The 55,026-nt window shown below is 68.9% G+C and carries 52 protein-coding genes and 1 tRNA gene (2 of these 53 only partly in view); 26 read left to right on the top strand and 27 right to left on the bottom strand.

What is annotated here, in order from left to right:
* Positions 1-745, top strand: the 3' portion of a protein-coding gene (locus ACODSL_RS03180; RefSeq protein WP_488899178.1) for a saccharopine dehydrogenase family protein. 413 nt of this gene lie to the left of the window's left edge; only the last 745 of its 1,158 coding nucleotides appear in the window; the start codon falls outside the window, past its left edge; its stop codon occupies positions 743-745.
* Here ACODSL_RS03180 and ACODSL_RS03175 read toward each other — a convergent pair.
* Positions 742-1,419 (bottom strand): TetR/AcrR family transcriptional regulator, encoded by a 678-nt coding sequence (locus ACODSL_RS03175; protein ID WP_488899177.1) that lies wholly within the window; start codon positions 1,417-1,419, stop codon positions 742-744. The genes ACODSL_RS03180 and ACODSL_RS03175 overlap by 4 nt on opposite strands.
* A gap of 129 nt (positions 1,420-1,548) precedes the next feature.
* On the opposite strand from ACODSL_RS03175, the gene ACODSL_RS03170 reads away from it, so the two are divergent.
* Both ACODSL_RS03170 and ACODSL_RS03165 read left to right on the top strand, forming a co-directional pair.
* On the top strand, positions 1,549-2,379 hold the full coding sequence (locus tag ACODSL_RS03170) for a DAPG hydrolase family protein (RefSeq protein ID WP_488899176.1): 831 nt from the start codon (positions 1,549-1,551) through the stop codon (positions 2,377-2,379).
* Positions 2,376-3,719: an FAD-binding oxidoreductase gene (locus ACODSL_RS03165; protein WP_488899175.1), complete on the top strand. Its 1,344-nt coding sequence runs from the start codon at positions 2,376-2,378 to the stop codon at positions 3,717-3,719. The genes ACODSL_RS03170 and ACODSL_RS03165 overlap by 4 nt, the downstream gene beginning before the upstream one ends.
* 169 nt (positions 3,720-3,888) lie before the next feature.
* Here ACODSL_RS03165 and ACODSL_RS03160 read toward each other — a convergent pair whose 3' ends face one another.
* Positions 3,889-4,659: an SDR family NAD(P)-dependent oxidoreductase gene (locus tag ACODSL_RS03160; protein ID WP_488899174.1), complete on the bottom strand. Its 771-nt coding sequence runs from the start codon at positions 4,657-4,659 to the stop codon at positions 3,889-3,891.
* A 75-nt stretch (positions 4,660-4,734) separates the two neighbouring features.
* Positions 4,735-5,613, bottom strand: coding sequence for a glutathione-dependent disulfide-bond oxidoreductase (gene yghU / locus ACODSL_RS03155; RefSeq protein ID WP_488899173.1), 879 nt, complete (start codon positions 5,611-5,613; stop codon positions 4,735-4,737).
* Between the two features lie 165 nt (positions 5,614-5,778).
* Here yghU and ACODSL_RS03150 point away from each other — a divergent pair, with 165 nt between their 5' ends.
* From ACODSL_RS03150 to ACODSL_RS03140, 3 genes are read left to right on the top strand one after another with little or no spacing between them, the layout of a single operon-like run.
* Positions 5,779-7,326 carry a thymidine phosphorylase family protein gene (locus tag ACODSL_RS03150; protein ID WP_488899172.1) on the top strand — a complete coding sequence of 516 codons (1,548 nt, stop codon included), beginning with the start codon at positions 5,779-5,781 and terminating at the stop codon, positions 7,324-7,326.
* The gene (gene prs, locus ACODSL_RS03145) at positions 7,323-8,207 is read left to right on the top strand and encodes a ribose-phosphate diphosphokinase (RefSeq protein WP_488899171.1); all 885 of its coding nucleotides are present in this window, start codon (positions 7,323-7,325) and stop codon (positions 8,205-8,207) included. The genes ACODSL_RS03150 and prs overlap by 4 nt, the downstream gene beginning before the upstream one ends.
* Positions 8,204-9,793, top strand: coding sequence for an MBL fold metallo-hydrolase RNA specificity domain-containing protein (locus tag ACODSL_RS03140; protein WP_488899170.1), 1,590 nt, complete (start codon positions 8,204-8,206; stop codon positions 9,791-9,793). Before prs ends, ACODSL_RS03140 begins: the two co-directional genes overlap by 4 nt.
* Positions 9,794-9,831: 38 nt before the next feature.
* On the opposite strand, the gene ACODSL_RS03135 is transcribed toward ACODSL_RS03140, so the two are convergent.
* Positions 9,832-10,728, bottom strand: a complete 897-nt coding sequence (locus tag ACODSL_RS03135) for a PhzF family phenazine biosynthesis protein (protein WP_488899169.1) — start codon at positions 10,726-10,728, stop codon at positions 9,832-9,834.
* Between the two features lie 64 nt (positions 10,729-10,792).
* On the opposite strand from ACODSL_RS03135, the gene ACODSL_RS03130 reads away from it, so the two are divergent.
* Positions 10,793-11,095, top strand: coding sequence for an ArsR/SmtB family transcription factor (locus ACODSL_RS03130; protein WP_488899168.1), 303 nt, complete (start codon positions 10,793-10,795; stop codon positions 11,093-11,095).
* Positions 11,096-11,128: 33 nt separating this feature from the next.
* Positions 11,129-11,470: a YybH family protein gene (locus ACODSL_RS03125; RefSeq protein ID WP_488899167.1), complete on the top strand. Its 342-nt coding sequence runs from the start codon at positions 11,129-11,131 to the stop codon at positions 11,468-11,470.
* A gap of 6 nt (positions 11,471-11,476) precedes the next feature.
* Here ACODSL_RS03125 and ACODSL_RS03120 read toward each other — a convergent pair whose 3' ends face one another.
* Positions 11,477-12,670, bottom strand: a complete 1,194-nt coding sequence (locus ACODSL_RS03120) for an acyl-CoA dehydrogenase family protein (protein ID WP_488899166.1) — start codon at positions 12,668-12,670, stop codon at positions 11,477-11,479.
* 11 nt (positions 12,671-12,681) lie between these two features.
* On the bottom strand, positions 12,682-13,788 hold the full coding sequence (locus tag ACODSL_RS03115) for an acyl-CoA dehydrogenase family protein (RefSeq protein ID WP_488899165.1): 1,107 nt from the start codon (positions 13,786-13,788) through the stop codon (positions 12,682-12,684).
* Positions 13,789-13,978: 190 nt separating this feature from the next.
* Between ACODSL_RS03115 and ACODSL_RS03110 the strand changes: the two genes are divergently transcribed.
* Positions 13,979-15,439: an MFS transporter gene (locus tag ACODSL_RS03110; RefSeq protein WP_488899164.1), complete on the top strand. Its 1,461-nt coding sequence runs from the start codon at positions 13,979-13,981 to the stop codon at positions 15,437-15,439.
* 6 nt (positions 15,440-15,445) lie between these two features.
* On the opposite strand, the gene ACODSL_RS03105 is transcribed toward ACODSL_RS03110, so the two are convergent.
* Positions 15,446-15,913, bottom strand: a complete 468-nt coding sequence (locus tag ACODSL_RS03105; RefSeq protein ID WP_488899163.1) for a tRNA (cytidine(34)-2'-O)-methyltransferase — start codon at positions 15,911-15,913, stop codon at positions 15,446-15,448.
* A 264-nt stretch (positions 15,914-16,177) separates the two neighbouring features.
* Between ACODSL_RS03105 and ACODSL_RS03100 the strand changes: the two genes are divergently transcribed.
* From ACODSL_RS03100 to ACODSL_RS03090, 3 genes are all read left to right on the top strand, one after another.
* Positions 16,178-17,383, top strand: a complete 1,206-nt coding sequence (locus ACODSL_RS03100; RefSeq protein WP_488899162.1) for a saccharopine dehydrogenase family protein — start codon at positions 16,178-16,180, stop codon at positions 17,381-17,383.
* A gap of 9 nt (positions 17,384-17,392) precedes the next feature.
* On the top strand, positions 17,393-18,565 hold the full coding sequence (locus ACODSL_RS03095) for a carboxynorspermidine decarboxylase (protein ID WP_488899161.1): 1,173 nt from the start codon (positions 17,393-17,395) through the stop codon (positions 18,563-18,565).
* Positions 18,566-18,649: 84 nt separating this feature from the next.
* Entirely contained in the window at positions 18,650-19,522 is an 873-nt protein-coding gene (locus tag ACODSL_RS03090) for an SDR family NAD(P)-dependent oxidoreductase (protein ID WP_488899160.1), read from the top strand.
* Positions 19,523-19,543: 21 nt separating this feature from the next.
* Here ACODSL_RS03090 and ACODSL_RS03085 read toward each other — a convergent pair whose 3' ends face one another.
* Entirely contained in the window at positions 19,544-20,803 is a 1,260-nt protein-coding gene (locus tag ACODSL_RS03085) for an acyl-CoA dehydrogenase family protein (protein ID WP_488899159.1), read from the bottom strand.
* Between the two features lie 196 nt (positions 20,804-20,999).
* Here ACODSL_RS03085 and ACODSL_RS03080 point away from each other — a divergent pair, with 196 nt between their 5' ends.
* Both ACODSL_RS03080 and ACODSL_RS03075 read left to right on the top strand, forming a co-directional pair.
* Positions 21,000-21,794 (top strand): enoyl-CoA hydratase-related protein, encoded by a 795-nt coding sequence (locus ACODSL_RS03080; RefSeq protein WP_488899158.1) that lies wholly within the window; start codon positions 21,000-21,002, stop codon positions 21,792-21,794.
* Positions 21,795-21,847: 53 nt separating this feature from the next.
* Positions 21,848-22,612: an SDR family oxidoreductase gene (locus ACODSL_RS03075; RefSeq protein ID WP_488899157.1), complete on the top strand. Its 765-nt coding sequence runs from the start codon at positions 21,848-21,850 to the stop codon at positions 22,610-22,612.
* A gap of 124 nt (positions 22,613-22,736) precedes the next feature.
* Here ACODSL_RS03075 and ACODSL_RS03070 read toward each other — a convergent pair whose 3' ends face one another.
* The 6 genes from ACODSL_RS03070 to ACODSL_RS03045 form a co-directional block, all read right to left on the bottom strand.
* Entirely contained in the window at positions 22,737-23,768 is a 1,032-nt protein-coding gene (locus ACODSL_RS03070) for an alpha/beta fold hydrolase (RefSeq protein WP_488899156.1), read from the bottom strand.
* A gap of 40 nt (positions 23,769-23,808) precedes the next feature.
* A complete protein-coding gene (locus tag ACODSL_RS03065; protein ID WP_488899155.1) occupies positions 23,809-24,498 on the bottom strand; it encodes a nitroreductase in 690 nt (229 codons plus the stop codon).
* Between the two features lie 72 nt (positions 24,499-24,570).
* On the bottom strand, positions 24,571-25,053 hold the full coding sequence (locus ACODSL_RS03060) for a DoxX family protein (protein WP_488899154.1): 483 nt from the start codon (positions 25,051-25,053) through the stop codon (positions 24,571-24,573).
* An 82-nt stretch (positions 25,054-25,135) separates the two neighbouring features.
* Entirely contained in the window at positions 25,136-25,717 is a 582-nt protein-coding gene (locus tag ACODSL_RS03055; protein ID WP_488899153.1) for a TIGR04282 family arsenosugar biosynthesis glycosyltransferase, read from the bottom strand.
* A complete protein-coding gene (locus ACODSL_RS03050) occupies positions 25,707-26,381 on the bottom strand; it encodes a TIGR04283 family arsenosugar biosynthesis glycosyltransferase (protein ID WP_488899152.1) in 675 nt (224 codons plus the stop codon). Before ACODSL_RS03050 ends, ACODSL_RS03055 begins: the two co-directional genes overlap by 11 nt.
* On the bottom strand, positions 26,378-27,370 hold the full coding sequence (locus tag ACODSL_RS03045; protein WP_488899151.1) for a radical SAM protein: 993 nt from the start codon (positions 27,368-27,370) through the stop codon (positions 26,378-26,380). The genes ACODSL_RS03050 and ACODSL_RS03045 overlap by 4 nt, the downstream gene beginning before the upstream one ends.
* Positions 27,371-27,531: 161 nt before the next feature.
* Here ACODSL_RS03045 and ACODSL_RS03040 point away from each other — a divergent pair, with 161 nt between their 5' ends.
* From ACODSL_RS03040 to ACODSL_RS03015, 6 genes are all read left to right on the top strand, one after another.
* Positions 27,532-28,242 (top strand): TVP38/TMEM64 family protein, encoded by a 711-nt coding sequence (locus tag ACODSL_RS03040; protein WP_488899150.1) that lies wholly within the window; start codon positions 27,532-27,534, stop codon positions 28,240-28,242.
* Positions 28,239-29,660, top strand: a complete 1,422-nt coding sequence (locus ACODSL_RS03035) for a dihydrolipoyl dehydrogenase family protein (RefSeq protein ID WP_488899149.1) — start codon at positions 28,239-28,241, stop codon at positions 29,658-29,660. Before ACODSL_RS03040 ends, ACODSL_RS03035 begins: the two co-directional genes overlap by 4 nt.
* 104 nt (positions 29,661-29,764) lie before the next feature.
* Positions 29,765-30,559: a DUF1499 domain-containing protein gene (locus ACODSL_RS03030; RefSeq protein WP_488899148.1), complete on the top strand. Its 795-nt coding sequence runs from the start codon at positions 29,765-29,767 to the stop codon at positions 30,557-30,559.
* Positions 30,560-30,568: 9 nt separating this feature from the next.
* Positions 30,569-31,390, top strand: a complete 822-nt coding sequence (locus ACODSL_RS03025; RefSeq protein ID WP_488899147.1) for a Rieske 2Fe-2S domain-containing protein — start codon at positions 30,569-30,571, stop codon at positions 31,388-31,390.
* Positions 31,387-32,499 (top strand): NAD(P)/FAD-dependent oxidoreductase, encoded by a 1,113-nt coding sequence (locus ACODSL_RS03020; protein WP_488899146.1) that lies wholly within the window; start codon positions 31,387-31,389, stop codon positions 32,497-32,499. The genes ACODSL_RS03025 and ACODSL_RS03020 overlap by 4 nt, the downstream gene beginning before the upstream one ends.
* Positions 32,500-32,679: 180 nt before the next feature.
* Positions 32,680-34,308 (top strand): ABC-F family ATP-binding cassette domain-containing protein, encoded by a 1,629-nt coding sequence (locus ACODSL_RS03015; RefSeq protein ID WP_488899145.1) that lies wholly within the window; start codon positions 32,680-32,682, stop codon positions 34,306-34,308.
* A gap of 30 nt (positions 34,309-34,338) precedes the next feature.
* Here the strand turns inward: ACODSL_RS03015 and ACODSL_RS03010 are convergent.
* Positions 34,339-34,415, bottom strand: a tRNA-Arg gene (locus ACODSL_RS03010).
* 76 nt (positions 34,416-34,491) lie between these two features.
* Here ACODSL_RS03010 and ACODSL_RS03005 point away from each other — a divergent pair.
* From ACODSL_RS03005 to ACODSL_RS02995, 3 genes are all read left to right on the top strand, one after another.
* Complete coding sequence (locus ACODSL_RS03005) at positions 34,492-35,793, top strand: dicarboxylate/amino acid:cation symporter (protein ID WP_488899726.1); 1,302 nt, start codon at positions 34,492-34,494, stop codon at positions 35,791-35,793.
* An 83-nt stretch (positions 35,794-35,876) separates the two neighbouring features.
* On the top strand, positions 35,877-38,081 hold the full coding sequence (locus ACODSL_RS03000; protein ID WP_488899144.1) for an arylsulfatase: 2,205 nt from the start codon (positions 35,877-35,879) through the stop codon (positions 38,079-38,081).
* Positions 38,078-39,244 (top strand): glutathione S-transferase family protein, encoded by a 1,167-nt coding sequence (locus ACODSL_RS02995; protein ID WP_488899143.1) that lies wholly within the window; start codon positions 38,078-38,080, stop codon positions 39,242-39,244. The genes ACODSL_RS03000 and ACODSL_RS02995 overlap by 4 nt, the downstream gene beginning before the upstream one ends.
* On the opposite strand, the gene ACODSL_RS02990 is transcribed toward ACODSL_RS02995, so the two are convergent.
* Positions 39,241-40,116, bottom strand: a complete 876-nt coding sequence (locus ACODSL_RS02990; RefSeq protein WP_488899142.1) for an RNA polymerase factor sigma-32 — start codon at positions 40,114-40,116, stop codon at positions 39,241-39,243. The genes ACODSL_RS02995 and ACODSL_RS02990 overlap by 4 nt on opposite strands.
* 117 nt (positions 40,117-40,233) lie before the next feature.
* Here ACODSL_RS02990 and ACODSL_RS02985 point away from each other — a divergent pair, with 117 nt between their 5' ends.
* Complete coding sequence (locus ACODSL_RS02985; RefSeq protein ID WP_488899141.1) at positions 40,234-40,674, top strand: SRPBCC family protein; 441 nt, start codon at positions 40,234-40,236, stop codon at positions 40,672-40,674.
* A 2-nt stretch (positions 40,675-40,676) separates the two neighbouring features.
* On the opposite strand, the gene ACODSL_RS02980 is transcribed toward ACODSL_RS02985, so the two are convergent.
* From ACODSL_RS02980 to ACODSL_RS02950, 7 genes are all read right to left on the bottom strand, one after another.
* Complete coding sequence (locus ACODSL_RS02980) at positions 40,677-41,117, bottom strand: acyl-CoA thioesterase (protein ID WP_488899140.1); 441 nt, start codon at positions 41,115-41,117, stop codon at positions 40,677-40,679.
* Positions 41,118-41,340: 223 nt separating this feature from the next.
* A complete protein-coding gene (locus ACODSL_RS02975; protein ID WP_488899139.1) occupies positions 41,341-41,940 on the bottom strand; it encodes a DUF938 domain-containing protein in 600 nt (199 codons plus the stop codon).
* Positions 41,941-42,090: 150 nt separating this feature from the next.
* Positions 42,091-42,594 carry a CarD family transcriptional regulator gene (locus ACODSL_RS02970; RefSeq protein ID WP_488899138.1) on the bottom strand — a complete coding sequence of 168 codons (504 nt, stop codon included), beginning with the start codon at positions 42,592-42,594 and terminating at the stop codon, positions 42,091-42,093.
* 302 nt (positions 42,595-42,896) lie between these two features.
* Entirely contained in the window at positions 42,897-43,238 is a 342-nt protein-coding gene (fdxA, locus tag ACODSL_RS02965) for a ferredoxin FdxA (protein WP_488899137.1), read from the bottom strand.
* Between the two features lie 151 nt (positions 43,239-43,389).
* On the bottom strand, positions 43,390-43,674 hold the full coding sequence (locus ACODSL_RS02960; protein ID WP_488899136.1) for an RNA-binding S4 domain-containing protein: 285 nt from the start codon (positions 43,672-43,674) through the stop codon (positions 43,390-43,392).
* Complete coding sequence (locus ACODSL_RS02955; RefSeq protein WP_488899135.1) at positions 43,671-46,181, bottom strand: helicase-related protein; 2,511 nt, start codon at positions 46,179-46,181, stop codon at positions 43,671-43,673. Before ACODSL_RS02955 ends, ACODSL_RS02960 begins: the two co-directional genes overlap by 4 nt.
* 36 nt (positions 46,182-46,217) lie before the next feature.
* On the bottom strand, positions 46,218-47,879 hold the full coding sequence (locus ACODSL_RS02950) for an amidohydrolase (protein WP_488899134.1): 1,662 nt from the start codon (positions 47,877-47,879) through the stop codon (positions 46,218-46,220).
* 415 nt (positions 47,880-48,294) lie between these two features.
* Between ACODSL_RS02950 and rpmB the strand changes: the two genes are divergently transcribed.
* Entirely contained in the window at positions 48,295-48,591 is a 297-nt protein-coding gene (gene rpmB, locus ACODSL_RS02945) for a 50S ribosomal protein L28 (RefSeq protein WP_488899133.1), read from the top strand.
* Between the two features lie 185 nt (positions 48,592-48,776).
* Here the strand turns inward: rpmB and ACODSL_RS02940 are convergent, their stop codons facing one another.
* The 4 genes from ACODSL_RS02940 to ACODSL_RS02925 all read right to left on the bottom strand — a co-directional run bounded on the left by ACODSL_RS02940 (position 48,777) and on the right by ACODSL_RS02925 (position 54,639).
* Complete coding sequence (locus ACODSL_RS02940) at positions 48,777-49,916, bottom strand: L-lactate dehydrogenase (RefSeq protein ID WP_488899132.1); 1,140 nt, start codon at positions 49,914-49,916, stop codon at positions 48,777-48,779.
* A complete protein-coding gene (locus ACODSL_RS02935) occupies positions 49,913-50,911 on the bottom strand; it encodes an esterase-like activity of phytase family protein (protein ID WP_488899131.1) in 999 nt (332 codons plus the stop codon). Before ACODSL_RS02935 ends, ACODSL_RS02940 begins: the two co-directional genes overlap by 4 nt.
* Positions 50,911-52,842, bottom strand: a complete 1,932-nt coding sequence (cobT, locus tag ACODSL_RS02930) for a cobaltochelatase subunit CobT (RefSeq protein WP_488899130.1) — start codon at positions 52,840-52,842, stop codon at positions 50,911-50,913. Before cobT ends, ACODSL_RS02935 begins: the two co-directional genes overlap by 1 nt.
* A gap of 129 nt (positions 52,843-52,971) precedes the next feature.
* Positions 52,972-54,639 carry a sensor histidine kinase gene (locus ACODSL_RS02925; protein ID WP_488899129.1) on the bottom strand — a complete coding sequence of 556 codons (1,668 nt, stop codon included), beginning with the start codon at positions 54,637-54,639 and terminating at the stop codon, positions 52,972-52,974.
* Positions 54,640-54,774: 135 nt separating this feature from the next.
* Here ACODSL_RS02925 and ACODSL_RS02920 point away from each other — a divergent pair, with 135 nt between their 5' ends.
* A protein-coding gene (locus tag ACODSL_RS02920) for a TorF family putative porin (RefSeq protein WP_488899128.1) crosses the window boundary here: on the top strand, positions 54,775-55,026 show its 5' end (the start). The gene runs 447 nt beyond the window's last position; only the first 252 of its 699 coding nucleotides appear in the window; the start codon lies at positions 54,775-54,777; the stop codon falls past the right edge of the window.

Raw genomic sequence — 55,026 nt, 5'->3', positions numbered from 1 at the left:
GTTCTCCTGCGGCTTCGACTCGATCCCGTTCGAACTCGGGGTCTTCTTCACCCAGGCCATCGCCCGCCAGCGGCTGGGCCACCCGGTTTCGCGTATCAAGGGCCGGGTCCGGTCGATGCGCGGCGGCCTGTCGGGCGGCACCGCGGCCAGCGGGGCCGCGACGATGGCTGCGATCCAGAAGAACCCGGCGCTCGGCATGTTGATGTTCAACCCGTTCGCCCTGACCCCCGGTTTCACGGGTCCGGCCCAGCCGACCGGCATGGACACGCACGTCGACCCGGACCTCGGTCAGGAAGTCGGGCCGTTCATGATGGCGACGATCAACACCAAGAACGTGCACCGCTCGAACGTCCTGCAGGGCACGGCTTACGGCGCGGACTTCGTCTACGACGAGATGGCCGTCGTCATTCCCGGCGCCCCGACCGAGTTCACCGGCATGGGCGGCGCGGGTGCGCCCAAACCGGGCGAGGGGCCGAGCAAGGAAGACCGTGAGGCCGGCTTCTACGACCTGCTGTTCATCGGCATCGACGCCGACGGCAGGCAGGTGCGCGGGTCGGTCTATGGCGACAAGGACCCGGGCTACGGCTCGACGTCCAAGATCATCGCCGAGACGGCCATCTGCCTGGTCAAGGACCGCGCCGACGTACCGGGCGGAATCTGGGTCCCGGGCGCGGCGCTGGGGCAGACGCTGGTCGACCGCCTCGCCGCCAACGCCGGCCTGACCTTCAAGGACGAGACGGCCTAGCCGGCCTTCGCAAGTCCCTTCGGCAGGGGCGCGAGTTCAAGGGTCAGGGCCGGGATATTACGGCTGTTGACCTCCCGCGCCCGGCCGGCCGGCACGCCGAGCATGCGCAGCTGCAGCTCCGACACCCGCGCCCCGGCGTCGGGACCGAAGTCGCCCCGCAGCCGGCCGGCCAGCGCCCCCATGGTCATTGAGGCGAAGGTATCGACAAGCAGGTCGTCGATCTCGACCGTGAACACGCCCTGGTCGACGCCGCGCTGCAGGTCGGCCCGCAGGTAGGCGATCATGGTGTGGCGCAGGTCGCGGAACGTCAGCACCGCCCGCACGAGAGCCGCGCCCCAGTCCGGCTCGCTGGCGCCCAGGTCAATGAACCGACGCGTCGCCAGGCTCGACCGCTCGACGGCGTCCTCGATGCCGGCCATCGCCTCGTCCAGCTGACGCACGACATTCTGCCCGATCGCCAGGGCCACGGCGGCGGCGATCTCGTCCTTGTCGCGGAAGTGGACATAGAAGGTGCCGTTCACGACACCGGCGAGCCGCGCGATCTCGTTGACGGAAGCGGCCTCGAATCCGTCCCGCGCGAACAGTCGCACCGCCGCATCCATCAGCCGGGCGCGGGTGCGCGCGCTCTTGCCGAGATTGCTGGCTTCGGTTCCGAACAGGCCCTGCGCGGTCAAATCGGCGACTCCTCTACGGCCGGGATCATAGCGGCGTCTTCAATAATTGACAGATATCCCATTTTTGGGAATATTCCCAATAACAGGACATCGCCGGGCCCCGGCGGTGTCCGCTCACGTGAGACGCCGATGCCATCCGTCCCCGAAAAAGACCTCTATCTCGGCTACAGCGCCGCTGACCTCGCGCGCAGTCCGACCGCCAGGTTCTTCCGGCCCGACATGGCGCCGCTGTCGGCCCATGTCCGCGAAGCCCTGGCGACGGGTCCGGTGGCCCACGAACTGCTGCCGCCCGTCGCGCGGGCAGGGGACCTGCTGGACGAGGGCGACAGGCCGGTGGAGACCGGCTACACGGTCGCGCCTGACGGGTCGGCCCGGGTGTTCGTCCGCACGCCGATGCCGGGCGTCACGCCGGCCATGTGGGACTGGTGGTTCGCCTGGCACGGCAGCCATGCCGAACGCTACAAGCTCTGGCATCCGAAGGCCCATGTGCACGTCGCCTGGTCGGACGGTCGCGACGACCTGACCCACTACATCGGCAGGACCTCCAACGTCGTCGAATACGTCGGCGCCGGCCGCATGGCCCTGACCATCCGCTTCGTGCCGCCGGCCAGCCTGGGCCTCGACGAGGGCCGTCTGGCCAGGGACGGAGCGGTGGCCATCTGCGCCCGCGGCGGCATCGCCGGGACGCCGGTCGAGACCGGCTGGCTGATCCACCATGTCCGGCCCGTCCCGGGCGGCGCGGAGATGCGCTCCCGCTTCTGGCTCGGCGGCGAGAACGTCCGCCCGCGCGGCATGCCGGGCCCGGTTGGCGCCGTGCTTGGCCGCGCGGCCAGCCGTCTGTCGCCGCTGCCGCCGGCGCAGGCCGCCGACCTGCTGGTCCACTGCGCCCAGGAGATGAGCCACCTGGCGACGATCCTCCCCGACCTTCACGCCGCCTTCGGCCCCGGAGCCTCCGCATGAAATTCTCCGGCAAGACGGGTGTGACCCTTGAGCGCGGCGCGCCGGGCTTTGACGCCGCCGTGCTCGGCACCAGCTTTAACGCCCGCGACCCGGGGCGTCGCCCGGCCGTGGTGGTTCAGGCCAATGACGTGCTGGACGTCGTGGCGGCGGTCAGCCGGGCGCGCCGTGAAGGCCGCAAGGTCAGCATCTGCTCGGGCGGCCACAGCTGGGCCCAGAACCACATTCGCGAGGACGGTCTGCTGATCGACGTCGCGCGGCTGAACGCCATCACCGTCGACACTGTCGCCCGCACGGCCACGGTCGGACCCGGCGCCCACTGCGGCGACGTCGATGCGGCCGTGGCGAAGGCCGGCCTGTTCTTCCCCGTCGCCCACGCCTGGACCGTCGGGATCGGCGGCTTCCTGCTGCAGGGCGGTTTCGGCTGGAACAGCCGCCGCATGGGCCTCGGCTGCGAGAACGTCATCGGCATCGACGTGGTCCTCGCTGACGGCCGGGTCGTGCACGCCAGTGAGACCGAGAACGCCGACCTGTTCTGGGCGGCCCGAGGGTCGGGCCCTGGCTTTTCCGGCGTCGTGGTGCGCTTTCACCTCAGGCTGCACGCCCGGCCGAAGTTCACCGGCCTGAAACTGCAGGTATTCCGCATGAAGCATCTGGAAGAGGTGTTCACCTGGGCCGACCGCGTCGGGCCGTCGGTGTCGCCCAGCGTCGAGTTCCAGATGGTCATGAACCGCAAGGCCATGGGCATCTTCGCGCCGGGCCTGGAGGTGTTCGCGCCGGTCATGGCCGACAGCCGCAAGGAGGCGCTCGAGGCGGTGCGCTTCATGACGTCCGACCCGATCGCCCGCAAGGCCAGCCTGACCCTGCCTCTGATCCCGCTGTCGCTGGGGCGGATGATGAAGACCGGCGAGAAGACGCTGTTCCTGCCGAACACCCGCTGGCAGGCCGACAACATGTGGATGGACGAGCCGATCGGGCCCCTGCTGCCCGCGCTGCGCGCTATCGCCGACAGCCAGCCGCCGGCCCCGAGCCACGCGCTCTGGCTTAACTGGAACCCGCCCGCCAGCCGGCCGGACATGGCCTTCTCGGTCGAGGCGCGCACCTACCTGGCGCTCTACGGCGGCCTGCGGAAGTCGTCCGACGAGGCGGCCCACGGTGACTGGGCGACCCGCCACATGCAGGCGCTGTCAGCCCACAGCCGCGGCATCCAGCTGGCCGACGAGAACCTTGCGCGCCGGCCGGACCGCTTCCTGTCGGACGCCAACATGAAACGCCTGGACCAGATCCGCGCCGTCTGGGACCCCGACGGCCGCTTCCACCCCTGGATGGGCCGGGCGAACTAGTCTGGATGCTCCCCTCTGGGGGAGCTGTCAGCCCGCAGGGCTGACTGAGGGGGTCATCCGAAATTCGGGCGGACCCCCTCCGTCCCGGCGGAGTTCAGCCTCGGTCGCGCGGATTGCGCGACCCGGGGGCCGGTCCACCTCCCCCAGCGGGGAGGATCTCGTGACGACCCTAGAAGTTCACCCGCCGGCTGATCGCGCCATCGACCAGCATGTTGATGCCGCTGGTGAAGCTCGACAGCGGGCTGCTGAGGAACACCGCCGCGTTGGCGATGTCCTGCGGCGTCGCCATCCGGCCCATCGGGTTGCGCGCCAGGGCGCCCTTGAACATCTCGGGCGCGTTCTTCTCGACCATGTGCCAGACGCCGCCCTCGAAATAGACGGTGCCGGGCGAGACGACGTTGGTGCGCAGGTGCTTGGGCGCGTACTGGCGCGCCAGCCCCTTGGCGAAGTGGATCAGCGCCGCCTTGATCGGACCGTAGGAACTGGCCGCGTCGGTCTCGGCCGCCGAGACAGAGGCGATGATCACGAACGAGGCGTCGCCATGCGTCTCGGCCGACTTCAGCAGGAACGGCTTGGCCGCGTCGAAGGCGTTGACCATGCCCAGCACGTCGAGCTGGAAGTTCTGGGTCCAGGCGCCGGGGTCGGCGCCCTGGGCCATGGCCCCGGCGTTGGACACCAGGATGTCGATGCCGCCCAGCTCCTCACCGGCGGCCGCGATCCAGGCTTTCAGCGCCGGTCCGTCCATGATGTCGACCGAAGCGCCGAGCGCCTTCACGCCGGTCGCGCCCAGCGCCGTCACGGCCTCGGCCACCTGTTCGGCGTTGCGCGCGCAGACGGCGACATTGGCCCCCTCCGCGGCGAGGGTCTCGGCGATCGCCCGGCCGATGCCGCGCGTGCCGCCGAGGATGACGGCGTTCTTGCCCTTGAGCTGCAGATCCATGGGTCGTCCCTGATGTCGGGGCAACGCTCATGGCGCGGCCCTCGCTTGCTGTGAAAGAAGTCGGCGCGCGGCCGGTCAGCCGGCCTTGGCGACCTTGTCCATGGTCTTGGTGTCGAAGTCGCCGGCGTCGTGGCGCTCGGGCAGACAGCTGGCGGGATCGCCCATCACCCGGTTGACCATCCGGCCGCGCTTCACGGCCGGGCGCTGGGCGATCTGGTCGGTCCAGCGCTGGACGTGTCTGTAGTCCTGCACCTGCAGGAACTCGCCGGCCTCGTAGACCAGCCCCTTGGCCAGGGCGCCGTACCAGGGCCAGACCGCCATGTCGGCGATCGTGTAGTCCGGCCCGGCCAGGTATTCGCTCTCGGCCAGACGACGGTCAAGCACGTCCAGCTGGCGCTTCACCTCCATGGCGAAGCGGTCGATGGCGTATTCGATCTTGAACGGCGCGTAGGCGTAGAAGTGGCCGAAGCCGCCGCCGAGGTAGGGCGCGCTGCCCATCTGCCACATCAGCCAGGACAGGGTCTCGGCCCGCGCGGCGGGATCGGTCGGCAGGAACTCACCGAACTTCTCGGCCAGATGGATCAGGATCGCGCCGGACTCGAAGATGCGGATGGGCTTGGCCGGATCGCTGTGGTCGACCATGGCCGGGATCTTCGAGTTTGGATTGGCGGAGACGAAACCGCTGCCGAACTGGTCTCCGGCGCTGATGTTGATCAGCCAGGCGTCGTACTCGGCGCCGCTGTGGCCCTTGGCCAGCAGTTCCTCGAGCATCACCGTGACTTTGACCCCGTTCGGCGTCGCCAGCGAATAGAGCTGGAGCGCGTGTTTGCCGACCTGCAAGTCCTTGTCCTGCGTCGGCCCGGCGATCGGCCGGTTGATGTTGGCGAAGCGGCCGCCGTTTTCCTTGTTCCAGGTCCAGACCTTGGGCGGCGTGTAGGGGGTGGCGTCGGACATTCCGTGGCTCCGGATCTGAATTTGGCGAACGCTGGTTCCGTCGCAAGACATGTGGAGGACCAGGGCGCGTTTGGCTAGTCGACGAAAACTGCAAGCCGCCCGACCCTTTGATGTCGCTCAATGCAGCACGGCGGACGCGCGTCATGGTTCCCCATCGGGGGTGACATGATCAAGCCGGATGCGGGCGATGGAGCGAAGGCCGACCTCTCGTCCGATGGCGGCGGCGTTCTCAGGGCCCGGCCGCTGGGTCTGGACAGTTTCCGCGAAAACGTCGCCGTGCTGGCGCGCTGCAGTGTGGTGCTGCGCCCGGAACGCCTGCGCGGTTCGCGCCGGATCGAGCTGAGGGCGGGCGGGCGCAGCCTTCTGGCCACCACCATGATCGGCGACGACGGCCTGCTGGCGCCCGACGAGATTGGCCTGCCCGAGCCGCTGTTCCGCCGCCTCGGCGTCAAGCCGGGCGACCTCATCCATGTGTCCCAGGCCCGCGCGCCGGACAGTCTTTCGGCCATCCGCGCGAAAGTTGACGGCCACACCCTGGACGACGCCGCCCTTGCCGCTGTCGCCCTGGATCTGGCCGCCCATCGCTGGAGTGACATGGAGGTCACCGCCTTCCTCGTCGCCTGCGCCCGCTTCATGTCGCCGGAGGAGACGCTTGGCCTGACGCGCGGCATGATCGCCGCCGGCGCGCGCCTCGACTGGAACGGCCGCCGCGTCGTCGACAAACACTGCATCGGCGGCATCCCCGGCAACCGCACCTCGCTGATCATCGCCCCGATCGTCGCCGCCCATGGCCTGACCATTCCCAAGACCTCGTCCCGCGCGATCACCTCGCCGGCGGGCACGGCCGACACCATGGAGGTGCTGGCCCGCGTCGACCTCACCGAACACGAGATGCATGACGTGGTTGAGCGCTGTGGCGGCTGCATCATCTGGGGCGGCAAGGTCGACCTGTCGCCGGCCGACGACGTGCTGATCTCGGTCGAGCGGCCGCTGTCGATCGACACGCCGGAGCAGATGGTGGCCTCCATCCTGTCCAAAAAGGTCGCGGCCGGCGTCGGCCGGTTGGTGCTCGACCTGCCGATCGGGCCGTCGGCGAAGCTGCGCGACAACCGGGCGGCGCTGCGGCTGCGCAAACTGTTCGAATATGTCGCGACCAACCTCGGGCTGGAAATCGAGGTGGTCTTCACCGACGGGACCCAGCCGATCGGCCGCGGCGTCGGCCCCTGGCTGGAGGCGCGCGATGTCATGGCCGTGCTGGGCAATGAGCCCGGCGCTCCGGCCGACCTGCGCGAAAAGGCCATCCGCCTGGCCGCCCGGGTGCTCGACGCCGACCCCGACCTGCCCGGCGGCATGGCCGAGGCGCGGGCGCGCGAGCTGCTGGAGTCCGGCGCGGCGCTGAAGAAGATGCACGCCATTATCGAGGCCCAGGGCGCTTCGCCACTCCGGGTCGGCCCGGGCACACTGGGCATGGAAGCGACGGCCGATCGGGACGGGCGGGTGGAGTCGATCGATTGCCTGCGCATCGCCACGGTCGCCCGCCTGGCCGGCGCGCCGACCGACGCCGGCGCCGGCATCGACCTGTTCCACCGCATCGGCGACGTCGTCCGCAAGGGCGATCCGCTCTACCGGGTCCATGCCTCCGACCCGTCCGACTTCGCCTTCGCCGCCGAGGCCGCGGGCGCCGAGTCGGGCTTCCGGGTCGCCGCGCCATGACCGTTCAGGTGCATGGCTTCCCCGGCGACGAAGGGCCGGTCGCGCGGCTGGCGACGGCGCTGTGCGTTCCGTCGGCGATCGTCGACGTGAAGACCTTTCCCGACGGCGAGACCCTTCCCACCGTCCCCGTGACCCGCGCGACCACGGTCATCGTCTATCGCGCGCTCAACCAGCCGAACACGCGGCTGGTGCCGTTGCTGCAGGCCGCCGACGCCTGGCGCCGGGCCGGCGTCGCCCGACTGGTGCTGGTCGCGCCCTATCTCGCCTACCTGCGTCAGGACGCGGTTTTCGCGCCCGGCCAGCCGCTGAGCCGCGATCTGATCTGCCGTTGGCTGGGTGGGGCATTCGACCGCCTCGTCACGGTCCAGGCCCATCTGCACCGGACCGCGTCGCTTACCGAGGCGCTGAGAATTCCGGCGACCAATATCGACATCGGCGGCGATCTGGCGGCCCTTGCCGGCACGGGCGAGCGGCTGCTGATCGTCGGCCCGGACAGCGAGTCCCGCCCCTGGGTCGAGGCCGCCGCTGTGCGGCTGGGCGCGGACTGGACAGCCTTCGACAAGCAGCGGCTTGGCGACCGCGAGGTGCGCCTGTCGCTGGACGTCACCGCGAAGGTCGCAGGCCGCGCCACGCTGCTGCTCGACGACATCTGCTCCAGCGGCGGCACCCTGGTCCAGGCGATCCACCACCTCCGCCAGGCCGGCGCGGCGTCCATCGACGTCGCCGTGGCTCACGCCCTGTTTGACGCCGAAGCGCTGGCCCGGCTGCGCGAGGCCGGCGCCCGCCGCATCGTCTCCAGCGACTCGATCCTCCATTCGACCAATGCCCTCGACCTGACCGGCCGGCTGGCCGACGTTCTGCGAAGCGAGATCCCCGCATGACCCCCACCCTGACCTTCCACGGCGCGGCCGGCTGCGTTACCGGCTTTTGCGCCGAGCTGCGCACGGACCGGGCCCGGGTGCTGATCGACTGCGGCATGTTCCAGGGGTCCAAGACCCTGAAGGCGCTGAACTACAATCCGTTTCCGTTTGACCCTGCCTCCATCGACGCGGTGCTGCTGACCCACGCCCATGTCGATCACTCCGGCCTGTTGCCCAAGCTGATGCTGGCGGGCTTCGAGGGGCCGATCCACGCGACGGCCGCCACCCGTGACCTGTGCAAGGTGATGCTGGCCGACGCCGGCGGCATCCAGGAGGCCGAGGTCAAGCACCTCAACCGCCGCAACGAGCAGCGCGGGCGCCCCGTGGTCGAGCCGATCTACACCGAACGCGACGCCGAACGGGTCATGGGCCAGTTTGAGCGGGTCAAGCTGGGCGAGACCGTTGCGGTCGCGCCGGGGATCACCGCCGTCTACTGGCAGGCAGGCCACATCCTCGGCGCCGCCTCGATCGAGGTGCTGGTCGAAGGGGAGGGCGAGCCGATGCGGCTGTTCTTCTCCGGCGACATCGGGCCGGGCGGCAGCGCCTTCGTGCCTGATCCCGAGGGGCCTTCGGGCATTGATCACCTGATCATCGAGTCGACCTACGGCGACCGCGAGCGGGTCGTCGTTGACGCGGTCACCCGTCGCAAGGCGCTGGCCCAGGAACTGCGCGACGCCCACGCCCGCGGCGGCCCGTTGCTGATCCCGGCCTTTGCGGTGGAACGGTCCCAGGAACTGCTGGCCGATCTGGTGGAGGTCATGGACAGCGGCGAGGCGCCGGGCGGCGACGTGTTCCTGGATTCCCCGCTGGCCATCGAGGCGACCGAGGTCTTCCTCGAGCGCGGCTGGAACAAGGACCTCGGCCGCAACCCGTTCGAGGGCGCCCGCCAGTCGCAACGACTGCGCCATCTCGACAAGCCCTGGGACAGCGACGGCCTCGACCGGCTCAAGGGCTGGCACGTGATCCTCGCCGCCAGCGGCATGTGCGACGCCGGTCGCATCCGCAAGCATCTCAAGCGGCTACTGTGGCGCAAGGAGACGACGGTGCTGCTGTCGGGCTTCCAAGCCGCCGGCACGCTCGGCCGCCTGCTGGCCGACGGCGCCCGGCGCGTGACGATCCAGGGCGAGGAAATCCGCGTCCAGGCCGAAATCCGCATGTTCGACGCCTATTCCGGCCACGCCGACGCCACCGGTCTGGTGGCCTGGGCGAAGGCCCGTCTGCCGGTCCATGGCTCGGTGTTCATGGCCCACGGCGAGCCCCGCGCGGTCGAGGGCCTGCGCGAGCGACTCGCCGCCGACGGCTTTCCGCCCGAACAGTTGCTGGCGCCGCAACTCGACGAGACCTTCGTGTTGAACAGGGCGCGGGCCGAGCATGCGCCGGGCGAGCCGCCCCGGATCGCGCCGGAGGCCGCCGCCGCGCTGGACTGGCACAACGCCCGCGCGGGCCTCCTGATGGCGCTCGACGAGGCGCTGGACGCGGCGCCGGACGCCGCGGCGCGCGAGGCCCTGATCGCCCGGCTACGGGGAGAACTCGCCGCGCGGGGCTGATGCCCGGACGGCAGCGGTCGCTCAGGGCGTGCCGGCCGTCAGACGACGGCCGCCAGGATTTCCCCGCGCAACATCGGCACGCAGGTTCCGGCGACGGTCGCGCGGATCCCGTCCGGGGTTCGCCGCGCGGTCAGGTCGAGGCGGCTGGGCCGGCCCATCTCGACCCCCTGGGTGACCGTGAAGGCGAGGTCCTGCGCGTCTGACAGCGAGAGCAAAAGGGCGGCCAGCGCGCTGTTGGCGCTGCCCGTCGCCGGGTCTTCATGGGTGCCGCTGAGGGGGGCGAACATGCGGGCCCGGACGCCGTCCGCCGCGCGGGCGTAGATCAGCAGCGACAGGCGATCATTCACCTCGGCAGACGTCCCGGAGGCCTGACGGAAGGCCTGGATATCCGACGCGGCGCGGCCCAGGGCGTCCTCGGTGACCTCCGCGATGACGAACCACACGCCGACCGAGGCCATGATCGGGGGGTGGTTGCTCACCACGATATCGTCGGTCGTCAGGCCGGTGCAGGCGGCGATCAGGCCCGGGTCAAAGCTGCGCCCGGTCTCCAGCGGCCGCGGGGCGGCGATCATTGCGCCGGTCACCTCGCTCTTGGCATTCCGACTGATCTCGATCCGCACGAGACCGGCGGGGACCTCGAACAGAAGGACGCCGTCGCGGTCCAGTCCCTTGCGGGCCAGAACAAAGGCTGTGCCGACCATCGGATGTCCGGCGAACGGCATTTCCGCCGTGCGGTGAAAGATCCTCACCCGGGCGCTGTTGGCCGGGTCCTCCGGCGGCAGAACGAAGGTGCTTTCACTGAAATTGAACTCGGCCGCCAGCGCCTGCATTTCCTCGGCGGGCATGCCGCGCGCATCGGTTACGACGGCCAGGGGGTTGCCGCCAAAGCGGCGCTCGGTGAAGACGTCCACGGTCTCGAAGGGGTAGGCTTGCATGGCATCCAGTCCAGTCAGAACGCCGCAGGCTTGACATAAGTTCGTCGATTGGCAAATTAACAAAATGGAAACCGCCGACATTTTCCGCGCCCTCGCCAACGAACGCCGTCTGCAGATCCTGGCCTGGCTCAAGGACCCCCGAGCCCATTTCCCGCCGCAGGTCGATGGCGATCTGGTCGAGGACGGCGTCTGCGCCCTGTTCCTGGCGGACAAGCTTCAGGTCACCCCCTCGACGCTCAGCGAGCACATGCGGCTTCTCACGGCGGCCGGCCTTGTGACGGCGAAGCGGATCAAGCAGTGGACGTTCTACCGGCGAGACGCCGACGCGGCGGCGGCGATCGCCGAGCGGCTCGGCCGTGATCTCTGATCGCCCCGACGAAGCCTGACTGGAGACGATGCCATGACCGACCCCGGAGCCTTCGCCGAAGAGTGGGTGGGCGCCTGGAACGCCCATGACCTTGACCGCATCCTGTCGCACTACGCGCCAGAGATCGTGTTCCTGTCGCCCGTCGCGCAGGCGAGAGTGGGCAACGGGCGCGTGGTCGGGCTGGAGGCATTGCGCGCCTACTGGCGTGGCGGACTGGACGCCCAGCCGGCCCTCAAATTCGAGCTGCTGCAGGTCCTGACCGGGCACGAGTGCCTGACGATCCGCTACCGCAACCATCGCGGACAGACCGCCGCCGAGACCTTCGAATTCGGGCCCGACGGCAAGGTCGTCCGGTCGTTCGCCTGCTACGACTGACGCGCCTCAGGTCAACTCTTCGGAGGAGTAGCCGAGGATCTCGCGGGCGATGATCAGCCGTTGAATCTGGCCGGTGCCCTCGTAGATGTCGCTGATCCGGCCGTCGCGCAGATACTTCTCCACAAGATGGTCGTGGCTGACGGACATGCCGCCCAGCACGTCCATCGCCGCCTGCGGGATGGTCCGGCAGACCTCGCCGCCCTTGGCCTTGCAGATCGAGCTCTCGAGGTTGTTCGGCTTGCGCACGTCGCTGAGCCAGGCCGCGTGCAGCACGGTCAGGGCGGCGGCCTCGGTGTCGGCTTCCATCTCGATCAGCTTCTGCTCGACGGCGCTGCGCTGGTTGAAGCTCTTGCTCCAGTCGACCGCGACACCCTCGGCCGCCATGGCGGCCTTGGTGAACTCGAGCGCGCCCTTGGCCTTCGCCACGCCGCCGGAGGCGACGGCCGGACGGGTCATGTTGAAGGTCTTCATCACCCCCTTGTAGCCGGCCGACCCGCCGTCCTTGGGGACCGTCTCGTCGCCGCCCAGCAGGGCGTCACGTGGAACGCGGCAGTCGCGGAAGGCGTAGGCGGCGGTGTCCGACGCCCGGATGCCCAGCTTCTTCTCCTGGCGCACCAGTTCGAAGCCGGGCGCGTCCTTGAGCACGAGGAAGGACTTGATGCCGGCCCGGCCGGCCGACTTGTCGATGGTCGCCCAGACGATGGCGCCATCGGCGCGCACGCCGTCGGTGACGAAGATCTTGTCTCCGTTGATCACCCATTCGTCGCCGTCGAGACGGGCGGTGGCCTGGATCGCCTTGGTGTCGGAGCCTACGCCCGGCTCGGTGATCGACATGGCCAGGAACAGGTTGCCCCACTTGGCCTTCTGCTCGGGCGTCCCGGCCGACTGCAGGGCCGCGTTGCCGAGGCCTCCGGCGCGGCCGTTGGGCATGCCGAGGCCCAGACCCCGAACGACGCCGTTGGTGGAGCCCCGCGCGATGCTGACCGCCATCATGAAGGTCATCAGCGGCGTGTCGTCCGGCTTGCGCTGGCCAAACAGCGGGAACACCGCCTCGAAGCCGACCTCACCGTCCAGCCGCGCTGGCGGGACCTCGTGCTCGTGGTCTTCGTAGTAGCGGGTGTGCTGGACGGTCGAATTGCCGACCTCGACGACCTTGTCGAGGATCTGCTGGTCGATGTCGGAGAGACGGAAGTCAGCCATGGTCGTTCTTCCTAAACCGAGACCGGACCGTCGAGGACGGTCAGGGTGCGCGCGTTGCGCAGCCACATTTCGAGGGGCAGGTCGCGGATGAAGCCGTGGCCGCCGAAAATCTGCAGGGCGTCATCAGCTATCTTCACCGCCTTGCGCCGCACATAGTCCTGGGCCAGCACGCTGGCCTTGGCCGCGCCCGGATCGTTGTGTTCCAGCAGGCTGGCGGCCTTCCAGACCATCCAGCGCATCGCCTCGCACTCGATGTGCATGTCGGCCAGCATGAAGGCGATCGACTGCTTCTTGCCGATCGGCTCGCCGAACGCGACACGGTCCTTGGCGTATGGAATGGCGAAGTCGGTGGCCTGGCGGCTGAGGCCGACCGCCACCGCCGCGGCGCCGACCCGGGCCTGGTTGACCAAGCGCGAGGCGTCGATGCCGGCGTCCCCGCCGAGGCGGGCCGAGCCGGGCAGTTCGACGCTGTCCAGCTTGATCTGGCCTTTCGGGACAGGCTTAAGGCCCTGGGTCCCGTTCTCGGCGGAGACCGTCAGGCCGGCCGTGTCGCGCGGGACGATGAAGGCGGAGACGGCGCCGCCGTTCTCGGGTTCGGCCGCCAGCACCAGGAAGGTCTCGGCCCGGTCGCCCAGAGGGATCAGCCGCTTCTCGCCGTTCAGCACCCAGCCGTTGCCCTTGCGGGCGGCGGTGGTCCGCGGCGCGCCGGCGGCGAAGCCGAACTGACTTTCCTGGATCGCCACCGCGGCGGCGACCGGCTCGGTCCCGGCGAAGCGCGGCAGATGCTCGGCCTTCTGGGCCTCGGTGCCGAAGTCGAGCAGGGCGCCGACGAACTGGCCCGGCGCCATGATGGCCACGGCCTGGCTGGCGCAACCGCCGCCGAGCGCCTCCAGCGCCACCGCGTTGGTCATGCAGGACCGCTCGCCGCCGCCGCCGCCGTAGGCCTCCGGAATGGAGGCGGCGATCAGGCCGAAGTCCCAGCCCTGACGGATCACATCCGCGGGCATCGCGCCGGACTCGTCGATGGCGCGCGCGGCCGGCGCCAGCACGTCAGCCGCGAAGCCTTTGAGGCTGTCGCGGATCATGGACTGCTCTTCGGTGAGCTCGAATGTGATCATGGCGTTCTCCCTGTGACCTGAAATGCCAGCCGGACGGCGGGGAAGGCAAGGCCCGGTCGCGACGTCGCCGCTCACCCTGGGGAAACACGAATTCTCAACGCCGGAAGGCGGAATCGGCGCTGCGGTCATTGCCACAAGGCGCACGCCCGTTACCCTTCGACAAAAGCAGTACGCCCTTGGGGGGATGGATTTGTCGATCGTCGAAGACACGGCCGCGCCGGTCGAGAGCGGGCACGGCCCAAGGCCTTCGGCGCTTGTGAAACTGTCCTACAGTCTGGGTCAGGCGGCCCAGAGCGGTGGTTTCGACGCGGCCATCGGGTTTGTCTTCTTCTACTACTCCGCGGTGCTGGGCCTGTCCGGCGCCCTGGTCGGCGCGGCGCTCGCGGTCAGCCTGGCCTTCGACGCTGTGGTCGACCCCGTCGTGGGTTCCTGGTCCGACAACATCCAGTCGCGGTTCGGTCGTCGCCTTCCGCCGATGATGCTCGCCGCGCCGCTGATCGCGATCTCCATCGGCCTGCTGTTCTCACCGCCGCAGGGTCTCGGTCAGACCGGCCTGTTCGGCTGGCTGGCGGTCATGTCGGTAGCCGCGCGCAGCTTCATCTCGCTGTTCAACGTGCCCTACATCGCGCTCGGGGCCGAGATGGCCAGCGACTACACCGAGCGCACCAGCGTGGTGGTATTCCGCGCCATCGCCGGGATCTTGGCCACGGTGGTCATCCTGGCGATCGGCTACACCTTCTTCTTCGCCAAGGGCGGCTTGCAGCGGCCCGAGGGCTACCCCGGCTTCGGCTGGTCGGTCTCCGCCCTGCTGCTGCTGTGCATGACGCTCTGCTGCCTGGGCATCTGGCGCTACGCCGCCGGACTGCCCCAGCCGCCGCGCATCGAGGGCGCCATGTGGCGCCGGCTTCCAGGCGACATGGCGGAGATCTTCCGCAACCGGTCGTTCCGGGTGTTGTTCTTTTCGGCCGTCGTGGTGTTCGTCGCCATCGGCGTGAACGCCAGCCTCAACAACTATGCCTACGTCTTCGTCTGGCGGCTGAAGAGCGAGCTGTTGCAGGTGCTCGGCTACGCCTATCTCGTCGGCATCCTGCTCGGCGTCATGGGCGCGCCGATGCTGCAGCGAAAGCTCGAAAAGAAGGAAGTCGTGATCGTTGGCTTCCTGCTGTTGATCGGCGTCTGGCTGGTGCTGCCGATTCTTCGACTGGCGGGCCTGTACACCCCGGTCGGCGACGCGGCCCTGCTGCCGTTGGCGATCAACTCCTTCATCGCCGGGCTCGGTGTGGGTTTTGTCTCGGTGGCCTACCCCTCGATGATGGCCGACGCCGCTGACGAGCACGAGCATCTGTTCGGCCGTCGTCGGGAGGGACTCTATTTCTCGGGTCTCGGTTTCGCCGGCAAGGCCGCGACAGGCCTCGGCGTCATGGTCGCCGGCGTGGCGCTGGACCTGATCCACTTCCCCAAGGATGTCGGGCACACGATCGGCGCGATCCTGCCGGCCGATGTGCAGTTCCGGCTGATCCTGATGTGGGCGCCGGCCGCGGCGCTGCTGTCGCTGGTCTCGATGGCCATCTTCATCACCTATGACATCACCCGCGCCCGCCACGACGTGATCGCCGCGGCGCTCCGGCGGAAGCCGCCCGCCGATTCCTGACGCCTGTCAGCTCGTCAGACCCCCGGTCTGGCGAAGCGCCTCGAACAGGCCGATGCCGGCGCTGACCGAGAGATTCAGCGACCGGGCGTCCGGCCGTAGCGGGATGACGACGCGGGCATCGGCCGCCGCGTGCACGGCCTCCGGCGCGCCGGCCGTCTCGCTGCCGAACAGCAGCACGTCGTCAGGCCTGAAGGTGAAGGCGTCCAGCGCCGTCGCGCCCTTCGTCGTGAACAACACCAGTCGGCCCGGCGCCCTGTCGCGCTGGAAAGCGTCCCAGTCGCCATGCCGCGTCATGTGCGCCAGCGGCCCGTAGTCCAGCGCGGCGCGCTTCATGGCGCTGTCGTCGAACCGGAAGCTGACGGGCTCGATGACGTGCAGGTCGACGCCGAAACAGGCCGACAGCCGGATGCAGGCGCCGACGTTCTGCGGAATCACCGGCTGGAACAGGGCAAGGCGCGGTCTGACTGGCGGCATGTCCGCGAGACTTTCGAAGCTGGCGACGACGGAGCGAGTGGTCCGGTCAGTCCAATGACAACGTGTCCCGACTTGCAACCCCGCGAGTCTTCAAACAGACGGGTGCGGGGGCATCGCTCGGGCCGCAATGGCGCGCTTCGGGTCCGATCCGCCCCACTCGAATTGGTTTGAGGGTTATTCCCTTCGCCGCCGACATGATAATCGGGGCGCACTGTCCGTTGGCGGGCTTGTCGCGATGGCTTCTTCGACGCCGGAAAGAACTACATGAGCAGAGTATTGGTTATTGGCGCCGGCGGCGTCGGGTCGGTCGCGGTCCACAAGATGGCGATGAACAGCGGCATCTTCTCGGACATCACCCTGGCGAGCCGCACCCTGTCGAAGTGCGATGCGGTCGCGGCGTCCGTGAAGCAGCGCACGGGCGTGACCATCCGGACGGCGCGGATCGACGCCGACGACGTCGCCGCGACCACGGCGCTGATCAGGTCGGTCGGGCCCGCCCTCGTGGTCAATCTGGCCTTGCCGTATCAGGACCTGACCATCATGGACGCCTGCCTAGCGGCCGGGGTCCACTACATGGACACGGCCAACTACGAGCCGCGCGACGAGGCGAAGTTCGAATACAGCTGGCAGTGGGCCTATCAGGACCGCTTCCGGGACGCGGGCCTCATGGCCCTGCTGGGCAGCGGCTTCGACCCCGGCGTGACCTCGGTGTTCACGACCTGGACCCGCAAGCACCTGCTGGACCGGATCGACACGCTCGACATCCTGGACTGCAACGGCGGCGACACGGGCCTGCCCTTCGCCACCAACTTCAATCCCGAGATCAACCTGCGCGAAGTCACCGCGCCGTCGCGTCACTGGGAGGACGGCCAGTGGATCGAGGGCCCGGCCCTGAGCCACAAGCAGGTGTTCGACTTCGACCAGGTCGGGCCGAAAAACATGTACCTCATGTACCATGAGGAGCTGGAATCGCTGGTGAAGTTCTACCCGGAGATCAAACGCATCCGGTTCTGGATGACCTTCGGCGACTCCTATCTCAAGCACCTGGAAGTGCTGGAAAACATCGGCATGACGCGCATCGAGCCGATGATGTTCCAGGGCCGCGAGATCATTCCGATCGAGTTTCTCAAGGCCCTGCTGCCCGAGCCCGCTTCGCTGGGGCCGCTGACGAAGGGCAAGACCAACATCGGCACGATCGCGACGGGCGTGAAGGACGGCGTGCAGAAGACGCTCTACGTCAACAACGTCTGCGACCACGAGGCCGCCTACGCCGAGACCGGCAACCAGGCGGTCAGCTACACCACCGGCGTTCCGGCGATGATCGGCGCGGCCATGATCCTCACCGGCCGATGGAAGGGGGAGGGGGTGTTCAACATGGAGCAGCTGGATCCCGACCCCTTCATGGACATGCTCAACGCACATGGATTGCCGTGGCAGGTCCGGGAGCTGGACGCTCCGCTGGCCTTCTGATCGCGTCCCATGGAAACCAGGTCCGCCGGCCCCGGCGCTTTCGCCCGCTTTGATCTGACCCGCGTCCCGTCGCCCTGCTTCGTGGTCGACGAGGTCGCCGTCCGGCACAATCTCAAGGTGCTGCAGGATATCGGCGCCCGGTCCGGCGCCCGGGTCCTGCTGGCGCTCAAGGCCTTCTCGATGTGGTCGCTGGCCGACCTGGTCGGGGCGCACCTCGACGGGACCTGCGCCTCGGGCCTGTGGGAAGCCCGGCTGGCGCGCGAGCACTACCGCGGTCACCTGACCACCTACAGTCCGGCCTACAAGCGCGAGGACCTGCCCGAGCTCCTGCGGCTGTCCGACTCCGTGATCTTCAACTCGCCGGACCAGATCGCCCGGTTCGGCGACCTGATCGCCGCCGCGCGGGAACAGGGCGAGACGTTCGACATCGGCCTGCGCCTGAACCCCGAGCACAGCGAGGCCGAGGTCGCCAAGTACGACCCCTGCCAGGCCGGCTCGCGGCTGGGCTTTCCGGTGTCGCAACTGCGCCCGGAGCATCTCGAGGGTGTCGATGGCCTGCATGTCCATGCGCTGTGCGAGCAGGGCTTCGAACCGCTCGAGCGCATCTGGGCCTCGCTGGAACCCCGCATCGCCGGGATGCTGCCGGGCCTGAAATGGCTCAACCTCGGCGGCGGCCATCACATCACCCGCGCGGATTACCGACGGGACGATCTGGTCGCCTTCCTGCGTGGAATCGCCGGGCGCCACGATCTGCAGCTCTACCTTGAACCCGGCGAGGCCATCGCGCTGGATACCGGCATCCTGGTCGGCGAAATCCTCGATACCTTCGACAACGCCATGCCGGTGGCGATCACCGACATCTCGGCCACCTGCCACATGCCCGACGTGATCGAGGCGCCCTACCGGCCGGCCCTTCTCAACGAGCACAGCGACGGCGTCACGGTCAGGATCGGCGGGCCCTCCTGCCTGGCGGGCGACATCATCGGCGACTACGGCTTCGCCACCGCGCCCCGTCCGGGCGACAGGATCGCCTTCCTCGACCAGGCCCACTATTCGATGGTCAAGACCAACACGTTCAACGGGGTGCCTCTACCGGCGATCGCGTTGTGGAACAGCGAGACCGACGCCGTGACCCTGGTCCGCCAGTTCGCCTACGAGGATTTTCGCGACCGGCTCTCCTGATCGCGCGCCGTGGGTGTATGTCGATGGGATCGGGATTCGCCGCGAAACGGACGCGGGCGGACCGGCGCTTCGAAAGGACCTCCCATGCGCGACGTCAGCGGCAAGACAGCCTTCATCACCGGCGGCGCCAGCGGCATCGGCCTGGCCATGGCCGAGGCCTTCGGCGCGGCCGGCATGTCGGTGATGCTCGCCGACATCGAGGCGACGGCGCTTGCTGAAGCGGTGAAAGGTCTGGAGGAGCGTCAGATCCGCGCCGCCGGCGTGCTCTGCGACGTGGCCCACCGCGCCGCCCTGCAGGCCGCCGCCGAGAAAACCCTCGAGACCTTCGGCAAGGTCCATGTCGTCTGCAACAACGCCGGCGTCGGGGCCGGCGGCCCTGTCGGCGAGGTCGCCGCGGCCGACTGGGACTGGGTGATGGAAGTCAACCTGATGGGCGTCGTCTACGGCATGGAGACCTTCCTGCCGCACCTGCGCGCCCACGGCGAAGGCGGCTATGTGGTCAATACCGCCTCGATGGCCGGCCTCATCTCGCCCCCCGGCATGGAGCCCTATTGCGCCAGCAAGTACGCCGTGGTCGCTCTGTCGGAAGGTTGGGCCGTGCAGCTGTCGCCCGAGAACATCGGCGTCGGCGTTCTTTGCCCGGGCTTCGTGAAGACCAGGATCGACCAGTCGCGCCGCAACCGCCCCGACCGCTTCGGCGGTCCGGACGCCCCGGAAAACCTGGTGGCCTCGGAGTTCGTCCAGGGCGGCATCGACCCGACACGCGTTGGTCGCCGGGTGCTGGAAGCGATCCAGAACGACGAGCGCTACATCTTCACCCATCCGGGCATGCGGGTTGCCGTCCAGGACCGCTTCTCCCGCATCATGACCGGCTTCGACCAGGCTGACGCCAGCCCGGCCCTGCAGGGTCTGGAAGAACCGGCGTTCCCGGTCACCGGGATGGGCCCCGGGGGCTGAACCCCGGAGGCCCAAAAGGTCTCAGTGCTGCCTCAGCTCGGCCCGGCCGACGACCATGTGGTGCACCTCGTCCGGACCATCGGCGAAGCGCAGGTGGCGCACGTCGGTGTAGAGCTCGGCCAGCGGCGTCCATTGGGAGATGCCGGTGGCGCCGTGAATCTGGATCGCCTGGTCGATGATCAGGCAGACCTTCTCGGGCACCATGGCCTTGACCATGCTGACCCAGACGCGGGCTTCCTGGTTGCCCAGAACGTCCATGGCCTTGGCCGCCTTCAGCACCATCAGCCGCATGGCCTCGATCTCGATGCGCGCGCGAGACACCAGCTCAAGATTCCCGCCCAGCTGGATCAGCGGCTTGCCGAAGGCGACGCGTGTCGTCGCCCGCTTGACCATCAGGTCCAGGGCCCGCTCGGCCTTGCCGATCGAGCGCATGCAGTGGTGGATGCGGCCGGGACCCAGGCGCACCTGGCTGATCTCGAAGCCGCGCCCTTCGCCCAGCAGGATGTTCTCCCTGGGCACCCGCACATTGTTCAGCTTCAGGTGCATGTGACCGCGCGGTGCGTGGTCGTGGCCGAACACCTGCATGCCGCCCAGGATCTCCACGCCGGGCGTGTCCATGGGGATGAGGATCTGTGACTGCTGGTACTGGGACGCGGCGTCCGGGCTCGTCTTGACCATGCAGATCATGATCTTGCAGCGCGGGTCGCCGGCGCCGGAGATGTAGTACTTCTCGCCGTTGATCACCCACTCGTCGCCGACGAGCTCGGCCCGGGTGGCGATGTTCTTGGCGTCCGATGAGGCCACGCCCGGCTCGGTCATGGCGTAGCAGGAGCGGATTTCGCCGTTCAGCAGCGGCTTCAGCCAGCGCTCCTTCTGCTCCGGCGTGCCGACGCGTTCCAGCACTTCCATGTTGCCGGTGTCGGGGGCCGAGCAGTTGAGGCTCTCCGAGGCCAGCGGGCTCTTGCCCAGCTCCACGGCGATATAGGCGTAGTCGAGGTTGGTCAGGCCGCGGCCGATCTCGCTCTCGGGCAGGAAGAAGTTCCACAGGCCGGAGGCCTTGGCCTTGTCCTTGGCGGTTTCCAGCAGCTCCAGCTGCCCCGGCGCCCAGCTCCAGCGATCCTTGCGGTTCTCGCCCAGCCGGTAGAACTCCTCCGTGATCGGCTCGACGTTCTCGGCGATGTGCCGTTTGACGGCCTCCATCAAAGGCTGGGCCGACTTCGACATGGCCAGGTTGTTCAGCTCGGCCTCGGCGTCGGGACGGATGTCGACGACATTGTTCATGGCGGTCTCCCCGGATCGGTGGGCCAACACCGCGATTGCAGCGCGCCCGACTCTGCGTCAAACAGTTGTTTGACTGACACCCTGGAAGGGGGGCGCCGTGGGGTCAATGCAAATCTCGCGGTGGCCCGCCTCCGGACGCTGAACTAGGCTCCAGGCCGAACCCCGACGCCGACGCCCGCGAACAAGGACGATGACCATGACCGACCAGCTGATCGAGACTTTCGAGGACGGCGTCGCCACCCTGACGATGAACCGGCCGGAGGCGCGCAACGCTCTGACCGGCGAGCTGCTGGCGGCTCTCTCCGCGGCCGCGCCGCGACTGTCGCTGGATCCCAATGTCCGGGCCGTGGTCATCACGGGCGCTGGCGGGGCGTTCTGCGCCGGCGGCGACGTGAAGGGCTTCGTGGCGGCTCCCACCGGCGAGGCGCCGACCTTTGACCAGCGGGTCAACAGCCTGCGCAACGGCATGGACTTCAGCCGCTGGCTGCACGAGATGCCCAAGCCGACGCTGGCCGTGATTCCCGGCGCAGCCGCCGGCGCGGGCCTGTCGATCGCGCTCGCCTGCGATTTCCGTATCGCGTCCGAGGACGCCAAGATGACCACAGCCTTCTCGAAGATCGGCGCTTCGGGCGACTACGGCGGCAGCTACTTCCTCTCAAAGCTGGTCGGGTCGGCGAAGGCGCGCGAGCTCTACTTCACCGCCGACGTCATCACCGGCGCCGAGGCGGCTCGGCTCGGTATCGTCAACCGCGCCGTACCCGCCGCCGACCTCGCCCGCGAAGCCGCCGCGCTGGCCCGCCGCCTGGCCGACCTGCCGACCGCGGCGATCGGCTACATGAAGAAGAACCTCGCCATCGCCGAGCACGGCTCGCTCTCCGAGGTCATGGACGCCGAGGCGATCCACATGGTCCGCACCATGGCCACCGAGGATCACAAGGCCGCCGCCCTGGCCTTCGTCGAGAAGCGTCCGCCGGTGTTCCGCGGCCGCTAGGGCTCAACGACCCTGTCCAGTCAGAACAAAATCCTACGGGGAGCGCGAGCGTCATGGATCTCAAGGACCGCATCATCGTCGTCACCGGCGCCGCCAGCGGCATTGGCCGCGCCATGGCCCAGCGCTTCGCGGCGGAGGGCGCGCGGCTGATCGTCTGCGCCGACCGCGACGAAGCCGGCGCCAAGGCGACCGCCGAGGGCATCGGCGGCGTGGCCTTCAGGGTCGACGTCAGCCGCGAGGCCGACATCCAGGGCCTGATCGAGAGGGTCGAGCGCGACCACGGTCCGATCGACCTGTTCTGCTCCAACGCCGGCATCGGAGTCGCGGGCGGGGCGGAAGCGTCCAACGACGACTGGCAGCGGATCTGGGACATCAACGTCATGGCCCATGTCTGGGCCGCCCGGCATCTGGTGCCCCTGATGGCCGCGCGCGGCGGCGGCTACCTGCTCAACACCGCCTCGGCGGCCGGCCTGCTGACCCAGATTGGTTCGGCGCCCTACGCGGTGACCAAGCACGCCGCCGTCGGTCTCGCGGAATGGCTGGCCATCACTCACGGCGACCAGGGCATCAAGGTCTCGGTCCTCTGTCCCCAGGCCGTGCGCACGGCGATGACGGCCGGCAACCCCGACGGCGTGGCCAGCGTCGACGGGATGATGGAGCCGGAGCCCCTCGCCGAGATGGTCGTCCAGGCCATCGCCGCCGAGCAGTTCCTGATCCTGCCGCACCCCCAGGTGCTCGACTACATGCGCAACAAGACCGCCGACTACGGCCGCTGGATCGGCGGCATGCGCAAGCTCAACCGCCGCTACGAAGGCTAGCGCGCCCGCCACGCACTATGCCGCGCCCGGCAGCGACGGGGTCGTGGGGCGCCCGCCGAAGGTGCGTTGACCGTGCGGCCACGGGCGAATTGGTCCTGGTTCAGCCGTCAGTCGACGGGGATGACTATCGCTGTTCCTCGGCGACCCGGCGGAGAACCGTCCCGGCGATTTCGGCGCCGTGCGTGTCCTGCAGGAAGTGCCTCGCTTCCGGAAGCAGATCGAAGGTGGCCTGCGGGAAGGCGCTGGCCCAGCGTCTGCCCCAGGCCTCGGTGAAGACGGCGTCCTCTCCACCCCAGATGAAGTGGACCGGCTTGCGCCAGTCGCCGAGCGCCGCGTGCCAACGCGCCTGGTCTTCCGCCGCGCCGCCTTCCGGGTTGTAAAACGGCAGGCTCAGGGGGAATCGCCTCGGACCGGCGTGCGCCTCTACGCCGAAGCCTTCGAAGGGGGCGTCGTAGCCGCGTCGCGCCGCATCGGCCAAAGGATCGAGGGGCGGATGACTACGGTTGTTGATGATGCCGAACAGGTCGGGCGGCGAGATCCGGCCGGTCGCGAGCATCATGAACCAGCCGATCGACAGCGGGTCGGGGATGTTGGCCTCGAACAGGCCGCCGGCCTGCCACTGCGCATTCCATTGCCGGAGCGCCGGCGTGTAGTCGTAGCCGGCGTGATGAAGCCAGGTATTCATGATCACGAGGCGCGCGAAGCGCTCCGGCATGTCGGCGACCTGCGCGAGGCCGATCGGTCCGCCCCAGTCCTGACAGATCAGCGTCACGTCCCGGAGGTCGAGCGACTGGATCAGGGCCCGATGTGCGGCGACGTGACGGCTGATCGAGTACCAGCCCTCATCGGTCACCTTGTCCGAGCGACCGAAGCCGATGTGGTCGGCGGCGATACACCGCCAGCCGGCCGCGACCAGTCCGGCGATGACATGCCGGTAGAGAAAGCTCCAGGTCGGCATGCCGTGCATCAGCAGGGCCACGGGCCCGGCGGTCGGGCCGACGTCGACGTAGTGAAGCCTGAGCCCCTCGAACGTCAGGTAGTTGGGGGCGTGGGGAAAGTCGGACAGACCCTCGAAATTGACGTCCGGCGTCCGCACGAACGGCGTTCCGGCCGCGGTTGTCAGGATATCGCTCAACCCGGCTTCCCCCTTCTGCATCCAGCGCTCCAATCCGGTCACGGATCGGATGGGCCGTCGATCAGCCCTTTGCCGGCTCCTCAAAGCCGACGAACACCGTCGCTTCCTCGACCGACTTGCGTTCCGACACGACGGCGTTCGCGGGGAAGGTCGCGTCCGGCCAGCCCAGCGCGATGCTCTTCATGATGACCTGGTCATCGGCGATGCCGGCGTGCTCCCGCACCACCGGCGACTGCATGATGCCCTGGCTGTTGATCACGGCGCCCAGGCCGCGGGACCAGGCGGCGTTGACCAGGCTGGTCGCCACGGCGCCGCAGTCGAACGGCGTATCGTCGCTGCCGTCCAGCACGCGGTCATAGGTCACGATGATGCAGACGGGGGCGTCGAACTGGCGGAAGCCCCGCAGCACCCAGTCCTGGCGCATGTCCGCGTCGTCGCGGGCAATGCCCATCGCGGAGAACAGCTGCTTGGCGACGCCGACCTGCCGGTCGCGGTGCTGCCCGGCGAAAGCCTGGCCCGTGCGGAACTCGCGCGACTGCGGCACGCCGGCCAGGGTCCGCTCGGTATTGCCGGCGCGGATGCGGTTCAGCGGTTCGCCGGTGACGACGTAGAAGTTCCAGGGCTGGGTGTTCATCGATGACGGCGCGCGCATCGCCAGGCTGATGATTTCCTCGATCAGCGCCTTGGGAACCGGATCGGGCTTGTAGCCCCGGATGCTGCGGCGGCCGCGGATGACGTCGTCGAACTTCATGTGTGACCCTGAATTGGCGCTATGGCGTTCGACGTCTTGAGACTTGTGACGCGCCGTCAGTCCAGCGGAAAATCAGGGATGTAGCCCTGACGGATCTTTCCGACTCCGGGTTCCGAACCAGGCGAAGGCGATGAACACCGCCTGCAGCGGAATGCGGATCCACAGATACCAGGGCGAATTGGCATAGCTCGGCACATTGGTCGCGACCGTCCAGCCATAGATGTTGAACGGCAGCACCAGCGCCAGATAGGCGATGATGACCCAGCCGGTGATCCGGGCCCAGCGCGTCCAGATCAGGATCGCGAACGCCAGTTCCAGCACGCCGCTGGCGTAGCTGGACTCAGTCCGCAGCGGAAAAGAGGGCGGAATGAGCTCGACCACGGACTGCGGATGCAGGATGTGGCCGTAGAGCCCGAAGAAGCCGAACATCAGAGTCAGGTAGAGCCTGAAAACGTTGGCCCACCGGAACCGCACGGATCGCCGGACCAGGCTGACCAGGGCCACAAGCGCTATTGGCCCGAGGATGATCGCGGCCGGTATCAGCAGTTGAGGCATGGGGTTCCCCTGGTCTTGACGGGCAAGCCTAACACCTGAAGGCGTCCGGCGTGCATTCCCTGATGTCCCGGTGTGACCGGGGTTAGCGGAAATGCCGGCTGCGCTTGAAGCTCTGGTGGTCGTCAATGTCCTCCAGGGTCCGCAGCCGGGCGACAGGTCGCCCCTCCAGATTGGCCAGGGTGTCGGCGAGCGCATGATCCGTCGACCAGCGGACCCCCTCGAACGGATCCAGTCGCCGCGGTGTCCGCCTCAGTCCGATCAGCCAGTAGCCGCCGTCGAGCGCCGGACCGAACACGGCGTCGGCGGCGCCCAGCGCACGAAAGGCGGAGGCTATGTCGGACGGGGTGACGCCGGGGGTGTCCGACCCGATGACCACGACCGGACCCGGCGGCAGCGACTTCAACAGCCTTCGAAGTCTCTGCCCCAGGTCACCGCCGCCCTGCGGCAGGCCGTCAGGACGCCCGCGACCGTCCCGGTCGGGGGTCAGGGCCAGCCACGTACGCCACCGGCGGTCCCGGCCCAGCCGGCGTCGCAGGTCGGCGAGCATGAACCGCTGGAACCGCAGGGTGGCCATTTCACCGATCCCGGCCGCCAGTCGGCGCTTGCCGACGCCGAACGCCGGGGTTCGGGCGAAAATCACCAGATGGCGGCGGTCAGCGTCCATAGAGCCGCGCGATCAAGGGGGCGGGCGTCCCGAGCCGGAAAAGAGTCAGGCAGAGCAGGTTGAGGGCGCTGCGCCTGAGCCAGCCGTCCCGACGCCAGCGGCGCGCCGAGGTGGTCGCGTCGATGTCCAGCGGGGTCAGGCGGCGCCGGCCCAGCCGCCAGACCAGGTCGACATCCTCCATCAGAGGCAGTCGTCGATAGCCGCCGACCGCGCGGTAGAGATCCCGGTGGATCAGCAGTCCCTGATCGCCATAGGGCAGGCTGAACAGCGCGACACGCGCCGCGACCAGCCGCTCCAGCCGGCGCGCCTCAACGGACGGATCGTCCAGCCTGAACCGAAAGAAGGCCGCGGTTCGCGCGCCGTCGTGCGCCTGCATGTGGCGGTCGACCTCGTCTCGCCAGTCGGGAGCGGGCAAGGTGTCGGCGTGCAGAAACAGCATCCAGTCAGCGGTCGCCGCATCTGCGCCGGCCGCCAGCTGGCCGCCGCGACCGGGCGGCGTCTCCAGAACGACGGCGCCGAGGGACCGGGCCAGCGCCGGGCCGCCATCCGTCGATCCGCCGTCCACCACGATGACCTCGTCACCGGGATCCTGGGCCGCCAGAACCGCCGGCAGATCGCCGGCCGCGTTCAGGGTCGGGATAATGACGGAAAGTCGCGGCGTCATCGCCCGCTGCAGCTGGCGCCGCCGAGGACGCAGAACCGCGCGCAGTGCGGATGGTTGAGCTGCACGCTGCCCAGGGCTTCGGCCAGGGTGTGTCCAAGTTCGAACTGCGGGTCATAGGGCGTCAGGGTGCAGGCTACGACCGCCGGCCGTCCGGCGCCCTTGCGCTTCACCACCATCCGGCTCGAGGCGCACATCATCGAGTCCGGGGCGACGCTGAGGATGCCCCAGCAGGCCTCGGTGATTTCGGGGGCGTCACGCGTCACATCCATCTCGGGGAACAGGACCAGCCGCGACGGATCGTTGACGTCGAGCCTGATGCCCAGCCCGGCCAGCAGCTCGGCATACCCGGCGCGGGCCGCATCCTCTGTCTCGTCGCCAAGCCGTCGTCCCGCGATGGCCAGCGAGAAGCCGTTTTCGGCCAGCCAGACCAGACCGGCGAGGGCGGGTGCCCAGGTGTCGGCGCCCCGTTCGGCTTCGTGAACCTCACGGCTGTAGTGGTCCAGACTGACCCGCAGTGTCAGCGCCGCGCCGTACCGCGCGCGCAGGTCGACGAGTTGTCGCTCGAAGCGCCGCATCGGGCGCATGGCGTTGGTCAGGACGAGGGTCTCCCGGCCGGACGCCAGGGCCGCCTCGAGCATGGCGATGATCTCGGCGTTCATGAATGGCTCGCCGCCGGTGAAGCCGATTTCGCGGGTCTCCAGGCCGGTCGTCTCGATCTCAGCCAGATAGTCGGCGACCTCATCGGTCGTCAGATAGACGAGCGCGTCGTTGCGCGGAGAGCTCTCGATGTAGCAGGTCAGGCAGGCGATGTTGCACAGGGTGCCGGTGTTGAACCAAAGCGTGTCCAGCCCCGTCAGGGCCACCGAGGCGCGGCGCGATCCGTCGAGCGTGACCCAAGGGTCGCGGAACTTCAGGGGATCCATCCGCGGCGCCGATGGCGACACGAACGGCGACAGCGGCGCGGGGCCAATGCTGTCAGTCGTCCGCACGTCTGTTCGCTGGTCCAAGTTCGCCGCCCCGACTGCCATGGTCTCCGGAGAGTGACATGTCCGCCCCCGAGCCGCCAAGGTATTGACTTAGGTGACGCGCGACCAATTTCCAGCGCAGATAGGCGTCGGCCGGTACCGTTCGGCCTTGGGGGACGACAAGCATGCTCAAACGATATGGACCGCTTCTGCTCCTGGTGGCGGCGGTCATCGCTGTGTTCGCCAGCGGGGCGGGGCGCTATCTCAGTCTCGACGCCCTCAAGGCCAACGAGGCGATGCTGCGCGGCTTTGTGACCAGCAATCTGGCGCTGAGCCTGCTGGTGTTCATCGCTGTCTATGCGGCGGCGACGGCGGTCAGCATCCCCGGCGCCCTCTTCCTGACGCTTGCCGGCGGCTTCTTGTTCGGGACCTGGGTAGGCGGTTCGGCGACGGTCGTCGGCGCGACGATCGGCGCGATCCTGGTGTTCGCCATTGTCCGGACGTCCCTCGGCGCCTCCCTGCGTGAGCGGGCCGAGGCGTCCGGCGGACGGCTCAAGGCCGTCATGGATGGCGTCCGGGAGGGCGCGTTCGGCTATATCCTGACGCTGCGGCTGATCCCGCTGGCCCCGTTCTGGCTGGTCAATGTGGCCTCGGCCCTGGCCAATGCGCCGCTGCGGGCCTACGCGCTCGCAACCCTCATCGGGATCATGCCGGCGACCTTCATCTACTCCAGCGTCGGCGCCGGTATCGGCCAGGTTCTGGCGCGGGGCGGCGAGCCGAACCTGAAGATCATCTTCGAGCCCTACGTCATCGGTCCGCTGGTGGCGCTGGGTCTGCTGTCGCTCGGAACGACGCTGTTCCAGCGGTTCCGCTCCGGGAAGGGGAAGGCCTCGTGAAACAGGACCGCGTCCGCGCCGACCTGGCGATCATCGGAGCGGGGTCTGGAGGGCTGTCGGTCGCCGCCGGCGCCGCCCAGCTGGGGCTCAAGGTCGTCCTGTTTGAAAAGGGCGAAATGGGCGGCGACTGCCTCAACTACGGGTGCGTGCCGTCCAAGGCCCTGATCGCCGCCGCCGACGCGGCCCATGTGGCCGGCCACAGCACGGCGCTCGGCATATCGGCGTCCGGTGTGAAGGTCGACTTCGCCGCCGTCATGGCCCGCGTGCATCACGTGATCGCCGAGATCGCGCCGATCGACAGCCAGGAGCGCTTCGAGGGCCTCGGCGTCCGGGTTGTGCGAGAGGCCGCGAGGTTCCGCGACCGCCGCGTGGTGGAAAGCGACAGCGTCCGGGTCACGGCCCGCAAGGTCGTCATCGCGACGGGCTCCCGCGCCGCGGTCCCTCCGATCCCGGGGCTGGACGCCGTGCCCTACCTGACCAACGAGAGCATCTTTGAGCTCAAGGCCTGTCCCGAACACCTCATCGTTCTGGGCGGCGGGCCGATCGGGGCGGAGCTCGGCCAGGCGTTCCGCCGCCTGGGCGCGCAGGTCACTCTGATCGAGGCCGATGCCGTCCTGGGTCGCGAGGATCCTGACGCCGCCGCGGTCGTGGTCGACCAGCTGAAGGCCGACGGCGTCTCGGTGCTGGCCGGGCGCAAGGCCGTCCGGGTGGAGCCCGGTCCGACGGTTGTCGTCTCTGGTCCGAACGGCGAGCAGCGCATCGCCGGATCTCATCTGCTGATCGCGCTCGGCCGACAGGCCAGTCTCGACGGTCTCAATCTGGATGTGGCCGGCGTCGTGTTCGACAGGGCGGGCGTGAAGACCGACCGGTCCCTGCGGACCAGCAACCGCCGTGTCTTCGCCATCGGTGACGCCGCGGGGCGCGGCCAGTTCACCCATCTGGCCGGCGCCCATGCGGGCCTGTTTGTCCGCAAGGCGCTGTTCGCCGCGCCGATCAACGCCGACACGCTTCTGGTGCCCCGGGTCACGTACACCAGTCCCGAATTGGCGGCCGTCGGTCTGACCGAGGCCCAGGCGCGGGCTGCGCATGGCGATGATGTCAGGGTGCTCGTCCAGCCGTTCGCCGACAACGACCGCGCCCAGGCCGAGGGCGATATCCGCGGCTTCGCCAAACTGGTCGCCAGCAAGCGCGGCAAGATTCTCGGTGTGACCCTTGTCGGCGTCCACGCCGGCGATCACCTGCCGCTCTGGGTGCTGACGATGACCACCGGCCTGAAGCTGAGCCAGCTGACCGGGATGATCGCGCCCTATCCGACGCGCGGCGAGATCAACAAGCGGCTGGCCGGACAATGGTACACAGGCGCGCTGTTCTCACCGGCGACGCGCCGCCTGGTCTCAATTCTGAAACGGTTCGGCTAACGCAGGTCAATCACAGGCTGGCGGCCTTGCCCGGTTCGGGCGCATGCTGGTCGCCAGAAAACGACTGTCCGGATCATCGGTCGCGGACAGGCTGGAGGGGAAAGATGTCGAAGTTCCGTGATGGCTGGGTTCGCCTTGCGTTCGTCCTGGCGGTCCTGCTGCCGGTGTATTTCGTGGTCGCCGCCCTGGGCACGAAGTTCGGCCTGTTCGAATGGCGGATCGGCTTCGGCCTGCTGGTGTTCAAGCTCGGCGCCCTGGTGCTGTTCGGCGTCTTCGGCATTGCGCTGATCGGGCTGATCCTGTCGCTTGTGGTCAAGCCGCGCCGGGGTTGGGGCCGTGCGCTGGTCGCGCTGGCGGTTCCCGCGCTCGCGCTCGGCTTCGTCGTCAGCGTGATGAGCAAGGCCAAGACCATTCCGCCGATCCACGACATCGCGACCAACATCCAGGACCCGCCGCAGTATTCACCGGCCGTTGTCGCCGCGCGCGCCGCCATCGGTGGCGGCAACCCGGTGACCTCGATGACAGCGCCCGTTCCCATGCTGAAGGGCAAGTCCGTCGGCGAGGTCGGACAGGCCGCCAATCCGGACATCCAGCCGTTGACCCTGGCGGTCCCGGCCGCCGACGCCACCCGGATCGCCGCCGAGGCCGCCACAGCCCAGGGCCTGAAGGCCGTCACCACCGACGCCGCCAACGGCCGGGTCGAGGCTGTCGCCGAGTCCTTCTGGTTCGGATTCAAGGATGACGTGGTCATCCGGGTCCGCCCCGGCGCCACGGCGGCCGCGTCGGTCATCGACGTTCGCTCGACCTCGCGGGTCGGCGTCAGTGATCTGGGCGCCAACGCCAAACGGGTCCGCGCCCTGCTGGCGGCGATCAAGGCCAAGGCGCCGGCGGGCGGGTAGTCGAGCCTGATGCCGGGCGCCTCCGAGACGACGCTGTCGCCTGGTCCCGGGCTTCACCTGGCCGGCCGGTATGACCGGGTCGTCGCCGTGGCGATCGCCCGGGTCTGGGAGAACGTGCTCGATTGGGAACATCTCCCGGCGCTGCACAGCGGCCAGTTCCACGGCATCACGCTGCTGGACAGTGGCCCCTGGGGCTGGCGCGCCCGGGTGGTGAACCAGCCGGGCGACGAGTCGCGCGCGCAGACCATTGAAGTGCGGATCGCCAGGGTGGCCGGTCGCTATTGTTCAGCGACGGTCGAGGGGCCCGGCGCGGGGGCCGAGATCTGGACAACCCTGACGCCGCTGGGGACCGACCGGACGGCGGTCGCGGTCAGCTTTCATGTCGCCGAGGCCCGGCCTGACCGTCTCGCCCGGATCGGTGAGCGCTACATCGAGATCTACGCCGGGCTATGGGACGAGGACGAGGCGATGATGGTCGAGCGCGACCGGGCGCTGTCCGCGCGTCGGACCGTCTCGCGGGACGTTGTAGCCGCCCTGAACCTTGGCCCCGTCGAGGCTGTCCGCGCCACCCTGCCGCGGCTCGTCGAGTTCGGCGGGGAGCGGTTTCGACTGCTTGAGCTGGACGGCCGGCTGATCGCCCACGCCGCCACCTGTCCCCACTGGCTCGGGCCGCTCGGGGAGGCGCCGGTGGTCGACGGCTGCATCCGCTGTCCGTGGCATGATTACGCGTTCGACGTTCTCACCGGCGCCAGTACCGACGGGCGGGGCCTGACTCTGGCCCCGGCGCCACGCGTGCTCGTGGAGCAGGGCGACGTCGTCGTCTGTCGATGAGAGTCCTCCTGGCCGGGGCCGGTCATGCGCATCTGGGCCTGCTGCGGCACGCCCCCCGACTGCGCCGCGCGGGCATCGAGCTCAGCCTGATCAGCCCCCCGCGATTTCACTATTCCGGACTGGCCACCGGCATCCTCTCGGGCGCCGTCGAGCCTGACGCGGGAGAGATCGATGTGGCGGGACTGGCCGCCGAGATCGGCGTCGCGTTTCACGCGTCCGAGGTTGTGGCGATTGACCGCGAAGGCCGCCAGATCACCCTCCTGGACGGAACGACGCTGGCCTGGGACGCCCTGTCGCTGAACATCGGCAGCCGGACCGCCAATCTCCACGCGCTTGGGGGCGCGGCCAACGTCTGGTCGGTAAAGCCGCTGTCGCGCCTGCTGGACCTTGGACGCTGGCTTCAGGCCGGGATCGCGCGGACTGGCCGATGTCCCGCCCTGGTGGTCGCCGGAACCGGTCAGGCCGGGATCGAGGTCACGGCGGCGCTCATCGGGCGTTGCGATCGGTCCGGCGCAGCGCCCCGGGTGACGCTTGTCGGTCCGCCGCCCGGCGGCGCGTGGGCTCCGCCGGCCGCGATCCGGGCCGTGGTCGCAGCGATTGAAAGACGTGGGGCGACCGTCGTGGACGGAAAGGTCGTGTCGCGCGGCGAGAGGGTCTGTCGGCTGGCCTCGGGTCAGGAACTGGACTGCGACGCCCTCATTCTGGCGACCGGCCTGGTCGCGCCCGACATGCTGGGCGGCCTCGGCCTGCCGGTTGATCCCGAAGGCCGGCTGCTGACCCTCCCAACCCTGCAGACGACCGGCGACGCGCGGATCTTCGCCACCGGCGACTGCGCGATGATCGCTTCGGATCCGCGACCCTGCGTGGGCGTCTTCGGCGTGAGGGCGTCGCCGGTTCTGGCGCGCAACCTGGCCGCCTTGGCGCACGGGCGGCCGCTCGAGGCCTTCAGGCCCCAGACGACCTGGCTGTCGATCATGGACCTCGGCGACGGAACCGGCCTGGCCCTCCGCGGCCGCAGCTGGTGGCTCGGACGCCTCCCGCTGCACCTCAAGCGCCGGCTCGACTTGGGATTTGTCACCCGGTCGCGCGGCAGCCCGGCTCACCAGTGATTGTCTGGCGGAGCGGGCAGTCAGGGGGCGAGCCGGCTCCAGCAAGAGAGAGGTCGTCGAAGGTCGACAGATTGTTTCCCCGGGGCCCTTCAAGAGCGCTTCTGCGAACGACGCTGCCCCGTGGCTCGACCTGACTCGAAGGCTGGTGTTCGTCCTGCGCCCGGGCTAGCAGACCGCCCCATGATCCGCCTCGACAACATCTCCAAGCAGAACGGCCACCAGATCCTGTTCATCGAAGCCTCGATGGGCGTCCAGAAGGGGGAGAAGGTCGGGCTGGTCGGCCCGAACGGCGCCGGCAAGACGACGCTGTTCCGGATGATCACCGGCCAGGAGCAGCCCGACGACGGCCTTGTCGTCATCGATCCCGGCATGACGATCGGCTACTTCAGCCAGGACGTCGGCGAGATGTCAGGCCAGAGCGCCGTCGCCGCCGTCATGGACGGAGTCGGTCCCGTCAGCGCGCTCGCCGCCGAGATGTCGACGCTTGAAGCGGCCATGGTCGATCCCGACCAGGCCGACCAGCTGGACGCCGTCATGGAGCGCTACGGCGAGGTGCTGGAGCGCTTTCAGGAGCTGGATGGCTATGCGCTGGAAGCCCGGGCGCGCGAAGTGCTGGCCGGCCTGAGCTTCAGTCAGGAGCGGATGGACGCGGATGTCGGCCTGCTGTCCGGCGGCTGGAAAATGCGCGTGGCGCTGGCCCGCATCCTGCTGATGCGGCCCGACGGCATGCTGCTGGACGAACCCAGCAACCACCTCGACCTGGAAAGCCTGATCTGGCTCGAGGCCTTCCTCAAGAATTATGACGGCGCGCTGCTGATGACCTCGCACGACCGCGCCTTCATGAACCGCATCATCGGCAAGGTAGTGGAGATCGATGGCGGCTCGCTGATCACCTATTCGGGCGACCTCGACTTCTACGACCAGCAGCGCGCGCTCAGCGAACAGCAGCGCCAGGCGCAGTACGAGCGCCAGCAGGCGATGCTGGCCAAGGAAATCAGGTTCATCGAGAAGTTCAAGGCGCGCGCCTCGCACGCCGCCCAGGTCCAGAGCCGGGTGAAGAAGCTCGACAAGATCGACCGCGTCGAGCCGCCGCGCCGCCGCCAGTCGGTGCAGTTCGAGTTCAGGAGCCCGCCGCGGTCGGGTGACGACGTGATCAACCTGCGGGGCGTCCACAAGGGCTACGGTGCCCAGTCGATCTACGACGGTTTCGATTTCCTCGTGCGCCGCAAGGAGCGCTGGTGCGTCCTCGGGGCCAACGGCGCGGGCAAGTCGACGCTGCTGAAGCTGGTGGCCGGCGCCATCACGCCCGACCAGGGTACGGTCAACATCGGCGCCAGCGTCCGCATGGGCTACTTCGCCCAGCATTCCATGGACCTGCTGGACGGCGAGGAGACGATCTTCGAGTCCCTCGAAAGTTCGTTCCCGCAGGCGGGGCAGGGCGCGCTGCGCACCCTGGCGGGATGCTTCGGCTTCTCCGGCGACGATGTGGAAAAGCCCTGCCGCGTCCTCTCCGGCGGCGAGAAGGCGCGGCTGGTCATGGCCGGCATGCTGTTCGATCCGCCGAACCTGCTCGTGCTCGACGAGCCGACCAACCACCTCGACATGGCGACCAAGGAGATGCTGGTCGCGGCCCTGGCGGACTTCGAGGGCACGATGCTGTTCGTCTCCCACGACCGCCATTTCCTGGGAGCCCTGTCGAACCGAGTGCTGGAACTGACCCCCGAGGGCGCCCATCAGTATGGCGGCGGCTACTCGGAGTATGTCGCCCGCACCGGCCAGGAGGCCCCGGGGCTGCACCCGGGCGGCTAGAACCGGGACCGAGCGACCCGCTCGTCGCGCTGGCGGCCCGGGAGGGACTCGAACCCCCGACCTTCGCTTTAGGAAAGCGCTGCTCTATCCTGCTGAGCTACCGGGCCACGCGGCGCCGGTCATAGCGTGCGGGGAGGCTCAGCGGAACCCCGTCGCCAGCTTGCCGGGGGGCGCATGCGATATCTGAAGCTGCTCTATGTCCAGGTCCTGATCGCCATCGCGCTCGGGGTCGTCGTCGGGGCCGTGTGGCCGGCCACGGGAGTGGCGCTCAAGCCGCTCGCCGACGGCTTCATCAAGCTGATCAAGCTGGTCATCGCGCCGGTCATCTTCGTCACCGTCGCCGGCGGCATCGCGCGGATGAGCGACCTCAAGGCCTTCGGCCGGGTCGGCGCCAAGACGCTGATCTATTTCGAGGTGGTCTCGACCCTGGCGCTGGGCGTCGGCCTGGCGGTCGGGCTGATCGTCAAACCGGGGCAGGGGTTCAACGTCGACCCCGCCACCCTCGACCCCAAGGTCGCCGCCGAATACGCGGCCAAGGCGGCGCATGGCGACGGCGTGGTCGCCTGGCTGCTGCATCTGATCCCCGACACCTTCTTCAGCGCCCTGGCCAGCGGCGAGCTGCTGCAGGTGCTGCTGATCGCCATCCTGACCGGCTTCGCCTGCGCCCGACTCGGCGAATTCGGCGACAAGGTCGCCGACACGCTGGACCAGATCGGCCGGGTGTTCTTCGGCATCATCCACATCGTCGTGCGGTTCGCGCCGGTCGGCGCCTTCGGGGCCATGGGCTTCACGATCGGCAAGTACGGCGTCGCGGCGCTCGGCAACCTCGCCGTGCTGATCGGGACCTTTTACGCCACCAGCCTGATCTTCGTGCTGGTGGTGCTGGGACTGATCGCCCGGCTGGCCGGGTTCTCGATCCTGAAGTTCATCAGCTACATCCGCGAGGAGCTGCTGATCGTGCTGGGGACCAGCTCCTCGGAGTCGGTGCTGCCGCAGATCATGGAGAAGCTGCAGCGGCTGGGCGCGTCGAAGTCGGTCACGGGCCTGGTGATCCCGACGGGCTACAGCTTCAACCTCGACGGCACCAACATCTACATGACGCTGGCCACGCTGTTCCTGGCACAGGCGACCAACACCCACCTGGACCTCTGGCAGCTCGGGACGATTCTCGGCGTGGCCATGCTGACCTCCAAGGGCGCCAGCGGCGTTACGGGGGCCGGGTTCATCACCCTGGCCGCGACCCTCGCCGTCGTGCCCGACATCCCGATCACGGCCCTGGCCCTGATCGTCGGAATCGACCGGTTCATGAGCGAGTGCCGGGCCCTGACCAACCTGGTCGGCAATGGCGTGGCGACGCTGGTGGTGGCCCGGTGGGAGGGCGAGCTCGACCGCGACACCCTCGCGCGCGAGCTGGCGCGGGGCCCGGTCGCGCACGACGCCCACCCGCTGGCGGCCGGCCCGGCGACCGAGGCCGAGGCCGACTAGTCACAAGTTACCCGCTGGTAATTGGCAGTCCGGGTGCTATTATTTGCATCCGCCGGGGGGCGGGTCACGGGAGGAAAGCGGCCATGACGGGGATGCTGGCGGGAGCGAAGGGGAATCGCGCCGGCCTGCGGCTCCTGGGGATCATGGCGGCGGGGCTGTTGGCGCTGGCTTTCGGGCCGAGCGCCGCGGCCCCCCTTCCGGTGAAGGCTCCCAACATCGTCGTCATCGTCGTCGACGATGCCGGCTACACCGACTTCGGCGCCTATGGAGGCGAGATCGCCACCCCGACCATCGACAGCCTGGCCGCCACCGGCGTGCGGTTCGCCAACTTCCACGCCACCCCGATGTGCGCCCCGTCGCGAGCGATGCTGCTGACCGGCGTCGACAGCCACACGGCCGGGGTCGCCAACCTGCCGGAATCGACGCCGCCCGAGCACCGGCACGACCCGGCCTACCAGGGCCGTCTCGCGGCCAATGTCGTTACGCTGGCCAGTCGGCTGCAGGCCGGCGGCTATCACACCTACATGGCCGGCAAGTGGCACCTGGGGCATGGGCCCGGCGACCTGCCGGTCGATCGCGGCTTCGAACGCTCGTTCCCGATGGACGCCACCGGGTCGGACAACTGGGAGCAGCGGCCCTATTTCCCGATCTACAAACAGGCCGACTGGTTCGAGGACGGCAAGCGGGCGACGCTGCCGAAGGACTATTATTCGTCGCGCTTTCTGGTCGACACCCTCATCCGTTACGTCGATGGCAAGCCCGACGACGGGCGGCCGTTCTTCGCCTACCTGCCGCTGCTGGCCATCCACATCCCGATCCAGGCGCCGGACGAGTATGTCCGCAAGTATGAGGGCCGCTACGCGGACGGCTGGCAGGCCCAGCGCCAGCGCCGCTACGAGGGCGCCATCCGCGCGGGTCTGATCCCGGCCGGCACGCCGCTGGCGCCGATGCCGATGAATGTGAAGGCCTGGAGCAGGCTGACGCCTGCCGAGCAGCAGCTGGCCGCCAGACGCATGGCGGTCAACGCCGGCATGCTGGAGGCGGCGGATCATCACATCGGCCGCCTGATCGCCCATCTCAAGACGACCGGGCAGTACGACAACACCCTGTTCGTCGTGCTGTCCGACAACGGCCCCGAAGCCGGCGACCCGACCGTTGAGCCCGTGTTCAAGCTCTGGATGAAGAGCGTCGGCTATGCCTGGGACGGCAAGCGCCTGGGCGGCAAGGGAACCTATGCGGCCATCGGGCCGGGCTGGGCCAGCGCGGCCGCCGCGCCGATGAGCCTGTTCAAGTTCTACGCCTCGGAGGGCGGCACGCGCGTGCCGCTGATCGTATCAGGGCCGGGCGTGCGCAAGGCCGCCACCACCCACGCCTTCTCGATCATCAGCGACATCACCCCGACGCTGCTGGACTACGCCGGCCTCACCGCCGCCCCCGCGCCGGCCGCGCCGATCGAGGGCGCCAGCCTGCGCGGCGTGCTCAGCGGCGTGGCCGATCGGGCCCATGCTCCCGACGCGCCGATCGGGATGGAAGCGGCCGGGGACTCGGCCCTGTTCAAGGGCGACCTGAAGCTGACCCGCAACGCCGGCGGCCTCGGTGATCCGCGCTGGCGGCTCTACGACATCGCCAGCGATCCGGGCGAGACGAAGGATCTCAGCGCGGCGATGCCGGGCAAGGCCGCAGAACTGCTGGCCGACTACCGCGCCTGGGCGGCGCGGGTCGGCGTGGCCGAGATCCCGCCGGGCTACGCGCCTGACAAGGAGGTCGCCAAGAACATCTTCCTGCGCATCGCCGAGAAGTTCGCCGTCCCGCTGACGGCGGGCCTGCTGGTGGTGTTCGGGCTCATCGCATTCGCGGCCTGGCGTTTCGCCCGGTGGCGGGAAACCAAAGGGGAGGGGCCTGTGGTCCGGACTTTGACGCGGGGCCTGATCGGCCTGATCGGCCTGCTGGCCCTGCTGCTCGCCAGCCGGTTCTGGATGGCGCCCGACAAGATCGGCGCGACCATGGGGCTGCTGGTCGACGGACCGGCCGGCCTCGGGACGCTGCGGGCCGACATGGCCGGCTTCTTCGGCGCGTCGGGCGTGATGTTCCTGCTGGCCGTTGTCCGTAACGACGCCAAGTGGCTGAAGCCGGTGCTGCTGCTGCTGTCGATCGCCCTGACCGGCCGGGTGCTGAACCTGGCCCTGACCCACGGCGGCCAGGTCCTGATCCCGCCGATGGTCATCGAAGCGGTCCTGATCGCCGTCACCCTGCTGGGCCTTCGGGTCATGGGCGACAAGGCGAAATGAGCCAGGCCCCGCACCCGGATCTGGCCGCCCTGGCCGGGATGCGGGTGCACGGTCTCGATCTGTCCTATTTCACCGGCAAGCTGCAGGCCTACCTGCGGTACTGCGAACTGCCGTTCGATTTTGTCGACATGGATACAGCCGGCCTGCGTCGCGCCGCCGGGGCGACGGGGATGGCCCAGATGCCGGCCGTCGAGCTGGTCGATGGCCGCTGGATGACCGACACGACGGCGATCATCGACTGGATCGAGGCGCGCCGCGCCGGACCTGAGGTCACGCCGCGCGATCCCGCCCTGCGCTTCTTCAGCCTGTTGCTCGAGGACTACGCCGACGAATGGCTCTGGCGCCCGGCGTTGCACTACCGCTGGAGCTTCCAGCCGGACACGGCGCTGATGGGCCGCCGTATCGCCGCGGAGATGCTGCGCGATGTGCCTGGACCCCTGGCTCTGCGCACGGCTGTGATCATCGCGCGCCAGCAACGCAAGTATGTGCGCGGCGACGGGATCACGCCGTCCACGCGCGTCGCCGTAGAGGACCTCTATCGCCGGACCCTCGCCGCGCTGGAGGCGATCCTTGTCCGCCGCCCCTACCTGCTCGGCGACAGGCCAAGTCTCGCGGACTTCGGCTTCATGGGCTCGATGTTCCGCCATTTCAGCCTCGACCCGACGCCGGCGCGGATCATGCGCGACACGGCGCCGGCGGTGTTCGAATGGGTGGCGCGGATGTGGAACGCGAGGGCTTCGGCCTTCGTGGACCGGCCGCTCCTGGACGCCGTTCCGGACGACTGGGAGCCCTTCCTGGCGGAGGCGGCGACCGGCTATCTGCCGTATCTGGCCGCCAACGCCGAAGCCGCGGCGGCGGGACAGGCGACATTCGCGGTAGCGCTGCAAGGCGTGAATTGGCGGCTGCCGGTCAATCTCAACCGGGTCCATTGTCTGAAGGCGTTGCAGACGGCGTTCGCGGCGCTGCCGACCGACGCGGCGGTGGCGGTGCGGTCAAGGCTGGAAGCGGCTGGAGCCTGGACGCCGCTGTGGCAGGTCACGTCCCCGGACATCGGCTTCGACCCGCAGGGTCGGCTGCCGTTCCTGACGCCGGAGACCGCCTGGGCCCCCGGCGCCGCGCCAAGGCGTGGCCGACCGCCGGCCCACGACGGCGCCGCGCGTTAGCCGACCAGCCCGGCCTCGACCGGATCGCCGACCTCGCGTTCGATGTAGGCGCGCATCTTGTTCAGGGCGACCTGCTCGATCTGGCGCACCCGCTCCTTCGACACGCCCATTCGCGCGCCCAGCGCTTCCAGCGTGACCGGATCCTCGGCCAGCCGTCGGGCTTCGATCACCGACCGCTCGCGCGCGGTCAGAGCCTCCATCGAGCGGCCGATCAGGCCGCTGCGACGCTCGCCGTCGATCGAGGCCTCGACCACCTGGTCGGGCCGATCCCGTTCGTCGGGCAGCAGGCCCAGCCAATTCTCCTCGCCGTCGGCGCTGATCGGCGCGTCGAGCGAGCGGTCGGGACCGACCATGCGCGAGGCCATGGCCTCGACCTCCTCCTCCTCGACGCCGAGCTCCGTGGCGATGGTCGACCGGGCCTCGGCGGTCAGCCGGCCTTCGAGATCGCCCAGTCGCGCCCGCAGGCCGCGCAGCTTGAAGAACAGGCTCTTGGCGGAAGCCGTCGTGCCGGTCCGCACGATCGACCAGTTGCGCAGGACATAGTCCTGCATGGCCGCCCGGACCCACCAGCCGGCGTAGGTCGAGAAGCGCACGCCGCGATCCGGGTCGAACCGGTCGGCGGCCTGCATCAGGCCCACGGCGCCTTCCTGAACAAGGTCCGCCATCGGCAGGCCGTAGCGGCGGAATTTCGAGGCCATGGCGATGACCAGCCGCATATAGGCGCCGGTCAGCTCCTGCAGCGCGGCGTCGTCGGCGTCGTCGCGCCAGCGTCGGGCCAGCGCCTGTTCCCGGTCGACGTTCAGCAGCGGCGCCCGCATGGCGTCACGCATGAAGCGCCGTTCAACCAGTCCGCCTTCTGATCCGACCGCCATAGGCTGTCTCCTTTGAAAGGCAATACGACCGGTGGGTAACCGTGGATCACCTGACCATCGCAATGATGCGTTTTCGTCCGATCACCGCTAGAACGTCGGTCTCCGGGGAGGCCGTCCATGAAGCAGATCCGCACTGAAGCCGTCATTTCCGCGCCGCCGGCGAAGGTCTGGGCGGTGCTGACCGATTTCGCCCGCTACCACGAGTGGAACCCGCTCAACATCGCGGCCGAGGGCGAGGCCCGGGCGGGTGGAAAGATCCGCACGACCTTCCTCAATCCGGCCGGCAAGCCCGGCGCGACCGTCACCCAGACGGTAATGCTCACACGGTTCGAGCCCTACACGGCCCTGGCCTGGACGGGCGTCGTGCCGCTGCTGTTCCACGGCACGCACCTGTTCCTGCTCGAGCCGGCGCCCGAGGGCACAAGACTGATCCACGGCGAGAACATGAGCGGTTTGCTCGCCATGACCTTCTCGGCCGAAAAGCTGGAGCGCGATTTCCGGCCCCACTATGTCGCGGTCAACCAGGCGCTGGCGAAGCGGGTGGCCGAGGTCGGCTGACGTCAGGCCGCCGGCGCGACGACCATCAACTGTTCCAGCGCCGCCCTCAGCTCGGGGACGATGGCGCTCGACCCCGCCGACGAGGCCTGCACCAGCACGGTCGCGCAGACGCCGACGCATTGGTCGTTCTGGTACATGGTCTGGCCGATCTCCCACGACGAATTGCCGACCCGCAGGATGCCGGAGAACACCTCGACATCGCCGGGGTGGAACACCTCGCCCATGTAGCTGACCCGCACGTCGGCGGTGACGATGCGCACGCCGGTCAGCCCGCCGGTCAGTTCAAACGTCCGCCGCATCAACTGCGACCGCGCCTCGTCGTAGTAGGCCGCAACGGCGATGTTGTTGACGTGCCCCAGCCGGTCCTCGTCGTGATAGCGGGTCTGCACCCGGACGCTGTGCGGATAGAGGGCGCGGTCCCGGCGCCAGGCGGGCGGTTTCATGAGCGGGTCCGGATTGTGCGGTTTGATCCGCTTGATGTCTAACCAGGCGCCGCCGGGGCAAGCCACCCAAATCCGCTCATCCCGGCGAAGGCCGGGACCCAGGCTTTCTCAGAGCTTCCGCCCTTGGTTCAGGCAAGGCGGCCGACTAACCCGACAAGGTGAGCTGCTGCGTCAAAAACACCTGGGTCCCGGCCTTCGTCGGGATGAGCGGAAATGAAAAATTCTACCGCCGCAACAGCAGACACAGGTTGTTGGCCGGCATGGCGACCCGCTCGGCGAGGGTCAGGCCGTGGTCGACGGCCAGCGCGGTGACATCCGCCAGGTCCCGCAGGCCCCAGTCCGGGTCGCGGCGCTTCAGGTCGACGTCGAACGCCAGGTTGCTCGCCGCCGTCTCGACGTCCGCCTCGAAGTAGGGCCCGTAGAGGATCAGCGCGCCGCCGGCCGGCAGCACCTTCGCCGCGCCCGCCATCAGCCCCTGCGTCGCCGCCCAGGGCGAGATGTGGACCATGTTGATGCAGACGATGGCGTCGGCCTTGTCCAGCGGCCAGGACCCGGGCTCGGCGGCGTTCAGGACGACCGGCGGCGCGAGGTTGGCCAGACCGGCCGCGTCGCGCCGAGCGCGCAAGATGTCAAACGCCTCGTCGGACCGGTCGGTCGGCTGCCAGGTGATCCCCGGCAAAGCCTCCGCGAACCAGGCCGCATGCTCGCCCAGCCCGCTGGCCACCTCCAGCACTGTCCCGGTCGCCGGCAGCCAGCGCCGCAGGAGCTCGAGGATCGGTTCGCGGTTACGGGCGGACGAAGGGGAGGCCGGCAGGTCGGTCATGGAACTCACTCGGGGACATGCACTTCAGTGCGTGTCCCCATCAACTTCTAAGCGGCAGGGGACACGCACTGAAGTGCATGTCCCCGCGCAAAGCAAAACGCCCGGCGTTTCCACCGGGCGTTTCACGAAATCACATCACCCGAAAAAGACTTACGCGGCCTTCTGCAGGGACTTGGTCAGGATGCCCACCGCCGCGTCGCGATCGATTTTCTCGATGGCGGCGACTTCGCGGGCCATGCGGTCCAGCGCCGATTCATAGAGCTGGCGCTCCGAATAGGACTGTTCCGGCTGGTTCTCGGCGCGGTGCAGGTCGCGCACGACCTCGGCGATCGAGATCAGGTCGCCGGAGTTGATCTTGGCTTCATATTCCTGGGCGCGACGCGACCACATGGTGCGTTTGACGCGGGCGCGGCCCTTGAGGGTCGTCAGGGCCTTGGACACGACATTGCCCTCGGCCAGCGGACGCAGGCCGGAGGTGACCGCCTTCTTGGTCGGTACGCGCAGCGTCATCTTCTCGTGGTCGAAGGTGATGACGTAGACCTCGAGCGACATGCCGGCGACTTCCTGGGTCTCCACGGCACGGATCGTGCCCACGCCATGGGCGGGGTAGACCACGTGGTCGTCGACCGAAAACGCCAGACCAGACTTGCTCATATGTTCGTCCTTCTCTTGCACCCTGTCCGCGAGGTTCCCCCCTCGCGGGCCAATCATCCAGGCCGGTCCGACGACAGCGAAAGCTCCTCCGACCGCGGTGGGGCCGCGGAGTGCGCCGTGTCAGATTGGATAGGCCTTTAGGACACCCTCGCCTTCGCCAGGCGCGCCGTTCGGATGCGGCTGTTCTTGAACCAAGGCGCGACGGCGGACCCGTCACGTCATGAGAGACCGTATCACAAAATCGAGCGTAAAGAAAGGGTTGCGAAAGTCCGTTGCCCCGGTGGGGATTCCGTCCCGAGGCGTCAGGAACCCTTGCCGGGCTTGTCGCTGAAGTATTTCTCGAACTTGCCGGTCTCGCGCTCGAAGTCGGCGGCGTCGGCGGGCGGTTCACCCTTCAGCGTGATGTTCGGCCAGATCTTGGCGAACTCGGAATTGATCTTCAGCCACTTGCCGTCGGGCTCGTCCTCGGTGTCCGGCTTGATGGCGTCGACCGGGCACTCGGGTTCACAGACGCCGCAGTCGATGCATTCGTCGGGGCTGATGGCGAGGAAGTTCTCACCCTCATAGAAGCAGTCGACGGGGCAGACCTCGACGCAGTCCATGAACTTACATTTGATGCAGGCGTCGGTGACGATGTAGGTCATCGGAAAACTTGGCGGTCCAGACGGTTGAGTGCGCGCGCCTTTTCAAAGGCAGGGGCCGGCTTGTCAATGCGGCGAGGTCTCTCAGCGCCAAGAGGAAAACTCAAGAGGGGGCGGCAGATTTGATCTGACCCCGCATCGACCCCGCGACGCGTCAGTCCTTCGGCTCCAGCGGCTCGTAGAGCGTGCGGGCCTCGGTCGGCGGACCGCGTCGCTCGCCGAAGGCCTCCAGCCTGACCGCGATCACCCGACCGCCGAGCGCGAACACCAGCTCATCGCCGCGCTTCAGACCGCGTGAGGCCTTGTCGAGCCGTCCCTCAGCACCCATCCGGGTGAAGCGGATCCGGCCTTCGTCGACGAAGCGGGCCGCCAGCGACCGGGTCTTGAAGAACCGGGCGCGCCACAGCCAGACATCCGCGCGACAGGACTCCTCGCTCATGAGGCGGCGGGCTTGCGGCGCCGGGGCCGGCGTCGGCGGGCCGGCGATGCGACCTTCAGTCCGGCCAGGGCGGCGAACGGCGAATGAGCGGGCGGCGGCGGGGCGGTCTCGACCGGCTTGTCGTTGCGACGGCGCCAGGCCACGGGCTCCGTGCGGCTGATTGGGGTGAAGCCCAGCGCCCGCAGGATCGCCCCGGCTTCGGCGGCGGTCCAGCCAAGGCCCGCGCGCGCCGCGTCGCTCAGGATGATTCCGGTGCTCGGTTTGAATCCGGCTCTCAGCGCCTCGTCGAGCGTTTCCAGCTGCTTCGCGGGCACGGCGAACGGTCCGACTGCCCGCAATCCTCGGGCGGCCAGCACCCGCGGCTCGGGCGCGGGCGTCGGCAGGCGGCTGAGCGCCTCCAGCGGCGGCCGCCAGCCTCCGCCGACCATGGCCTGGGCGAACGCCAGCGCCTCCGGCTCCAGCAGGCCGGGCATGAACAGGCTGAAGGCGCCGATACGCACGCCGAGCGACCGCAGCGACCGCCGCTCCGCCTGGCTGAGCGCCTTGAGGTCGGCCTCGACCACCCGGCGATCGAGCAGGCCGCCGGCCTCGACCAGCCGGTGGCCGATGCCGCGCGGCAGGCCCTTCACCTGGCCGGCCGCCATGGCCTGTTCCAGCTTCACCAGCGGGGCCAGCCGCCGTTCGCGTTCGGCGGCGAGGAAGGCCTGCAGCCGTTGCCGCGCGCGCTCCCGGGCCGTCTCGGGGCCCAGCTCGCCCAGCAGCCGCACCTTGCCGCCCTCGATGATCTGGCCGGCCGCCGCGCCATGCCACAGCACCGCGCCGTCGGGCGTCACGCTGAAGCCGTCGTCGTCCTCGCCGGCCAGCTGGCCCAGCCGCCGCGTGACCTCCGGCCCGACCGCCCGTTGGGCCGCGCCGCGCAGCGCCTTTTCCTCCAGCGAGGAGGCGGCCTTCGCCCCCTGGAACGTCAACCCCTGCAGCCGGCCGACCACGTGGCCCTCGACGGTCACCGTGCCGTCCTCGGCCACGCCCGCCAGCATCTCCGACCGTTCGCCCAGCTGCCGCATCAGCACGCTGGTCCGCCGGTCGATGAACCGCGCCATCAGCTTCTCGTGCAGGGCGTCGGACAGCCGCTCTTCCAGCCCGCGCGTCACGCCCTGCCAGTGCGCCGGGTCGACGAGCCAGTCCGGCCGGTTGGCGACGTACGCGAGGGTCCGCACCCCCGCGAGCCGCGTGGCCAGGGTGTCGATCTCGCCATCGATGCGGTCGAGGCCCTTGAACTGCCCCTGCATCCAGTCCTCCGGCAGCCGACGCCGGCCGGTGGTCAGGTTCTCGAACAGGGTCCGGATCAGCCGCAGGTGCTCGTCGGTGGTCTGTTTGCGGAAGTCGGGCGTCTGGCAGACCTCCCACAGTCGCTCCAGCGCCACCCGGTCGCGCACGCGGTGGACGATGTCCGCGTCCTCGGCCAGCCGCTTGAGCGCCTGCTCGTCGAGCGCCTCCGCCGACAGGGCGAGGCCCTCGCGGTTCGGCGTCGCGTCCAGCGAACGGATCAGCGACGGCAGATTGTCGAAATCGAGCCGGTGGTTGCGCCACTGCGCCCCGGCGACCGGCTGGAAGGCGTGGTTCTCGACGCTGAGCACCAGGTCCTCGTCCATGTCCTCGGCCTCGCCGGTGACGCCGAACGTGCCGTCCTTGATGTGCCGCCCGGCGCGACCGGCGATCTGGCCGACCTCCTGCGGGTGCAGCCAGCGGGTCTTCTTGCCGTCGAACTTGCGCAGGCCGGCGAACGCCACATGGTCGACGTCCATGTTCAGGCCCATGCCGATGGCGTCAGTGGCCACCAGAAAGTCGACCTCGCCGGACTGGTACAGCGCGACCTGGGCGTTGCGCGTACGCGGACTGAGCGAGCCCATCACCACCGCCGCGCCGCCGCGCTGGCGGCGGATCAGCTCGGCGATGGCGTAGACATTGTCGGCGCTGAAGGCGACCACGGCGCTGCGGCGGGGCAGGCGGGTCAGCTTCTTGCTGCCTGTGTAGCGCAGACTGGAGAACCGCTCGCGTTCGACGATCTCGACGCCCGGCAGCAGCCGCCGGACCAGCGGGGCCATGGTCCCGGCGCCCAGCAGCATCGTCTCGTACTTGCCCCGCGCATGCAGCAGCCGGTGAGTGAAGACATGGCCGCGCTCGGGATCGGCGCACAGCTGGATTTCGTCGACGGCCAGGAAGTCGACCTCCCGGCCCAGCGGCATGGCCTCGACGGTGCAGATGAAATACTGCGGCCGCGGCGGGACGATCTTCTCTTCGCCCGTGATCAGCGCCACCTCGCGCGGCCCTTTCAGCCGCACCACCCGGTCATAGATCTCACGCGCCAGCAGCCGCAACGGCAGGCCGATCATGCCGCTGTGGTGCCCCAGCATCCGCTCGACGGCGAGGTGGGTCTTGCCGGTGTTGGTCGGGCCGAGCACCGCCACGAGCCTGTGCGCCGCCTGGCCTGTGGAACGATCACTCATCAGGCAAAGGTGGGGGAGTCGTGGCCCCCCGACAAGTCACCGCCCGTCGTGAACGATCTTTCCGCCGACAACGGTCAGAACCGGCTTCACCTTGAGGATGTCTGCCTCCGGAACGGTCATGATGTCGGCCGAAAACACGGTGATGTCGGCCGGACAGGACGGCACCAGCACGCCGCAATCGCCGCCGTCGACGATACTGGGCGTCAGGGTGAAGGCGCTCAGCGCCGACGGCCGGTCGATGGCCAGTTCCGGGTGCCAGCCGGGACCCGACCGGCCCTGCAGGTCCTTGCGGGCGACGGCGGCGTAGAACTCGATGCGCGGATCGCCGACCTCGACGGGCGCGTCGGTGCCGAACACGACGGTGGCGACCGTGTCGAGCAACGCCTTCCAGGCGTAGGCCCCGACCAGCCGGTCCGGCCCCAGTCGTGACGGCGCGAACCACAGGTCGCCGATGGCGTGGGACGGCTGCATGGAGGCGACGACGCCCAGGCTCGCGAAGCGCGGGATGTCCTTCGGGTCGAGGATCTGGGCGTGCTCTATGCGCCAGTGCAGGCCGCGCGACGTCGCCGCGTCCGACCCCAGCACCTCTTCGTACCAGTCCAGCACCAGCCGGTTGCCGCGGTCGCCGATGGCGTGGAACGCCACCTGCGCCTTCACGGCCAGCGCCTGCTTCAGGATGGCGATCGTGGCGTCGTGCTGGGCGATCAGCAGGCCGGACGTGTCGGGCCGGTCGGTATAGGGCTTGAGCAGCGCCGCGCCGCGCGAGCCGAGCGCCCCGTCCATATAGAGCTTCACGCCGCGCACCCGCACGCGGCCTGTCGCGTCCTGATAGGGGCCGCGCTTCAGCACCTCGGCGGAATCCTCGGGCGTCATGAACACGTCGACCCGGATGGGCAGCCTGCCTTCGGCGGCCAGCGCCATCAGGACCGAGACATCCTCGGCGTCGGTGCTCATGTTGACGGCGGTGGTCCAGCCGCGGTCGGCGTAGAGCTGCACCGCGCGCTGCAGCGCCTCGCGACGGGCGGCCGGCGTCAGCGGCGGCAGTTTCGCGCCGATCAGGTCCTGGGCGGCGTCGACAAGCATGCCGGTCGCTTCACCCGCCTGCGTCCGGTCAATGCGACCGCCGACGGGATCCGGCGTCGCGCCGGTGATTCCGGCCAGCTTCAGGGCGGCGGTGTTCAGCACGACGGCATGGCCGTCGGCCCGCGCCAGCACGATCGGCCGGTCGGCGGATACGGCGTCGAGGTCGAAGCGGGTCGGGAAGCGGCCTTCCGGCCAATGGGTCTCGATCCAGCCGCGCCCCACGATCGGATCGGTCCCGGGATGGGCCGCGGCCCAGGCCCGCACGGTCTCGACCAGTCCGGCCACTGACGTCACCTGGTCGAGATTGAGCGTCATCTCGCGCAGGCCCACGCCCGTCAGGTGCACATGCGAATCGACGAAGCCCGGATAGGCGGCGGCGCCCTTCAGATCGATCTCGGGCAGGCCGGCCGCCTTTTTCCGGGCGGCGACAAGGGATCCGGCGAAGGCGATCTTCTCGCCGCGCACCACCAGGGCCTCGGGCCGGTTGCCCTGTCCACCGACGGCGCCGACGTAGATCGGCCCGCCGAACATCAGGAATCCGTCTTCCCTGGCCCGCGCCGCGGGGGCGACGGCAAGCGTTGTCAGGGCGAGAAGCAGGGAAAGGAAGCGGATCACGGGAAGGCCTCGCTTGAGGAGTTAACGCCCCGGGACCTTATCAGCGAACAGGGGCGAAACGAATCAGGACCGAATCAGTGACTTCGTCCGATTCGGCATTTGTTCACCGCAACATATTGTATCTTAACGGTGATTAACCACAACGTGAAAGTTGGAATCTCCCTCTCCTTCATGGGGGGGGGACAGGCCGCGAAGCGGTCAGGATGGGGGAGTGTGAGGGCGCGCCCGATGCTGAGGCGTAGTATCCTGCTGCCCCGCCCGGCCGGACCGAGTCCGTCCACCATCCCCATGAAGGGGAGGGAATTGAACGCCCGACTCCAATCCTTGACGCCTTGGCCTCTCTTGCCTATACCCGCCGCTCCCGTGCGGAGGGCCACTTCCGCGCGTCCTGAATTCTTATGCGAAGGTCGCTTACATGTCGCGCCGCTGCGAACTCACCGGTGTTGGTCCCATGGTCGGGAACAACGTGAGCCACTCGAATATCAAGACGAAGCGCCGCTTCCTGCCGGCGCTGTCGCCCGCCACGCTCCAGTCGGAAGCGCTGGGCCAGAGCTTCAAGCTGCGGATCACCAACGCCGCCCTGCGCACGCTGGACTTCCGCGGCGGCCTGGACGTGTTTCTGGCCAAGGCCAAGGACGAGGACCTCTCGCCCCGCGCCCTCAAGATCAAGCGTCAACTGAAGGCGAAGCTGGCCGAACAAGCCGCCGCCTGAGGCCACGAGCTTCAAGACGACAGACGGCCCGCGGGGAAACCCGCGGGCCGTTTGCGTATATTGCTCCCCATCGGGGGAGCTGTCAGTCCGAAGGACTGACTGAGGGGTCACCCGGAATGGCTGACATCTGAGCGGACCCCCTCCGGCCCGCCTTTGGCGAGCCACCTCCCCCGATGTGGAGGATTTCACGCCAGCAACTCCCGCCCCGCGTCCCGCACGTCCGTGCAGCCGGTCAGGGCCATGGCCATCATCATCTCCTGGCGCATGATCTGCAGCACGTGATCCACGCCCTTCTGGCCGGCGCCGGCGAGGGCCCAGGCCCAGGCGCGACCGATGAAACAGCCCTTCGCGCCGCTGGCCAGGGCCTTGACCACGTCCAGCCCCGACCGCACGCCGCCGTCCATGATCACCGTCAGGTCGTCGCCGACCGCATCAGCGATGGCGGGCAGGGCGCGGATGCCGCTTTGCACGCCGTCCAGCTGCCGGCCGCCGTGGTTGGAGACGATCAGGCCATCCGCGCCGTAGCGCTTCGCCTCGCGCGCGTCATCGGCGTCCAGAATACCCTTGATGACCAGCGGCCCGTCCCAGTTCTCGCGAATCCAGTCGAGGTCCTTCCAGGTCAGGGTCGGATCGAAGTTCTTCGTCACCCAGGGCCAGAATTCCATTACGCCCTTGGCCTCCGGAATCGCCGGGGCGAGGTTGCCGAAGGTGTGCGGGCCGCCGGTCGCAATCACGTCCCAGGCCCAGGCCGGGTGGGTGATCCCGTCCCACAGCCGCTGCAGCGGCACGAACGGCGTCTGCGCCCCGAACAGGCCCGAGCGCACGTCGCGATAGCGCGCGCCGGGCACCGGCAGGTCGACGGTGAAGGCCAGCACTGGGCAGCCCAGCTCGGTCACCCGGCCGAGCAGCTCCTTCATGTAGCCGCGGTCCTTGATGATGTAGAGCTGGTACCAGGGCGCCTGGCCGCCGTCCTTCGTCACCTCTTCGACGTCGCAGATCGACAGTGACGACAGGCACATGTTCAGACCGGCCGCCCGGGCAGCCTTCATCGCCTGGACTTCGCCGCGCCGGGCGTACATGCCGCCCATCCCGATCGGCGACAGCACCATCGGCATCGAGAGCTTCTGACCGAAAAGTTCGGTTTCCAGCGAGATCGTCGAGACGTCGCGCATCACCCGCTGACGCAGGGCCAGGGCCTCGAAGTCGTCGACGTTCCGCCGCAGCGTCGCCTCGGCGTAGGAACCGCCGTCGAGGTAGTCGAACAGAACGCCGGGCAGACGCCGCCGGGCCAGTTCGCGGTAGTCGGTGACGCAGGCAGGTCTCATTTGGGCGGGTTCCAGTCGAAGGCCAGCAGCAGGGTCCGCTGCGTCGGGCTGAAATTGTCGTCGGACAGCAGGTACAGCCGCCAGCCGCCATTCGGCCGCGCGACCACGGCCACGCCCTCGAAATTGTCGACGGTCATCGGCGGGGCGAGAGTCAGGGTGTCGACGACACGTCGCGCGCCGAGGGGGTCACGCACGATCGAGACGATGATCCGCGACCCGATGGCTGGAATATAGCTGTGATGCAGGATCACCAGCTCGCCCTTGGGGCCCGTGGTCAGGCTGGACAGACGGTAGCCGGGTGGCGGCCTGGGCAGGCCTGCCTTTTCCTCGCAGGCGACGCTCAGGCGGCAGAGCCAGATGCCGCCCGGCTCGATCCCGACCCAGTAGGCGTCGGCGGCGACCGAGGGCGCCGCCGCCAGTCCCTCCATGCCGTCGTTCACCGCCATGGCGACGTCAGGCATAGAGGCCGGCTTCGGCGGTCGCGTGGTCGAGGGCGCGTAACGCCAAATGCGGTGCTGGCCCTCGAAACTGACGAGAGTCTCTCCGTCGCCGAGACGGGTCACGCCCTCGGCGTCGGTCCAGGCCTTGCCTTGCAGGGGCAGGGAATCGAGGCCCTGCAGCGGCCGCAGCGCGCCTTTGGTCAGGCCGACGAGCCGCCCGGACGGGTCCAGCGCCAGCCGGCCGGTGAACAGGTCCGCGCCGTCGTCGGAGACCGAAAGCAGATCGCCGTCGGGCTCGACCACCAGATCCGACAGGCCATGAAGCCGGCTGGTCTCGTCGCTTGTCAGACTCACACCGCCGGCGAAGGCGAAGTCGCCCGCGGATGTCAGGCCGGGATCCGATGGGTCCATCACCACCGGCGTGGACTGGATCGCGATCCCCGGGCCTGGGCTGACGGGGTGGAGCGGCAGGGCGACCCGGCCCGCGACGCAGGCGGCGAGCGACAGGGCGATGGCCGCGGTCGCTCCGGGAACCACCGCCCACCGCCGCCGCATCAGACCATCGCCTCGCGAACCTGCCTGAAAGTGACGGTCTTTGGCGGAGGGGGCTGTGTCACCGGCGGCGCGGCCAGCAGGCCCCGCACATTGGCGACCCGTTTGGGCTCTTCCTCGAACAGGCCGGCCAGCTGCTCGACCAGCGCGCCGCCCAGCTGCTCGACGTCAACGATAGTCACCGCCTTCTTGTAGTAGCGGGTCACGTCGTGACCGATGCCTATGGCCAGAAGCTCGACCGGGCTCTTCGTCTCGATCTCGGTGATCACGCTGCGCAGGTGCCGTTCGAGATAGTGGCCGCTGTTGACCGACAGGGTGGAGTCATCGACCGGCGCGCCGTCGCTGATGACCATCAGGATGCGCCGCTGCTCGGTGCGTGAGATGAGCCGCTGGTGGGCCCACATCAGCGCCTCGCCGTCGATGTTTTCCTTCAGCAGCCCCTCGCGCATCATCAGGCCGAGGTTGCGGCGGGCGCGACGCCAGGGCGCATCGGCTCCCTTGTAGATGATGTGCCGCAGGTCGTTCAGCCGGCCGGGCGAGGCGGCCTTGCCGGCCTTGATCCAGTCGTCCCGGCTGATGCCGCCTTTCCAGGCGCGGGTCGTGAAGCCGAGGATCTCGGTCTTGACCCCGCAGCGCTCGAGGGTGCGGGCCAGGATGTCGGCGCAGACGGCCGCCACCATGATCGGCCGGCCCCGCATAGATCCGGAGTTGTCGATCAGCAGGGTGACGACGGTGTCGCGGAACTCGGTGTCGGATTCCTGCTTGAACGACAGCGGCGCGGTCGGGTCGATAATGATGCGCGGCAGGCGTGCGACATCGAGCATGCCCTCCTCGAGGTCGAAGCTCCACGATCGGTTCTGCTGCGCCATCAGGCGGCGCTGCAGCTTGTTGGCCAGCCGCGACACCACGCTGGACAGGCTGGCCAGCTGCTGGTCGAGATAGGCCCGCAGGCGGGTCAGTTCCTCGGCGTCGCACAGCTCTTCGGCGCCGACGATTTCGTCATGGGTCGTCGTGAAGACCTTGTAGGGCGGCTCGGCCCGACCATCGTCCTTGACGTCCGCGCGGGCGGGCTTGGCGCCGTCGCCCATGTCGGGAGCCTCGTCGCTCATCTCGGTGGCGTCCTCGTCGGACTCCACCATCTGTTCCTCGCCGTCCTGGGAGTCGCTTTCGGACCCCTCGGTCTCCTCCATCGAGGCGCCTTCGGGCGTCTGGCCGTCGCCGTCTCCGTCGTCGCTTTCGCTGGACTGGGACTGGTCCTCGTCGCCCTCGTCTTCCTCGCTGCTCTCGGACGGATCGACGTCGGCGTCGCCCATGTCCAGATCGTGCAGGATAGCGCGCGTGACCTTGCCGTAGGCGGCCTGGTCGTGAACCGCGCCGGCCAGACGGTCGAGATCGGCGCCGGCGCGGGCTTCGATGTCGGCGCGGAACAGGTCGACCATGGCCCGCGCGCCCTCGGGCGGCGCATCGCCGGTCAGGCGCTCCCGCACCAGCAGCGACAGCACGTCGGCCATCGGCGCACTGGCCTTGTCGGTGATGCGGGCCAGACCTTTGCGTTCGATGCTCTGTTCGAGGATCGCGCTCAGGTTGGCGCGCACGCCGCCCATGGCGTTGGCGCCGATCGACTCGATACGGCTCTGTTCGACGGCCTCGAAGATGGCCTGGCTTTGCGGCGACGCCGGGCGACCCTTGGCATGGGCCACGGGGTCATGGTGCGCCAGGCGCAAGGCCATCTGGTCGGCCATGCCCCGGATGCGCGAGGCCTCCTTTGACGACAGGTCGCGCGGCGGATGCGGCAGGACGGCCCGGTTGCCGGACAGCGACGGACCGTCGCCGGAGAAGACGACTTCAAGGTCTGGCGTCTCGGCGAGCGATCGCGCGGCGTGCGCCAGGGCGCGCTTGAAGGGTTCGGTCGGACTTTCGGGCTTGTTGGCCATGTCACCGTCTTACTCCGGCGACGCAACGGAATGGAAGGCGGTGACCGTCAAGGATCGATGCATTCTCGGGCCGATCCGGAAAGGGCCCTGCTCCGGTTGCCTTGAAGTCGCGGTCCGCGGGGCGCCTGTTCAGGCGGCGGCGCGGCCGCGCACAGCCTCGGCGGGCAGGAAGAAGCTGAACGTCGAGCCTTGTCCCGGTTCGCTTTCCACGGCCATCTCGCCGCCCATCAGGGCGACCAGCTCGTGACTGATCGCCAGCCCCAGCCCCGTGCCGCCGAACTGCCGGGTGGTCGAGGCGTCGAGCTGGTTGAACTTGCCGAACAGGTCGGCCAGCCGGCCCGCCGGAATGCCGACGCCCGTATCGAGCACGCTGAATTCCAGGCCGCGCGTGCTGGTCCAGACCCTTAGCGACACCCGGCCTCTCGGCGTGAACTTCACGGCGTTGGCGACCAGATTGGCCAGCACCTGGTTGAGCCGCATGGCGTCGAGACGCCAGACGCCCGCCGCGGCCGGCTCGATGGCGAAGTTCAACCTCAGCCCCTTCTCCTCGGCCATGCCCTGAAACGTGCCGCAGACGCCCGAGACGATCTTCGTCAGGTCCGCGTCCTCGCGCTGGATGTCCAGTTTGCCGGCCTCGATCTTGGCCAGGTCCAGGACGTCGTTGAGCAGGGTCAGCAGCGTGGCGCCGGAGTCGCGGATGATCGCCAGGTGGCTGCGCTGGACGGGAGACAGCTCGCCGCGATCCATGATCTGCGCCATGCCCAGAACGCCGTTCAGCGGCGTGCGGATCTCGTGGCTGATATTGGCCAGAAACTGGGACTTGGCGACGCTCGCCGCTTCGGCCCGGTCGCGGGCGCTGGTCAGGTCGTCCAGCGTCGCCTCGAGCCGGGCGTCATTGACGGCCAAGCTGTTCAGGACCGCCAGCACCCGCCGGGCCAGAGCCCATGCGGCGATGCCGAAAGCCGCCAGGACCAGCAGGAAGGGCCCGATCGCGTCCTTCAGAAAGCCGGTTCCGGGCTTCTTCGGCGTCCAGGCCAGACGGCCGATCACATGTCCCTGGCCGTCCGCCAGGGGTACGGCCAGGCCGTCGGGAACCTCTCCGGCCTTCAACAGCCGGACATCGCGCAGGCCAAGATCGTCCTGCAGCTCGCCGAGGAAGCCTTGGTCCAGTCGCCGGCCAGACACGACGATGACCGAAGGGCGGCCGGTCTGCACGACCGAGCCGTTCTCCGGCACGATGGTCGACAGCCCGACAATCCACAGCTCGCCGCCGGTCCGGACAAAAGCCGCCCGGGTCGCGGCGTCGGGTAGCCCGTGGGGCGGCGCCAGGCCCGGGAACAGTTTGGGCTTCTCCCTTGCACGCACCTCCGCAAGCAGCGGCGTCATGTCGGCGGAAAACGTGCCCAATGATGCCGTCGGCGCGACCTCGCCGCCGTCGGCGGCGTAAATCACCCGTCCATCCGCGCCGAACAGCAACGTCCGGTCGTGGTGCATGTAGGTGGCGTAGTAGACGCCGAAGTTCTCATGCACCCACTTCGGATCGAAGTTTCGCACGGCCCTGAGATAGGCGTCGTCCCAGACGGTCGCCGATGTGATGTCCTCGGTGATCCTCATCTGGCGGCGGTCCAGGGTCCGCGCGACGAGGTCCCGTTCCTCCGTCGCCACGGCCTGGTCTATGCCGCGGGCGGCGAACGTCATCGCGCCGAGCGCGGCCGTCAGGACAATGCCGATCACCAGCAGACCCAGCATCAGGATCCACTTCAGCTCGTTCCGGCTGTGAACGGCGCCCAGGGTCATGCAGGCAAAATAGACGTCAGGCGCTAACGACGATTGAACCCGAAGTGAGCCAAGTTGACGCAGGCAATCGGGTCACCTTGCGTCGTTGTTAACCAGACCCGCGCAGGATCGGTCAGGCAAAGACGGGAGGCATTCATGAGCAGATACCTTGCAATACTAGCGGCGTCAGCGGCGCTGACCCTCGCCGGCGAGGCCCGGGCAGCCGAGGCGGAACCGGGCGGCTGGACGCTGTCGGGCGAAGTCGGCGTGGTCAGTGACTACCAGTACCGCGGCTATTCCCTGTCGAATGGCGATCCCGCCGTGCAGGGCGGCCTGACGGCGACCGCGTCGAACGGATTTTACGCCTCCGTCTGGGGCTCGCGCATCGCTGAATACGGCATCGGCCCG

Source organism: Caulobacter sp. FG121, assembly GCF_057809815.1.
This window is presented reverse-complemented; position numbering and strand designations above follow the sequence as displayed.

Excerpts from the sequence above, each read along its gene's own strand:
- ACODSL_RS03170 (WP_488899176.1), top strand. The coding sequence starts at position 1,549 with ATGCCATCCGTCCCCGAAAAAGACCTCTATCTCGGCTACAGCGCCGCT.
- ACODSL_RS03165 (WP_488899175.1), top strand. The coding sequence starts at position 2,376 with ATGAAATTCTCCGGCAAGACGGGTGTGACCCTTGAGCGCGGCGCGCCG.
- ACODSL_RS03160 (WP_488899174.1), bottom strand. The coding sequence starts at position 4,659 with ATGGATCTGCAGCTCAAGGGCAAGAACGCCGTCATCCTCGGCGGCACG.
- yghU (WP_488899173.1), bottom strand. The coding sequence starts at position 5,613 with ATGTCCGACGCCACCCCCTACACGCCGCCCAAGGTCTGGACCTGGAAC.
- ACODSL_RS03150 (WP_488899172.1), top strand. The coding sequence starts at position 5,779 with ATGATCAAGCCGGATGCGGGCGATGGAGCGAAGGCCGACCTCTCGTCC.
- prs (WP_488899171.1), top strand. The coding sequence starts at position 7,323 with ATGACCGTTCAGGTGCATGGCTTCCCCGGCGACGAAGGGCCGGTCGCG.
- ACODSL_RS03140 (WP_488899170.1), top strand. The coding sequence starts at position 8,204 with ATGACCCCCACCCTGACCTTCCACGGCGCGGCCGGCTGCGTTACCGGC.
- ACODSL_RS03135 (WP_488899169.1), bottom strand. The coding sequence starts at position 10,728 with ATGCAAGCCTACCCCTTCGAGACCGTGGACGTCTTCACCGAGCGCCGC.
- ACODSL_RS03130 (WP_488899168.1), top strand. The coding sequence starts at position 10,793 with ATGGAAACCGCCGACATTTTCCGCGCCCTCGCCAACGAACGCCGTCTG.
- ACODSL_RS03125 (WP_488899167.1), top strand. The coding sequence starts at position 11,129 with ATGACCGACCCCGGAGCCTTCGCCGAAGAGTGGGTGGGCGCCTGGAAC.
- ACODSL_RS03120 (WP_488899166.1), bottom strand. The coding sequence starts at position 12,670 with ATGGCTGACTTCCGTCTCTCCGACATCGACCAGCAGATCCTCGACAAG.
- ACODSL_RS03115 (WP_488899165.1), bottom strand. The coding sequence starts at position 13,788 with ATGATCACATTCGAGCTCACCGAAGAGCAGTCCATGATCCGCGACAGC.
- ACODSL_RS03105 (WP_488899163.1), bottom strand. The coding sequence starts at position 15,913 with ATGCCGCCAGTCAGACCGCGCCTTGCCCTGTTCCAGCCGGTGATTCCG.
- ACODSL_RS03100 (WP_488899162.1), top strand. The coding sequence starts at position 16,178 with ATGAGCAGAGTATTGGTTATTGGCGCCGGCGGCGTCGGGTCGGTCGCG.
- ACODSL_RS03095 (WP_488899161.1), top strand. The coding sequence starts at position 17,393 with ATGGAAACCAGGTCCGCCGGCCCCGGCGCTTTCGCCCGCTTTGATCTG.
- ACODSL_RS03090 (WP_488899160.1), top strand. The coding sequence starts at position 18,650 with ATGCGCGACGTCAGCGGCAAGACAGCCTTCATCACCGGCGGCGCCAGC.
- ACODSL_RS03085 (WP_488899159.1), bottom strand. The coding sequence starts at position 20,803 with ATGAACAATGTCGTCGACATCCGTCCCGACGCCGAGGCCGAGCTGAAC.
- ACODSL_RS03080 (WP_488899158.1), top strand. The coding sequence starts at position 21,000 with ATGACCGACCAGCTGATCGAGACTTTCGAGGACGGCGTCGCCACCCTG.
- ACODSL_RS03075 (WP_488899157.1), top strand. The coding sequence starts at position 21,848 with ATGGATCTCAAGGACCGCATCATCGTCGTCACCGGCGCCGCCAGCGGC.
- ACODSL_RS03070 (WP_488899156.1), bottom strand. The coding sequence starts at position 23,768 with ATGCAGAAGGGGGAAGCCGGGTTGAGCGATATCCTGACAACCGCGGCC.
- ACODSL_RS03065 (WP_488899155.1), bottom strand. The coding sequence starts at position 24,498 with ATGAAGTTCGACGACGTCATCCGCGGCCGCCGCAGCATCCGGGGCTAC.
- ACODSL_RS03060 (WP_488899154.1), bottom strand. The coding sequence starts at position 25,053 with ATGCCTCAACTGCTGATACCGGCCGCGATCATCCTCGGGCCAATAGCG.
- ACODSL_RS03055 (WP_488899153.1), bottom strand. The coding sequence starts at position 25,717 with ATGGACGCTGACCGCCGCCATCTGGTGATTTTCGCCCGAACCCCGGCG.
- ACODSL_RS03050 (WP_488899152.1), bottom strand. The coding sequence starts at position 26,381 with ATGACGCCGCGACTTTCCGTCATTATCCCGACCCTGAACGCGGCCGGC.
- ACODSL_RS03040 (WP_488899150.1), top strand. The coding sequence starts at position 27,532 with ATGCTCAAACGATATGGACCGCTTCTGCTCCTGGTGGCGGCGGTCATC.
- ACODSL_RS03030 (WP_488899148.1), top strand. The coding sequence starts at position 29,765 with ATGTCGAAGTTCCGTGATGGCTGGGTTCGCCTTGCGTTCGTCCTGGCG.
- ACODSL_RS03025 (WP_488899147.1), top strand. The coding sequence starts at position 30,569 with ATGCCGGGCGCCTCCGAGACGACGCTGTCGCCTGGTCCCGGGCTTCAC.
- ACODSL_RS03020 (WP_488899146.1), top strand. The coding sequence starts at position 31,387 with ATGAGAGTCCTCCTGGCCGGGGCCGGTCATGCGCATCTGGGCCTGCTG.
- ACODSL_RS03015 (WP_488899145.1), top strand. The coding sequence starts at position 32,680 with ATGATCCGCCTCGACAACATCTCCAAGCAGAACGGCCACCAGATCCTG.
- ACODSL_RS03000 (WP_488899144.1), top strand. The coding sequence starts at position 35,877 with ATGACGGGGATGCTGGCGGGAGCGAAGGGGAATCGCGCCGGCCTGCGG.
- ACODSL_RS02995 (WP_488899143.1), top strand. The coding sequence starts at position 38,078 with ATGAGCCAGGCCCCGCACCCGGATCTGGCCGCCCTGGCCGGGATGCGG.
- ACODSL_RS02990 (WP_488899142.1), bottom strand. The coding sequence starts at position 40,116 with ATGGCGGTCGGATCAGAAGGCGGACTGGTTGAACGGCGCTTCATGCGT.
- ACODSL_RS02985 (WP_488899141.1), top strand. The coding sequence starts at position 40,234 with ATGAAGCAGATCCGCACTGAAGCCGTCATTTCCGCGCCGCCGGCGAAG.
- ACODSL_RS02980 (WP_488899140.1), bottom strand. The coding sequence starts at position 41,117 with ATGAAACCGCCCGCCTGGCGCCGGGACCGCGCCCTCTATCCGCACAGC.
- ACODSL_RS02975 (WP_488899139.1), bottom strand. The coding sequence starts at position 41,940 with ATGACCGACCTGCCGGCCTCCCCTTCGTCCGCCCGTAACCGCGAACCG.
- ACODSL_RS02970 (WP_488899138.1), bottom strand. The coding sequence starts at position 42,594 with ATGAGCAAGTCTGGTCTGGCGTTTTCGGTCGACGACCACGTGGTCTAC.
- fdxA (WP_488899137.1), bottom strand. The coding sequence starts at position 43,238 with ATGACCTACATCGTCACCGACGCCTGCATCAAATGTAAGTTCATGGAC.
- ACODSL_RS02960 (WP_488899136.1), bottom strand. The coding sequence starts at position 43,674 with ATGAGCGAGGAGTCCTGTCGCGCGGATGTCTGGCTGTGGCGCGCCCGG.
- ACODSL_RS02955 (WP_488899135.1), bottom strand. The coding sequence starts at position 46,181 with ATGAGTGATCGTTCCACAGGCCAGGCGGCGCACAGGCTCGTGGCGGTG.
- rpmB (WP_488899133.1), top strand. The coding sequence starts at position 48,295 with ATGTCGCGCCGCTGCGAACTCACCGGTGTTGGTCCCATGGTCGGGAAC.
- ACODSL_RS02940 (WP_488899132.1), bottom strand. The coding sequence starts at position 49,916 with ATGAGACCTGCCTGCGTCACCGACTACCGCGAACTGGCCCGGCGGCGT.
- ACODSL_RS02935 (WP_488899131.1), bottom strand. The coding sequence starts at position 50,911 with ATGCGGCGGCGGTGGGCGGTGGTTCCCGGAGCGACCGCGGCCATCGCC.
- cobT (WP_488899130.1), bottom strand. The coding sequence starts at position 52,842 with ATGGCCAACAAGCCCGAAAGTCCGACCGAACCCTTCAAGCGCGCCCTG.
- ACODSL_RS02925 (WP_488899129.1), bottom strand. The coding sequence starts at position 54,639 with ATGACCCTGGGCGCCGTTCACAGCCGGAACGAGCTGAAGTGGATCCTG.